The 42906-nt window shown below is 69.0% G+C and carries 34 protein-coding genes (1 of these 34 running past the window's edge); 22 read left to right on the top strand and 12 right to left on the bottom strand.

The genetic code is table 11. The features are described from left to right. Window positions 1-216: 216 nt before the first annotated feature. From QJ043_RS09735 to QJ043_RS09725, 3 genes are all read left to right on the top strand, one after another. Window positions 217-2790 carry a DEAD/DEAH box helicase gene (locus QJ043_RS09735; protein WP_283713408.1) on the top strand — a complete coding sequence of 858 codons (2574 nt, stop codon included), beginning with the start codon at window positions 217-219 and terminating at the stop codon, window positions 2788-2790. Window positions 2791-2794: 4 nt separating this feature from the next. Then, a complete protein-coding gene (locus QJ043_RS09730) occupies window positions 2795-3199 on the top strand; it encodes a hypothetical protein (RefSeq protein ID WP_283722810.1) in 405 nt (134 codons plus the stop codon). Window positions 3200-3382: 183 nt separating this feature from the next. Further along, complete coding sequence (locus QJ043_RS09725) at window positions 3383-3871, top strand: hypothetical protein (RefSeq protein WP_283713410.1); 489 nt, start codon at window positions 3383-3385, stop codon at window positions 3869-3871. Window positions 3872-3955: 84 nt separating this feature from the next. Here QJ043_RS09725 and QJ043_RS09720 read toward each other — a convergent pair whose 3' ends face one another. Continuing rightward, window positions 3956-4471: a flavodoxin gene (locus QJ043_RS09720; protein WP_283713411.1), complete on the bottom strand. Its 516-nt coding sequence runs from the start codon at window positions 4469-4471 to the stop codon at window positions 3956-3958. Between the two features lie 138 nt (window positions 4472-4609). Here QJ043_RS09720 and QJ043_RS09715 point away from each other — a divergent pair, with 138 nt between their 5' ends. The 9 genes from QJ043_RS09715 (at window position 4610) to QJ043_RS09675 (ending at window position 15428) form a co-directional block, all read left to right on the top strand. Next, on the top strand, window positions 4610-5893 hold the full coding sequence (locus QJ043_RS09715) for a 4Fe-4S binding protein (RefSeq protein ID WP_283713412.1): 1284 nt from the start codon (window positions 4610-4612) through the stop codon (window positions 5891-5893). A 176-nt stretch (window positions 5894-6069) separates the two neighbouring features. Then, window positions 6070-7059: a hypothetical protein gene (locus QJ043_RS09710; RefSeq protein ID WP_283713413.1), complete on the top strand. Its 990-nt coding sequence runs from the start codon at window positions 6070-6072 to the stop codon at window positions 7057-7059. A 328-nt stretch (window positions 7060-7387) separates the two neighbouring features. Next, window positions 7388-8452 carry a redox-regulated ATPase YchF gene (gene ychF, locus QJ043_RS09705; protein ID WP_283713414.1) on the top strand — a complete coding sequence of 355 codons (1065 nt, stop codon included), beginning with the start codon at window positions 7388-7390 and terminating at the stop codon, window positions 8450-8452. Between the two features lie 183 nt (window positions 8453-8635). Continuing rightward, entirely contained in the window at window positions 8636-9481 is an 846-nt protein-coding gene (rhaD, locus tag QJ043_RS09700; RefSeq protein WP_283713415.1) for a rhamnulose-1-phosphate aldolase, read from the top strand. A 111-nt stretch (window positions 9482-9592) separates the two neighbouring features. Then, on the top strand, window positions 9593-10687 hold the full coding sequence (locus QJ043_RS09695) for a hypothetical protein (protein ID WP_283713416.1): 1095 nt from the start codon (window positions 9593-9595) through the stop codon (window positions 10685-10687). 51 nt (window positions 10688-10738) lie between these two features. Then, complete coding sequence (nagA, locus tag QJ043_RS09690; protein WP_283713417.1) at window positions 10739-11899, top strand: N-acetylglucosamine-6-phosphate deacetylase; 1161 nt, start codon at window positions 10739-10741, stop codon at window positions 11897-11899. A 112-nt stretch (window positions 11900-12011) separates the two neighbouring features. After that, complete coding sequence (tmk, locus tag QJ043_RS09685; protein ID WP_283713418.1) at window positions 12012-12641, top strand: dTMP kinase; 630 nt, start codon at window positions 12012-12014, stop codon at window positions 12639-12641. Further along, a complete protein-coding gene (locus QJ043_RS09680) occupies window positions 12634-13998 on the top strand; it encodes a DNA polymerase III subunit (RefSeq protein ID WP_283713419.1) in 1365 nt (454 codons plus the stop codon). Before tmk ends, QJ043_RS09680 begins: the two co-directional genes overlap by 8 nt. Continuing rightward, window positions 13977-15428, top strand: coding sequence for a PSP1 domain-containing protein (locus QJ043_RS09675; protein ID WP_283713420.1), 1452 nt, complete (start codon window positions 13977-13979; stop codon window positions 15426-15428). The genes QJ043_RS09680 and QJ043_RS09675 overlap by 22 nt, the downstream gene beginning before the upstream one ends. A 46-nt stretch (window positions 15429-15474) precedes the next feature. Here the strand turns inward: QJ043_RS09675 and dtd are convergent, their stop codons facing one another. From dtd to QJ043_RS09660, 3 genes are all read right to left on the bottom strand, one after another. After that, on the bottom strand, window positions 15475-15951 hold the full coding sequence (dtd, locus tag QJ043_RS09670; protein WP_283713421.1) for a D-aminoacyl-tRNA deacylase: 477 nt from the start codon (window positions 15949-15951) through the stop codon (window positions 15475-15477). Between the two features lie 41 nt (window positions 15952-15992). Further along, complete coding sequence (locus QJ043_RS09665) at window positions 15993-16460, bottom strand: pyridoxamine 5'-phosphate oxidase family protein (RefSeq protein WP_283713422.1); 468 nt, start codon at window positions 16458-16460, stop codon at window positions 15993-15995. A gap of 119 nt (window positions 16461-16579) precedes the next feature. Continuing rightward, window positions 16580-18106, bottom strand: coding sequence for a carboxypeptidase M32 (locus QJ043_RS09660; protein ID WP_283713423.1), 1527 nt, complete (start codon window positions 18104-18106; stop codon window positions 16580-16582). 201 nt (window positions 18107-18307) lie between these two features. On the opposite strand from QJ043_RS09660, the gene QJ043_RS09655 reads away from it, so the two are divergent. The 3 genes from QJ043_RS09655 to QJ043_RS09645 all read left to right on the top strand — a co-directional run bounded on the left by QJ043_RS09655 (window position 18308) and on the right by QJ043_RS09645 (window position 21886). Beyond that, entirely contained in the window at window positions 18308-19600 is a 1293-nt protein-coding gene (locus QJ043_RS09655; protein ID WP_283713424.1) for an aminotransferase-like domain-containing protein, read from the top strand. 2 nt (window positions 19601-19602) lie between these two features. After that, window positions 19603-20595, top strand: a complete 993-nt coding sequence (locus QJ043_RS09650) for a D-alanine--D-alanine ligase family protein (RefSeq protein ID WP_283713425.1) — start codon at window positions 19603-19605, stop codon at window positions 20593-20595. Window positions 20596-20854: 259 nt separating this feature from the next. Further along, window positions 20855-21886, top strand: a complete 1032-nt coding sequence (locus QJ043_RS09645) for an ROK family protein (RefSeq protein WP_283713426.1) — start codon at window positions 20855-20857, stop codon at window positions 21884-21886. An 84-nt stretch (window positions 21887-21970) separates the two neighbouring features. Here QJ043_RS09645 and QJ043_RS09640 read toward each other — a convergent pair whose 3' ends face one another. After that, window positions 21971-23314: a chloride channel protein gene (locus QJ043_RS09640; RefSeq protein ID WP_283713427.1), complete on the bottom strand. Its 1344-nt coding sequence runs from the start codon at window positions 23312-23314 to the stop codon at window positions 21971-21973. 85 nt (window positions 23315-23399) lie between these two features. Between QJ043_RS09640 and crcB the strand changes: the two genes are divergently transcribed. Both crcB and QJ043_RS09630 read left to right on the top strand, forming a co-directional pair. Beyond that, window positions 23400-23777 carry a fluoride efflux transporter CrcB gene (gene crcB, locus QJ043_RS09635; RefSeq protein WP_283713428.1) on the top strand — a complete coding sequence of 126 codons (378 nt, stop codon included), beginning with the start codon at window positions 23400-23402 and terminating at the stop codon, window positions 23775-23777. 352 nt (window positions 23778-24129) lie between these two features. Next, on the top strand, window positions 24130-24813 hold the full coding sequence (locus QJ043_RS09630) for a type 1 glutamine amidotransferase domain-containing protein (protein ID WP_283713429.1): 684 nt from the start codon (window positions 24130-24132) through the stop codon (window positions 24811-24813). An 85-nt stretch (window positions 24814-24898) separates the two neighbouring features. Here the strand turns inward: QJ043_RS09630 and frc are convergent, their stop codons facing one another. Beyond that, window positions 24899-26260, bottom strand: a complete 1362-nt coding sequence (gene frc / locus QJ043_RS09625; RefSeq protein WP_283713430.1) for a formyl-CoA transferase — start codon at window positions 26258-26260, stop codon at window positions 24899-24901. 364 nt (window positions 26261-26624) lie between these two features. On the opposite strand from frc, the gene oxc reads away from it, so the two are divergent. The 4 genes from oxc to QJ043_RS09605 all read left to right on the top strand — a co-directional run bounded on the left by oxc (window position 26625) and on the right by QJ043_RS09605 (window position 35249). After that, window positions 26625-28427: an oxalyl-CoA decarboxylase gene (gene oxc / locus QJ043_RS09620; protein WP_283713431.1), complete on the top strand. Its 1803-nt coding sequence runs from the start codon at window positions 26625-26627 to the stop codon at window positions 28425-28427. A 51-nt stretch (window positions 28428-28478) separates the two neighbouring features. Then, complete coding sequence (locus QJ043_RS09615; RefSeq protein WP_283713432.1) at window positions 28479-29663, top strand: AEC family transporter; 1185 nt, start codon at window positions 28479-28481, stop codon at window positions 29661-29663. Window positions 29664-29897: 234 nt separating this feature from the next. Then, window positions 29898-33464, top strand: coding sequence for a pyruvate:ferredoxin (flavodoxin) oxidoreductase (gene nifJ, locus QJ043_RS09610; RefSeq protein WP_283713433.1), 3567 nt, complete (start codon window positions 29898-29900; stop codon window positions 33462-33464). A gap of 141 nt (window positions 33465-33605) precedes the next feature. After that, window positions 33606-35249, top strand: coding sequence for a DHA2 family efflux MFS transporter permease subunit (locus QJ043_RS09605; protein ID WP_283713434.1), 1644 nt, complete (start codon window positions 33606-33608; stop codon window positions 35247-35249). Between the two features lie 32 nt (window positions 35250-35281). Here QJ043_RS09605 and QJ043_RS09600 read toward each other — a convergent pair whose 3' ends face one another. Next, window positions 35282-36061, bottom strand: a complete 780-nt coding sequence (locus QJ043_RS09600; protein ID WP_283713435.1) for a Cof-type HAD-IIB family hydrolase — start codon at window positions 36059-36061, stop codon at window positions 35282-35284. 103 nt (window positions 36062-36164) lie between these two features. Here QJ043_RS09600 and QJ043_RS09595 point away from each other — a divergent pair, with 103 nt between their 5' ends. Next, a complete protein-coding gene (locus QJ043_RS09595; RefSeq protein WP_347177743.1) occupies window positions 36165-36560 on the top strand; it encodes a VOC family protein in 396 nt (131 codons plus the stop codon). A 79-nt stretch (window positions 36561-36639) separates the two neighbouring features. Here the strand turns inward: QJ043_RS09595 and mscL are convergent, their stop codons facing one another. The 5 genes from mscL to QJ043_RS09570 all read right to left on the bottom strand — a co-directional run. Beyond that, the gene (gene mscL / locus QJ043_RS09590) at window positions 36640-37098 is read right to left on the bottom strand and encodes a large conductance mechanosensitive channel protein MscL (protein WP_283713436.1); all 459 of its coding nucleotides are present in this window, start codon (window positions 37096-37098) and stop codon (window positions 36640-36642) included. Between the two features lie 154 nt (window positions 37099-37252). After that, window positions 37253-39736 carry a tetratricopeptide repeat protein gene (locus QJ043_RS09585; protein ID WP_283713437.1) on the bottom strand — a complete coding sequence of 828 codons (2484 nt, stop codon included), beginning with the start codon at window positions 39734-39736 and terminating at the stop codon, window positions 37253-37255. A 191-nt stretch (window positions 39737-39927) separates the two neighbouring features. Continuing rightward, window positions 39928-41583: a putative manganese-dependent inorganic diphosphatase gene (locus QJ043_RS09580; protein ID WP_283713438.1), complete on the bottom strand. Its 1656-nt coding sequence runs from the start codon at window positions 41581-41583 to the stop codon at window positions 39928-39930. Window positions 41584-41831: 248 nt separating this feature from the next. After that, entirely contained in the window at window positions 41832-42485 is a 654-nt protein-coding gene (locus tag QJ043_RS09575; protein WP_283713439.1) for an RpiB/LacA/LacB family sugar-phosphate isomerase, read from the bottom strand. A gap of 57 nt (window positions 42486-42542) precedes the next feature. Then, window positions 42543-42906, bottom strand: the 3' end of a protein-coding gene (locus tag QJ043_RS09570; RefSeq protein WP_283713440.1) for a gluconate 5-dehydrogenase. The gene runs 467 nt beyond the window's last position; 364 of the gene's 831 nt are visible here — the last part of the coding sequence; its start codon lies beyond the right edge, outside the window; it ends in the stop codon at window positions 42543-42545.

Here is a 42906-nt window from a genome sequence, read left to right as displayed (position 1 = left end):
CCCCCTTCCCGACGTGGGCCGGCCTGTCCGGCCCGTCGCCAAAAGGGTGCCGGGTCCCCGAACCCAGCGCGACGCGTTCCGGTGAGTGTTGGGACCGTTCGGGTAGAGACGCGAATCTAGGCTGGCGACTCCGCCAGTTCGCTTCCAGCGAAGTGCACCGGCGCCCTGCGGCCCCTCCGGGTAGAATCGACCCGCACGCAGAGGAGAGGGGAACCCATGGCCATCGATGAGTCCGCGTCGCCGCTGACCGCCGGTCGGTACGGTGAGCTGGGCCAGCTCGCGCTCGAGCTCAACGTCCGCGACCACCTCACTCGCGAGGAGGCCTTCGACGCCTTCATCGACTGGGCGGGCACGCGTGGCATCGAGCTCTGGGCGCACCAAGAGGAGGCCCTCATGGGCCTCATGATGGGTGACCATGTGATCCTCGGCACCCCGACCGGCACGGGAAAGACGCTGGTGGCCCTTGGCATGCACTTCATGTGCCTCGCGATGGGCGAGACCAGCTATTACACCGCGCCCATCAAGGCGCTGGTCTCGGAGAAGTTCTTCGACCTCGTGGACCTCTTCGGCCGCGACCTCGTGGGGATGCTCACCGGCGACGTTCAGATCAACCCGGACGCGCCCATCATCTGTTGCACCGCCGAGATCCTCGCGAACCGCTCGCTCACCGAGGGCGCGGGCGCGGACATCTCCGCCGTCGCCGCCGACGAGTTTCACTTCTTCAGCGACCCGGATCGCGGCTGGGCCTGGCAGGTGCCGCTCATCGTGCTGCGCAACGCGCAGTTCCTGCTGATGAGCGCCACCTTGGGGGACGTCTCCAACATCGCAGGGCTCTTGGAGCGCCAGACGGACCGCCCCGTGGACAAGGTCCTCGATGCGGAGCGCCCGGTGCCGCTGTCGTTCGAGTACGTGATGACGCCGCTGGAGGCGACGGTCGAGCTGGCGCTGCGCAACGACGAGGGGCCGCTCTACATCGTGCACTTCTCCCAGGACGCGGCGCTCGCCTCCGCGCAGAACCTCGCCAGCTACGGTGTCGCCACAAAAGAGCAGCGCAAGGCCATCACAGAGGCGCTCAAGGGAACGCGGTTCTCGACGGCGTTCGGTAAAACGTTGAAGCGCCTGCTGACGGCCGGCGTGGGTGTCCACCATGCGGGCATGCTGCCGCGGTACCGGCTCGCGGTCGAGAAGCTCGCGCAACAGGGGCTGCTCCCCGTGATCTGCGGCACGGACACGCTGGGCGTGGGCATCAACGTGCCGATCCACACCGTGGTGCTGACGCAGCTCACCAAGTTCGACGGCCACCGGGTCCGTCGGCTGCGCAGCCGCGAGTTCCATCAGATCGCGGGCCGTGCCGGGCGCGCGGGCTTCGACACGGAGGGGCTCGTGCTCGCGGAGGCGCCGGAGCACGACATCGAGAACTTCAAGGCGATGGCCAAGGCCGGCGACGACCCCAAGAAGCAGCGCAAGGTCAAGAAGAAGCGACCCCCCGAGGGGTTCGTGGCCTGGAACAAGAGCACCTTCGAGCAGCTCGTGGCGTCGGTGCCCGAGCAGCTCGTGCCACGCATGCGGGTGAGCCACTCCATGGTGCTCTCGGTGACCGAGCAGGGCGGCGACGCGCGGTCGAAGGTGCGGGCAATCGTCGACCAGTCGCTCCAGAAGCCAGAGGACAAAGAGGCGCTGCACCTGCGCGCGGCGGAGGTGTTCGCGACCCTGATCGACGCCGGCGTGATCGAGGAGACCGTCGCCGAGGACGGCACCGTGACCGACGCGCTGACCATGGACCTGCCCGAGGACTTCGCGCTCGACCAGCCGCTGTCGCCCTTCCTGTTGGCGGCGCTCGAGCTGCTCGACCCGGAGAGCCCGGACTACGAGCTGGACGTCGTCTCGATGTGCGAGGCGACGCTCGAGGACCCGCGCCAGATCCTGCGCGCGCAGGAGCGGCAGGCGCGCCAAAAGGCGATGCAGGAGCTGAAGTTCGCCGGCGTGGAGTACGAGGACCGCGTGGAGCAGGTGCAGGACGTCACCTACGAGAAGCCGCTCGAGGACCTGCTGGAGGCCGCGTACGGCGAGTACTGCGAGCAGGTGCCCTGGGCGCGCGACTACTCCGTGCGGCCGAAGAGCATCCTGCGCGACATGCTCGAGAGCGCGAGCGATTTCAAGAGCTATATCCAAAAGCTCGGAATCGCGCGGTTCGAGGGCATCCTGCTCCGCTACCTCTCCGACGCGTACCGCGTGCTCGACCGCACGGTGCCCGAGGACAAGCGCACCGAGCGGCTGCGGGACATCGTCGCGTGGCTGGGGCTCATCGTGCGGTCGGTGGACTCGAGCCTCGTGGACGAGTGGGCGAGCGCCGGCGCGGACCTGGACGCGGCGCCCCCCGAGGAGGAGGGCGACGTCGTGGTGCGCGACCGGCGCGGCCTCACGCTGCTGGTGCGCAACGCGCTCTTCCGGCGCGTGTCGCTTGCCGCCCGACGTGACGCGGAGGCGCTCGGGGCACTCGACGCGGACTGGGGCTACAACGCGCGCGTGTGGACGCAGAAGCTGGACGGGCTGTTCGCCGAGCACGAGGAGATCCTGCTCGACGGCGACGCGCGGAGCTCGCGCTTCCTGGAGATCGACGAGGCCCCCGAGCACAGCGACCACCTGTGGCACGTGACGCAGATCCTCCACGACGCGGACGGGGACGACGACTTCCGCATCACGGCGGACGTGGACTTGGACGCGACACAGGAGTCGGACGGCGTGGTGTTCCAGAACTACCGCGTGGGCTTCTTCGAGGACTTGGCGTGAGCGCATGAGCGTGTGGGACGACCGCCTGCGCGGTCGCGCGGACGTGGGGGAGGTGCTCGGCGAGGGAGGCTTCGACCGCCCCACGCTCGCGGAATGGACGCGAGAGCGCCTCGCGTGGACCGAGGAGACCCGGGCCGACGTGATCCGCCGCTCGAGCATGAGCCCGGCGCACGCCTACCAGATCATGCAGGGCACGCGCGTCGGCAGCCGTGACAAGCTCGTGCGCCTGGCGTTCGGATGGCAGTTGGGGTCGGACGAGGCGTCGCGCATGATCGAGATCGGCGGCGCGAACGCGCTCGACCCCACGTCGCGCCGCGACACGATCGTCGCGTGGTGCCTGGCGCACGGCCTCGACGTGCACCAGGCCAACGACCTTTTGTGGCGCAACGGCGAGCGCCCGCTCGAGTAGCTGCGGGAGCCGCGCTCGGGCGCCTTCAGTCGCCGTCCGCTTTGTGACGATTTGACGAGACGCCCCGGGCGGGCCGCTAGTATTGACTCTCGCTTGTCACACAGCCCCGCGCGTATAACGGTTCAGCGCAGGTCGGATCTTCCGGCCTGCGCTTTTTTGCGCGGGCGGAGAGAAGGAGTGCCTGTGCGTTTCTACATGCGCCTGCCCCGCAACAACCGGGAGTTCGTCGTCTTTCTGCTCGTGGTGTCGCTGATCTCGGTGAACATCATCGCGCCGCTCCTCACCTGCATGGAGATCGGCTTCTCGACCCAGAGCTGGCTCGGCACGTACTCCGTGATCGGTCTGGCGTGGCTGCTCGTGGTGGCGTGCGTGCTCGCCACCAAGCGGCCGGCCGAGTGGCTCACGCACAAGCTGGCCGACAAGGACGACTCCTATAACATGCAGCTCCTCGCCAACATTCTGGCGAGCGTGCTTTTGCTCTCCGTGGCGCTCACGCTGCTGGCCCCGATGGTTGCGACCGGCGAGACGCTCGGCCACTCGCTCTCGCAGTTCATCCTGCGCTGGCCCCGCAACTTTGGCGTGGCCCTGTTCGTCGAGGCGCTCATCGCCCAGCCCATCGCGCGTCGCGTGATGAACGCGATGCACCTGCGCCTGGACGCGAAGGCGGCGTAAGCGCCCGCGACATGGTCGCCAAAAGGAATGGGCCAGGACCCGCCGGGTCCTGGCCCATTCCCCACGTTCGATGCGATGGCGATGCTACCGCTCGAGCACCCGGTGCGCCCAGTGGTCGATCTTCTCGCCGCTCGTGGCCACGTCGTTGCCGGCCACGGCCAGCCCGCGGCACACCACCGAGTCCGGGCACAGCGCCTTGAGGTCCGCCTCGGCGCGGCCGATCTCGGACCCCTCGTTGGTGCAGAACGGCGCCACCTTCTTGCCCGCCAGGTCCTCGCCGTCCAGGAACGAGAACACCGGGGTCGGCATCGTGCCGAACCAGATCGGGAACCCGATGAAGACGGTGTCGTAGTCCTCAAGGTCCGGCAGCGCGACGATGGCGGGCCTCACGCCGTCGTCCAGCTCCTGGCGCGCCTCGGCCATGACCTGCTCGAAGTCCAGGGAATAGGGGTTCTGGCGCTCGATCTGGAGGATCGGCCCTCCCACGGCCTTCTGAATCTGCTCGGCCAGGGCCTTGGTGCTGCTGCCGGAGCGGTCGGAGCTGTCGCCGCTCCAGTTGTTCTCGCCCTCATAGGCGAAGTACACGATGACGTTGCTCATCTCGAAGCCTCCTTGCCTCGTTTCGACCAGAGATGCCGAGGTTGTACCCACCCGGGCGTCCCAGGCTCCATCGCCTACAATCGACCCATCTGTGCGACCTCCGCTGGCGTTGCCCGGCGTGTTTTCTGAGGAGCCCCCATGGCCGAGAAGCGCGACCTGCTCGACGACATCATCGACATCCAGCAAGACCTCAAGGCTGTCGGCAACCCGCTCGGCCAGATCGCGAACACGCTAGCCATGCAGCCGGACGAGGTGCCCGTCTGGAACCCTGCGGATTTCAAGGAGCGCCCGCGCGCGGCCACCGTGTACTGCACCAGCTGCAAGTCCAATGACCCCACCACGTGCGACCGCTGCGTCCGCGTGTGCCCCAAGGGCGCCATCACTGTGGACGACAAGGCCATCGAGATCGACGACACCTGCATCAAGTGCGGCCTGTGCGTCTCCGCGTGCCCGAGCGAGTGCTTCCACACGAAGGAGCTCGGCGCGCGCCGCCTGTACGATCGCATCGCCGGCGCCGCCGCCAGCCACGAGACCGCCTACGTCACTTGCACGCGCGCCCTCGGTCGCCTGCCCGAGGAGAACGAGGTGGTGCTGCCCTGTGTGGGCGTTGTGCCGAGCGAGGTCTGGTTCTCGGTCATGGCCAAGTTCGACAACGTGAGCGTCTTCCTGCCCCTGGGCATCTGCGACCGGTGCCGCACGACCACCGGCGAGGAGGCCTACTGCGACCTCATCGCCCGCGCGGAGACGTGGGCGGGCTACGGCCTCGACCTCGTGGTGGACGAGAGCGACCTCGCCCATGAGATGCGCCGCTCCTGGCAGCGCAAGGAGTTCGTGGACTCCATCATGAAGAGCGGCGAGGCCCTGATCAGCCGTACGAACCCCGTGCTCACGGCCGCGCGCCGCGTTAACAACATGCTCAAGGCGCACAAGAAGCAGATCGACGCGCTCCAGGGCCAGATGGACAAGGCCCTTGGCACCACGAACACGCACCGCAAGCGGCGCTTGCTCACCGACCGCCGCAAGCTCGTGATGGGCGCGTTGCAGAAGCAGCCGCAGCTGGCCGAGAACATCGACCTCTACGCGCCGATGTGCGACCCCGCGCTCTGCACCCTCTGCGGCGCGTGCGAGCAGGTGTGCCCCACGCACACGATCGACATCACGGAGGACGGCAAGTGGACTTGCGCGCCCGAGTACTGCATCCAGTGCGGCGCGTGCGAGCACGTGTGCCCCACGGGCGCGATCGAGTACGAGTTCGCCGACGCCGAGGACCTCGTGCTCCCGGACGTCCAGGAGAAGGACCGCAAGGAGAAGGAAGCCGAGCAAAAGGCCGAGCTGGAGAGGCTCAAGGAGGAGGGCAAACAGGGTCTCTCGAAGGGCCTCGACCTGCTCGAGAACCTGGGCAACGCCCTCTCTGAAGAGTAAATGTGGGGACTTTGCGGTGCCGCGTGGTCGACGCTTGGGCTCCTGGGGGCGCAATAGCTGTCCGACCTGCGATCCGTCGTGCTTGTTGAAAACCCTGGTCAGAAACTGAGGACAAACGGGCCAGAGGCCCTTGGTACCGTGCGCGCATGTTGATTGCGACAGGCGTGACTCGGCACATGATTCTGGCGGGCGACCCGGACCTGGAAGAGGTCGGGAAGGCCGACCGCTGCCGCTCGGTGCTGCGGAACGCGGGCACGCCGGTGGCCGAAGTGACGGCGCTCGCGCGCCTGTGTCCGGAGCCGGATGGCAGAAAGCACGTGTCCCTGCTGGTGGGGGACAAGCGCCAGCGCCATGGCACGAGGGCGCAGGCCCAAGAGGTCACCAAAAGTGCCCTTGTGTGGAGGTATGCCGTGCCGGGCGGAGCGTTCTGGCGTGTAAACACGCCAGACGATTTCCCGATCAATGAGCTCTATGTGACGTCACCCCCGTTCGAGTGCGCCCTCCGAGCCCGCGACCTGAGCGTGCCCGAACTCGCTCTCTTGATGACTGTGCAGTGCGGGACCTTCCGGTGCAGCGCTGCGGACGAAGACGCAAGAGACGGCATGCTCTACGGCACGGGGGCTTGGACGACCATCAAAGAATTGAATGACTTTCTTGAGCTTGCAAAGGGTCGGTGGCACGGGTGTCGACGGTACGCTCGGGCCTTGGACTATGCGCTCGAAGGCTGTGCGTCCATTCCGGAGGCAAAGACCGCAATCATGCTGAGCGTCCCGCGCCGTCTGGGAGGAATGGGTCTCGGGACACCAAGGGTCAATGAGGACGTGGCGATTCCCGGGGACATCCTTCCGCTGATGGAAGTGCGAAAGAGCTTTCGCTACGACGGGGAGTGGGGCGTCAACGTGGACGTGGAGTACAACGGATGGCCCCACAATGACCCGGATGCCATGCTGGACGACATGGAGAAGATCCTCGCTTCCGTTGGCATGGGGCGAATCGTCCTGCCGGTGACCAGGCGTACGTGGGAGAGCTTCGAGCGTTTCGAGGTCTTCGCGAATATCTTGGCGGCACAGTCCCGCGAACGGCCGCTACCTGAGCCCACAAGCGAAATGAGAGCGGCGCAGAGGGCTCTTTTCGAGGCTTTTCGCGACTGGGATCCGCTCTGTTAGCGGGAGTGCACCGCTGTTCCGTGCGAACTTGCAAGCTTGTGTTCGTTCGGTCGCAATGGCGGCGCACGGGTCACGCCACGCGCCGCCATTGCGCTTGAACCAACGATTTGGCTTATGACTTCTTGGTGGTTCGGCCGCAAGGGCGGTGCGTGCCGAGAGGGGTGCACCGCCCTTGCGGCCGAATCTGCGGATCTATGAAGGCCCGGCCGGATGCGCGGCGCGCTCCGAGGTAGCTTCAGCCTCCGTAACCGCCATGCGTCCCCGCCACGCTCGCAAACCCGGCGTAAAGTGGGACGTTGCAAACAGGCAACCAGAAAGCGAGCGCTCCATGGCACTCTCCATCGGCATCGTCGGCCTTCCCAACGTCGGCAAGTCCACCCTCTTCACGGCCCTCACCAAGCGCGGCGGCCTCGCGGCCAACTACCCGTTCGCCACCATCGAGCCCAACGTGGGCATCGTCGATGTGCCCGACGCGCGGCTCGGCGCCCTCGCGAAGATCGTCAACCCGGGGCGCATCGTGCCCGCCACGGTTGAGTTCGTGGACATCGCCGGCCTCGTCAAGGGCGCCAACGCCGGGGAGGGCCTCGGCAACCAGTTCCTCGCGAACATTCGCGAGACCGACGCCATCTGCGAGGTGGTCCGCTACTTCAGCGACCCGGACGTCGTGCACGTGGACGGCCGCGTGGACCCCGCCGCCGACGTGGACACCATCCAGACCGAGCTCATCCTCGCGGACCTCGCCTCCCTCGAGAAGCAGATCCCGCGCCTAGAGAAGGACGCCCGGCGCGACAAAGAGCTGCAGCCCAAGCTCGCCGTGGCGCAGCGCCTGACGGAGTGGCTCGACGAGGGCAACCGCGCCGCCACGATGCCCATGACCCCCGAGGAGCGCGACGCCGCGCGCGACCTCTTCCTGCTGACCATGAAGCCCATCATCTACGTGGCCAACGTCGACGAGGACCAGGTCACCGAGACGCCGGCGCCCATCAACGGCGAGCAGCCCATCCCCGTGTGCGCCGAGGTGGAGGCGGAGCTCGCGGAGCTGGACGAGGCCGAGGCCCAGGACTTCCTCGAGTCCCTGGGCCTTGAGCGCAGCGGCCTCGAGGCCCTCGCGCAGCGCGCCTATCAGGTGCTCGGCCTGCAGAGCTACTTCACCGCAGGCCCGATGGAGGTCAAGGCGTGGACCATCCCGGTGGGGGCGAAGGCCCCGCAGGCCGCCGGCGTCATTCACAGCGACTTCGAGCGCGGGTTCATCAAGGCCGAGGTGGCCAGCTACGACGACTACATCGAGAACGGCGGGGAGGCCGGCTGCCGCGCCCAGGGCAAGCTTCGCATGGAGGGCAAGGACTACGTCGTGCAGGACGGCGACATCATGCACTTCCGCTTCAACGTGTGAGGCGGCCGCCTGTAGCGACATTGGCCGATAAAAGAGCGAGGGCGCCCGACGGACGTCCTCGCTCTTTGTGCGCGGGCCGTGCGGCCAGGGGTGCTGGCGCCCCTGGGCTGCGCAGGAGCGAAGCGTCGAGGACAGTTAAGATTGACGGTGGGTGCGACCTGCAGGTTTGGCGAGAGGACTGACATGGACTGGCGTGATCTGGACGTGGTGCGCGAGGCGGCAGAGATGTGCCGGACGATGTGGGAGCTGGGTTGGGACGAGGCCAACGGCGGCAATCTGAGTGTGCTGCTCACCGAGGACGAGCGACGGACCCTCGGCTGGTGCGCCGAGGGCGTGGGGGAGGCCGGGCTCATCCCGGACGACGGCCTGCGCACGCTGACGGTGCCGGACGTGCCGGACGTGCTGCGCGGGCGCCTGATCCTCGTGACGGCGAGCGGTTCGCACTTCCGGGAGATGACCGAGCGGACCGACGAGCTGCTCGGGATTCTGGCACTGCCGGTGGTGGGCAATGAGGCCGCCGTCGTCGCTGGGTTGCGGGGGAGCGTGCCAAGCTCCGAGCTGGCCGCCCACCTGGCCACGCACGCGGCGCGGCTCGAGACCGACCCGGCGCAACGGGTGGTCCTGCACAGCCATCCCACGAACGTCCTCGCGTTCACGCATGCAGGCCCCGACACGCCGCGCGAGGTGACGCTGGCGCTGTGGCGGATCATCACCGAGGGCGTGATGCTGTTCCCGGACGGCGTGGGTTTCGTGCCGTGGTGCGTGTGCGGCACGCAACGGATCGCCGACGCGACGAACGAGCAGATGCGCACGAGGCGCATCGTGATTTGGCAGTACCACGGCGTGCTCGCCTGTGGGGACTCGCTGCGCGGGGCGCTCGGGCTGCTCGAGTGCGTGGACAAGTGCTGCCATGTGTGGCTGGCGGCCCGTGCCGCGGGAACGCCGCGTCCGGGGATCAGCGACGAGGGCCTCATCGCGGTGTGTGAGCGCTTCGGGCTGACGCCGCGCGAGGGCTATCTCTCAGTGTGAGGGGGCCGGGCGCCGTCTCGTGGATCGGTTTTTGGTGCGCGGCAAAACGTGCCCGACCCCCTTTGTCATCTCGGGTACCTCCCTTGGGAGACCGTGAATTGAGGAGGACCTATGCTCGAGCAGGACATCGAGGCCTTGAACGGCGAGAAACCCGAGGACAACGGTGAGGCGCGACGCGAGCCGCAGGTGTGGGGCGACGTGGCGAGGCTCGTCGCCGAGGCGCGCGAGGACATCGACGCGCTCGTGGCGCGGGCCAAGGATGCCGCGGCGCGGGACAACTTGACCGTGGTGCTCACGGGCGACGGCGCGGCACTCAATGCGGCGATCGGGTCGTGCGGCCAGCTGGCGACCGGTGAGGCCGAGGGCATGGCCTTCGCCGCCGTGGACGCCGAGCGGCTCGCCGACGCGCCGCTCACGTACGTGCCGCAGGCGGGCGCGGCGCTGCTCGTGGCTCTCTCGGCCGTGCCGAGCGACCGTCTCGTGAAGGCCGTGAACGCTGTGAAGGCCGAGGCCGGGCGCTTCTTCTGTCTCGCGCTCGCGTGCACCCCCGACGACCCGCTGGCGGAGGCCCTCACCGATGACGACGACGCGTTCATGTTGACGCTGCCCGTGGAGGGCGACGCCGCGGACCGGAAGGACGCCGCCCGGAGCGCGGACCTCGACGGTTTCGGCGCGCTGCAGCTGGCCACGCTGCTCGCGCTCGATGCCGCCACCGAGAGGCAGCGCGAGTCCCGCGTGAGCGACGTCCGCGAGCTGGGCGAGCAGGTCACGCAACGCGGCGCTGCCGTGGGCGATCTTGAGGACCTGGCCTTCGAGCGCGTGGTGTTCCTCGCGGACGGCCTCGCCGGCGGGGGCGCGGCTCGCGAGGCGGCGCGGCAGGCGAAGGCGCGGGGCGTGGACGCGGCGTTCGGCGACCTCAAGGGCGCGGCGCTCGATCCGAGCCGGACGCATGACGCGCTCGCGCTCGTGTTCGTGCCGAGCGAGCCCACCGACGACCGCGAAGAGGCGCTCGCGGACCTCGCGCGCCTCTCGGAGAACGCCGCCGAGAACGGCTGCACGCCCGTCGCCGTCCAGCAGGACGAGGCGCCGCGGTGGGAGGGCCCGGCGTTCACCTTTGACGGGTGTGCATGTCTACCCGCCGGCTACCTGGCGCTTCCGTACCTTATGGTGGCCCAGCAGGTGGGGGTCCTCGCCGCCGGGAAGTAACGTAGGGACAAAGGTGTCAGGCACGCGCGTCCCGCTATGTGAGGAGAGAGCATGTCAAAGTTCGCTATCCACGCCGATGGTTTCTTCCTGCCGGGAGGGGCCACCGGCCCCGGCTACCTGACCATCGAGGACGGCGTTTTCGGGCGCTTCTCGGCGGAGTTCCCCGAGGGCGTCGAGCGTGTCGACGAGCGCGGCGGCCAGTGGGTCGGCCCCGGCCTCGTCGACACGCACATCCACGGCTACGCCGGCCATGACGTGATGGACCTCTCCGCCGACGGCCTCGACGCGATGTGCGCCCGCCTTCCCGAGAACGGCTGCACGAGCTGGCTGCCCACCACCCTCACCGCGCCTACCGAGCAGCTCACGATGGCCTGCCGCGTCATCGGCAATCACGTGAACAAGCCCAAGTGCTCGCGCGTGCGGGGCGTGTTCCTCGAGGGCCCGTGGTTCTCGGAGAAGTACAAGGGCGCGCAGAACCCCGCGTACATGGGCGACCCGGACATCGACATCCTCGAGACCTGGATGGACGCCGTGCAGGGCAGGGCGCTCAAGATCGCCATCGCCGCCGAGCGCGCGGGCGCCGTGGAGTTCACGGCCAAGGCGACCGAGATGGGGGCGACGGTGGCGCTCGGCCACTCGAACGCCACCTACGAGGAGGCCCGTGCCTGCGTGGACGCCGGCGCGCAGGTCTTCGTGCACACCTACAACGCGATGAGCCCGCTCCACCACCGCGAGCCGGGCATGGTGGGCGCGGCGCTCACCTGCGACGGCGTGTACGACGAGGTCATCTGCGACGGCCACCATGTGAACCCGGTGTCGGTGGACGTGATCCTGCGCTCCCGCGGCAAGGACGAGACGATCCTGGTCACCGACTGCCTCTCCTGCGGCGGCCTGCCCGACGGCGACTACCTCATCGGCGAGCTGCCCATCTGCATGGTGGACGGTGTGGCACGCCTGCGCGAGGGAGGCAACCTGGCCGGCTCGACCGTGGGCCTCAAGGACGCCGTCCGGAACGTCGTGAGCTGGGGCCTCGCGACGCCCGCCGAGGCCGTGCGCATGGCGACGCAGGTGCCGGCCGAGTCCGTGGGCATCGACGACGTGTGCGGCTCCATCCGTCCCGGCCGCGACGCCGACCTCGCCTGCTGGGACGCGGACATGAACCTGACCGCCACTTACATCGGCGGAGACGTGGCCTGGGAAGCCGGGAACTGAGCCACCGCCTGTCGGGTTTTGACTTGTAGATGGCGCCCGATGAGTCGTCACCCGAGCGTGGTGACTCATCGAGCGCTGCTACAGTGGAGGCTCACTGCAACGGGGAGGCTCCATGGCGCGAGGTCGCTTCATAACCCTTGAAGGCACGGACGGCGTGGGCAAGTCCACCCAGGCGGCGTTGCTCGCCGACGCGCTCGAGGCGCGCGGCCTCGAGGTGGTGCGCTTGCGCGAGCCCGGCGGCACCGCGCTCGGCGAGCGGGTCCGCGCGCTGTTGCTCGAGCCCACCGAGGAACCCGTGAGCCCGATCGCCGAGCTGCTGCTCTTCGAGGCGAGCCGCGCCCAGCTCGTGGCGCGCGTGATCGAGCCGGCGCTCGCCTGCGGCGCGTGGGTGGTGTGCGACCGGTTCTACGACTCCACGACGGCCTATCAGCAGGGCGGCCGTGGGCTCGACGCCGCGCTTGTCGTTCGCGCCAACGCGCTCGGGTCCTGCGGGCTCGCGCCGGATCTCACCCTCGTGCTCGACATGGACCCGGCCCTCGCGTTCGCCCGCGGCGTGGCCGGCGCGGAGCCGGACCGCATGGAGGCGGAGGGCCTCGCGTTCGAGAGGGCCGTGGCCGACGCATATCGCGCGCTCGCGGTCGCAGAACCGGCACGTGTGGCGCTCGTCAACGCCGCCGGCACGCCCGAGCAGGTCCACGAACGCGTGGCAGCAGTACTGAGGGAGCGGGGCCTCGATGAGTGAGCCGGCCGTCCTCGATGCGGTCGCTGGGCAGCCGCGCGTGCGCGACTTCTTCTCGCGGGCGCTCCAAGCCGGGCGTCTCGGCCAGGCGTACCTGCTGGTGGGGCCAGCGGGCGCCGGCCAGGAGGAGGCCGCGCGCGCTGTCGCTCAAGCGGTGGTGTGCCGCCACGGCGGGTGCGGTGCCTGCGACGACTGCCGTCGCGCCGCCGACGGGTCGCATCCGGACGTTCGCTGGGACCGTCCCGGTTCCCCAGCGGGCTATCTGGTGGATCAGGTGCGCGACGTGATCGCGGAGGCGCCGCTCGCGCCCGTCGGCGGCCGGGGCAAGGCCTTCGTGCTGGAGCGGGCCGACCGTCTCGGGCCCTCGGCCGCGAACGCGCTGCTCAAGACGCTCGAGGAGCCTCCCAGCCACGTGACGTTCCTGCTCACGGCGCCGTCGGTGGACGCCGTGCTGCCCACCATCGCGAGCCGCTGCCAGGTGGTGCCGTTCGCGCCGCCCGACCGAGCGCGCGTGCTCCAGGCCCTCATGGCCGAGACCGGCGCGACGAAAGGCCAAGCGGCCTGGGCGCTCGCCGTGACCGAGGACGCCGCGAGCGCGCGCTCGTTCCTCTCGGAGGAGGGCGCCGCGCGCCGGGCTGCCTGCGACGCCATGGCGGACGCGCTGCTCTCGCTGGGCCGTGCGAGCAGCTGGGAGGCGGTGCAGTCGGCGCAGGGCGTCGCGTCGCTGCTCGCCGCGAAGGAGACCTCTTCGCGACCGTTGCCCGACGTGGGCGCCCTCGTGGACGACGCGCGCGTGGCCAAGAAGGTCAAGCCCGGCCGTGCCAGCGCCCTTAAGCGCGTCTGGGCCAACGTCGTCGAAGGGGAGCCTGCGGACCCGGCCTCCTGCGACGAGCTTGCCCAGATGGTTCGCGAGGCGCGAGAGGCCGGGCGCTTCTCGGAGGAGGACGCGGACAGCGCCCTTGAGGCGCTCGCGAGCTCGTCTCGGGCCGGCGCGGAGGCGGACTACCTGTCGGCCGGCGCCGCGAAGGAGCGCGAGAAGGCGGCGACGCGGCAGCAAAAGGCCCAAGAGCGGTCGAGTATCATGGAGGCCGTCGCTTGCGCAGAGGCGTTGCTCCGCGACCTGCTGGCCCTGGCCGCAGGTTCGCCGGGGCCGCTTGTGTCGGGCGACCGTGCGGATGCCCTGCGTCCGGTTGCGGCGCAGCTCGCCCGCAGCGGGGACGCTCCCGGCGCGCTGCTCGAGGCGCTCGACGTCTGCGCCCGGGCCCGCGCCCAGATCCGCTCCAACGTGACCCCTCGCGTGGCCCTCGAGGCCCTGCTGCTCTCTGTCAAGGAGGCCCTATGGCGCTCATCGTCCCGGTGAAGTTCACCTTCACGCCCGGCGAGCTGTGGTTCGACCCGGACGGCTGCGACGTGCGGCCCGGCGACCGCGTGGTGTGCGCCACCGAGCGCGGCACCGAGGTCGGCCTCGCCACCGCCGCGCCGCGCGAGGTCACGGAGGAGGAGCTGAGCGAGACCATCGGCGACGCGACGCTCAAGCCCATCGAGCGCGTGGCGACCGAGGAGGACCTCGACCGCTGCGAGGAGCTCGCCGAGAGGGGCGACGAGGCGCTGCCCGTGTTCCGTCGGCTCGTGAAGGAGCAGGAGCTGCCGATCAAGCCGGTGGGCGTCGAGTACCTGTTCGGCGGCGAGCGCGTGGTGTGCTACTTCGCGGCCGAGGAGCGCGTGGACTTCCGCCAGCTCGTGCGCGACCTGTCGCGCGAGCTGCACGAGCGCATCGACATGCGGCAGATCGGCGTGCGCGAGGAGGCCGCGCTGATGGGCGGCTACGCGCACTGCGGCCAGGAGCTGTGCTGCACGCGCTGGGAGCAGCGGTTCGACCCGGTGTCGATTCGCATGGCCAAGGAGCAGGACCTGCCGCTCAACAGCCCAAAGATCAGCGGCGTGTGCGGCCGCCTCATGTGCTGCCTCCGGTACGAGTTCGAGGCCTATCGCGACTTCAAGGGCCGCGCGCCCAAGAAGAACGCGAAGATCAAGACGCCGCTGGGCGACGCGAAGATCACCGGCTACAACACGCCGCGTGAGATGCTCGACCTGCGGCTGCAGGACGGCAAGCGGCTCCGCGTGCCGCTCGAGGGCATGGAGTGCTCGCCGGAGGCCTGCAAGAAGGCCGAGGACAACCACTGCCCCTGCCGGCCGGACACCGTGACGCGCTCGATGCTCGAGGCCCTCGAGTCGCCGGACGTGCAGATGGCGCTTGCCGAGCTGGACCGCGAGAACGGCATCGTGCCGGAGCCGGACGAGAGCGACCTGGTCTTTGTGAGCGAGGGGCGCCGGAAGCGCCGCCGCAAGCAGGTGGAGGAGCAGAAGGAGGAGGCCGCCGAGCGCGAGGCCCAGCGTCGCCGGGCCGAGGAGCGCCGGGCCGCTCGGGAGGCGGCGGGCAAGCCCAACGAGCCGGCGCGGCGCAAGCGCCGGCACCACGCTGCCGACGAGGGCGAGGGCGCGCCGGCGCAGGGCACGCAGCCGGCCAAGCGCAAGCGCACGCACCAGGCCGCCGACGGCGACGCGCAGCCCAAGCAGGGGGCGCAGAGGCAGCAGGCCAAGCGCAAGCCCGGCGACAAGGGCGGGGCGCCTCAAAAGCAGAAGCCCGCGCCCAAGCACGCGGCGCCCGCGCCGAAGGACGGCGAGACCGGCGCGGCCGAGGGCGCGAAGCCCAAACGCCGCCGGCGGCGGGGCGGTCGCGGCCGTGGCAAGGGCTCGGGGGGCAACGGCGCCCCGGCTTCCAACGAATAGGCGGTTGGGAAGGGCCGCCCCGGGCGCGTGGCGCTGAGGGGCGGCCCTATTGCTTCGAGCGGGTGAGCTCGTCGGTGTCGAGCCAGATGGTGACAGGGCCGTCGTTGGTGAGGCTCACGCGCATCTCGGCACCGAAGATGCCGGTGCCCACGGGCACGTCCTGGCGGGCGAGCGCGCAGAACCGCTCGTAGAGCGGGATTGCCACATCGGGCTTGGCCGCGCCCGTGAAGCTGGGGCGGTTGCCCTTCCGGGCGTCGGCGTAGAGCGTGAACTGGCTCACGACAAGGGCAGCGCCGCCCACGTCGATGAGCGAACGGTTCATGTGGCCCTCGTCGTCATCGAAGACGCGCAGGTTGCGGACCTTGCGCCAGAGCCTCTCGGCCGTCTCGGGGGTGTCTTCTGGGCCCACGCCCAGAAGGATGCAAAAGCCGGGCCCGATGGCGCCGGTCTCGCGCCAGTCGTCGGTCTCGTCGTCGCGGCAGGTCACGGAGGCGCGGGTCACGCGCTGGAGCAGGGCTCGCATAGAACTCCTTCGATGAGTTGAACTCGACGGGCGGCGACTCGTCAATCGTTGTGGTTGCGCTTGGCCGAGACGCGCTCCGGCACGATGCGCATGATGGCGACGGCCGGCAGGTACCGCTCGATGACGTCGTCCTCGCGGCGCTCGAGCTGGCCTGGCGCGAGGCGGTCGCAGATGAGGCGCAGCCGGTCGCGGACGAGATCATCGTCGGCGACGCGCTCGGCCACGCCCTCGACCATCGCGCACTCGTACCAGGTGATGAAGCGCATCTCCGGCAGCGACACGTCCACCGGCGCCACGTAGCACACGCGCGGGTTCGCGGTGAGGGCCCGCATGCGGCGCCCGATGCGCCGGCAGTGGAAGTAGAGGCACCGGTCCTGGGGGTCCAGCACCGCGTTGACCGGTGTGGCGTAGGGGAGGCCGTCCTCGTCGATGCACGAGAGCACGCCCCACTGGCTGGCGGCGAGGATGCGCCAGGCGTCGTCGTCGGGCAGGCGGCGATTGGGAGCCATCACATCTCCTCTGTCTCTGGGTCACACCCTGACGGGTGGACGCTTCGGTCAAAGCCTATTGTCCACGCTCCAGCCCGCGACAGCGTGGACAAACGGCTCTCTCCGAAGCGTCCGGCGGGTCAGCCCAGGTGGTAGAGGGCCGAGAACTTGTCGGTCAGGTAGCGCGTGTAGTGGCCCGGGTCGAAGGGCTCGCCGCAGGCGTCGGCCACGATCTGCGCCGGCTCCTTCGCGCGGCCCCACTGCCACACGTTCCTCTCGAGCCACGCGCGCACGGGCGCCAGGTCGCCGCTCGCGAGCACGTCGTGGAAGGGCGTCCCCGCCGCCGCCAGGTCCTGCGCCATCGCGTGCGCAAACTGTGCCGCGTAGGCGGACCCCAGCGCGTAGGTGGGGAAGTAGCCGAACATGCCCTGCGACCAGTGCACGTCCTGCAGGGCGCCGCGCCGGTCGTCGGGCACCTCGATCCCAAGGTACTGGCGGTACTTCTCGGCCCAGAGGGCGGGGACGCCCGCAGCGGTGACCTCGCCCGCGAACAGCGCCTGCTCCACCTCGTAGCGCACCATGATGTGGAGCGGGTACGTGAGCTCGTCGGCCTCGGTGCGCACGAGGCTCGGCTGCGAGCGGTTGCAGGCCTTGTAGAGCTCGTGCGCCGTCACGTCCCGCATCTGATCGGGGAAGTGCGTCGCCATCGCGGCCAAGAGGCGCGGCGCGTAGGCGCGGCTGCGCCCCACCATGTTCTCGAAGAAGCGGCTCTGGCTCTCGTGGACGCCCATCGACGTGCCGCCGCGGAGGCACGTGTAGTTGAAGGCCGGGTCCACCCCCGCCTCGTACATCGCGTGGCCGCCCTCGTGCAGCACGCTGAACACGCCGGAGAGCACGTCGTCGGGGTAGATGTGCGTGGCGATGAACACGTGGTCGCTGTCGATGCCCTCCGAGAAGGGGTGCTCGGTCTCCGCGAGCACGAGCTTCTCGGGGTCGACGCCCTCCGAGAAGGCCAGGTCCCGCGTCAGCTCCCACTGGCCGGCGCGGTCGAACGTCCCGCGCACGCAATCGGCCGAGATCTGCGGCGCCCGCTCCACCGCGTGCACGAGCGGCACGACCGTCTCGCGCAGCTCTGCGAAGAACGCGTCGTAGAACGCGCGGTCCGTGCCGTGCTCGTTCTGGTCGAGCGCGACGTCGTACGGGTCTCGGCCTGGGTCGATGCGCTCGCAGCGCTCCTTGGCCAGCGCGACGAGTCGGTCCAGGTACGGTTCGAAGGCCTCCCACCGGTTGTTGGCCTTGGCCTCGAGCCAGGCCGCAGTGGCCTCGTTCGTGAGCTTGCACCACCGGGCGGCGAGCTCGGGCGGGATCGCGCTCTGCTCGGCGCGGTCGCGAGAGGCCACGCGCACCTGGGCCCGTTGCTGCCAGGTGAGGCCGTCGGCGTCGCGCAGCACGTCGAGCGCCGCGCCCAGCTCGGGGCCCGTGAGCAGCTCGTTGTAACGGGCGTCCAGCTCGGCCAGCGCCTCGCCGCGGCCCGGTGTGGCCTTGGGCGGGTCGGCCGTCTCGGCGAGCCACCCGATCGACGCGAGCGCGTAGTACAGCGCATAGCGGCGCTTCTCGATGTCGTTCAGCGCGTCCAACGCGGACGCCACCTGCAGGTCTGTGCTCATGGGCCCTCCGTCAAGTCTCGAGAGCCACGCGGGCGCGCGACCCTTGCGGGCGCGACCGCCGTGGCCACCAGAATCGAATCGTTCCCGCCCATTGTGTGTCATCGGGGGTTCAGCTCGCCCCAAGGATCGGTGGCGGCGCGCGCCCGACCGCTGGCCGGTGATACTCTGAAACCCGCCAGCCAAGCATCCGAGAGGAGCCCCATGGCCAGTCCGCACCTTGTCTTCGACGAATGGGAGGACGAGTACGCCGAGCGCAACGAGCACCTGCGCCGGAGCGCCGTCCGCGACCTGTTCGCCGCCGTCTCCCGTCCCAATGTGATCGGCCTCTCCGGCGGCAGCCCCGACATCTCGTCGCTGCCGCTCGACCAAGTGGCCGACTGTGCCAAGAACGTCGTCGACGAGTTCGGCCTCAAGGCGCTGCAGTACGGCAGCTCCGAGGGGCGTCCCGAGATGCGCCGCGTTGTCGCGGACATGCTCGCCGAGGACGGCATCGACGTCGACATCGACCAGATCATCATCACCAACGGCTCGCAGCAGGCCCTCGACTTCATGGGCCGCGTGTTCATCGACCCCGGCGACACGATCATCGTCGAGGGCCCGAGCTACCTGGGCGCGCTCCAGGCCTTCTCGGCCTACATGCCCGACGTGCGCGTGGTCCCGATGGACGACGACGGCATGCGCACGGACAAGCTCGAGGAGCTGCTCGAAGAGCTGGGCCCCGGCGGCGCGAAGTTCATCTACACGATCCCGAACTTCCAAAACCCGGCCGGCGTCACGATGACGCTCGAGCGCCGCAAGCGCCTCCTGGAGCTCGCCCACGAGTACCAGATCACCGTGATCGAGGACGACCCCTACGGCAAGCTGCGCTTCGAGGGCGAGCACGTGCCGCCGCTCAAGTCCATGGACCCCAACGTGATTTACCTGGGCACGACGTCCAAGATCTTCGCGCCGGGGCTCCGCCTCGCCTGGTGCGTGGCGCCCAAGCCCATCATCGAGAAGATCAACCTGTCCGAGCAGGGCGCGGGCCTCTGCGTGAGCGCCTTCACGCAGTGCCTGTGCGAGCAGTACTTCACCAAGACGGACTGGAAGGGCACCCTCAAGAAGTCCCAGGCCATCTATCGCAGCCGGCGCGACGCGCTGATCGGCGCGCTCGAGGAGTACTTCCCGGAGGAGGCCACCTGGACGCACCCGGAGGGCGGCCTCTTCGTGTGGGTGACGCTGCCGCCGTACTTCGACACGATGCAGATGATGAGCGCGGCGCTCGAGCGTGGCGTGGCCTACGTGCCGGGCAGCAACTGCTACCCGGACGGCCAGGGCAAGAGCTCGATGCGCCTTGCCTTCTCCTACGAGCCCGAGGAGAACCTGCGCGAGGGCGTGCGCCGTCTTGCCGACACGATCAACGACCGCCTCGAGCTGTACCGCGCGTTCATGAAGGCCGGTGCGCTGCCGAAGGCGGCCGGCACCGCTGAAGCATCCGATCCGGAAGGGAACTAACCATGGCCAAGCCCTCCGTCGCCGTCATTATGGGCGGCTCCTCCTTTGAGCGCGCGTTCTCGCTGAAGAGCGGCCGCAACGTGGTGGACGCGCTCCGTGCCGCCGGTCACGACGTGATCCCGCTCGACGCGGACGAGAACCTCGTCAACACCCTGCGCGACGAGCGGCCCGACGTGGCCTTTGTCGCCCTCCATGGCGCGGGCGGCGAGGACGGCGCGGTGCCGTCGCTGCTCGAGTTCCTGCACATTCCGTACGTGGGCTCCGAGCCGCCGGTGTGCCGCACCACCTGGTCCAAGCCCGAGCTGCCGTTCGTGCTGCGCCGCGCGTTCAGGCCGGAGGACTCCGTGGTGCGCTGGCCGGCCCAGTTCGCGCTGCCGGCGGGCGCGTTCCGCAACTTGGGCGCCGCACAGGCGCTCGATTTGATGCCCGAGGAGGTGGGCGGGTTCCCGCTGGCCGTGAAGCCGGCGTGCGGGGGCTCGGCCATGGGCCTCTCCAAAGTGGAGGGGCCGGACCAGCTGGGCGAGGCGCTGATGGCGGCGCTCGCCTTCGATGACACCGCGCTCGTGCAAGAGTGGGTGCCGGGCGTCGAGCTGTCCGTGACCGTGATCGGGGAGCCCGGCGACGAGGACGTGCTTCCGCCGGTGGAGATCGCGGCCAAGGGGCTGTTCGACACCGACGCGCGCATGACCCCCGACGCCGTGGACTACTACTGCCCGGTGCGCCCGGAGTCGCTGTCGAGCGACCCGTCCGAGGCGGCCGCGATCCGCAGCCAGTGCGAGCGGGCGGCCATCGAGGTCTTCCGTGCGTTCGGGTGCCGCGACATGGCCCGCGTCGACATGGTGTGGGACGGCGCCGAGGTCAAGGTGCTCGACCTCAAGGTGTTCCCGGGCCTGACCGACACCTCGCTCGTGCCGATGGCCATCGAGGCCGCGGGCCTCACGATGGAAGAGGTGTTGGAGCGCCTCGTGGCCACCGCTCATGAGCGGGGGATGTAGGGCCTGAGGGCCTTGGCGGGCTGCGTTTTTGATTCGATGGCGGGACAGACGTGCCGGACGCGTTTGTCCCGCCTTTGGTGTTGAGGCTGGGGCAGGTGGGACGCACGTGCCGGACATGTGCGTCCCACCCCCATCTTTGCGCTTTGTGCGACGGCGGTTCTGCCGTGCTCGTGGGCCGCTGCGCTATGGGATAGTGACGAAGCTTCAGCTTTTACTAAGAAGAAATAAAGGGAGAAATCTCCGGGAAGGGACGGTCTCTATGGCAGACACGCTGGCGGACGCGATGCGCGCGACGAGGGCCGAGGTCATGGGCGAGGCGCCCGCTGGGCAGCGCGACCTGCTCGTGGGCATCGATGTGGGCGGCACGACGGTCAAAGTGGCGCTCGTGTCCCAGGAGGGCGAGGTCATCGCCAACGACGCCGTGCGCACCGAGTCCATGAAGACCCCCGAGGAGGTGGCCGCTGCCGCGCAGGCGATCAAGGCCATCGCGGACGCCGCCAAGGCGGAGGGCGACCGGGTCGCGGCCGTGGGCCTTGCGGTGCCGGGCGTCGTGTCGCCGGACGACGAGCTGCTCCTCTCGCCCAACATCACCCTCGACCTCGGGGCGCTGGTGGAGAAGCTCAAGGACGTCTTCGGCGTGGGCGTGTACCCGGTGAACGACGCGAACGCGGCGGCGCTCGGCGAGCTGTGGCAGGGCGCGGGCAGCGGCGACTCGCTCGTGTTCGTGACGCTCGGCACCGGCGTGGGCGGCGGCGTGGTCGTGGGCGGCAAGGTCATCGTCGGCGGCAAGGGCAGCGCCGGCGAGATCGGCCACCTGACCATCGAGCCGGACGGGCGCCTGTGCGGCTGCGGGCGCGGGGGCTGCCTCGAGATGTACGCGAGCTCGCGCGGCGTGGTGCTCAACTACCGCGACGAGTGCGAGAAGTCCGGCGCCGAGCCGGTGGAGCTGGAGCACGACGCCCACGCCCTGCCGATTTTCGACGCCGCCCGCAACGGGAGCCCCGAGGCCGTGGCCGCCGTGGACCGTATGGGCCGCGCGCTGGGGCAGGCCATGGCGACCATCGCGTGCGTCGTGGACCCGGCGGCGTTCGTGATCGGCGGCGGCATGAGCCCGGCGTTCGACCTGTTCGGCCCCGCGCTCATGGACGAGTACCGGAAGGACGTGATCTCCGCCTGCGCCGACACGCCGATTGTGGTGGCCGAGCTGGGCAACCTCGCCGGCATGCTCGGAAGCGCGTACCACGCGGCCAATCGCGCCGGTCTCGCGGTGAAGGTGTGGCAGAAGAGCTAGGCGCTCGCAACGCGGTGAGACACTTTAGAGAGACGAGATCGTCCCATCCTGCCGGGTGGGACGATCTCGTCTCTTTGCTTTGCCTCACTTCTTCGCGATGCGGGCGAGCAGGGCGTCCACGCCCCGGTGCAGCGGCCGGGACGCGAACCAGGCGACGGCCATGGCCCCTGCGAGCGCGAGGGCGGCCGCCGCGCCTGCGTCCATCGCGAAGAAGCCCATGCCCATCAGCACGGCCGCGACCGGGCTCTCCGAGCACACGCCAAACATCGCGATGAGGCCCACGGCGCAGCTTGGCCCCGTGGGCAGTCCCAGCAGGCGGCTCACCGAGCATCCGAGCAGCGCCCCCATCACAAACAGCGGCGTCACTTCTCCGCCGCGGAGGCCGAAACCGAGGGCGAGCGCCGTGAGGCAGATCTTGCCGAGAAAGTCCAGGCTCTGCGCCGTGCCTCCAAACGCTCCGGGCAGGAGCCGGGTGCCCACGCCGGTGAGGTCGGCGGCGCCTGGGACGAACAGGTTCACGCCTGCGACGGCGACACAGCCGACGAGGATGGAGAGCCACGGGCGCCCGATGCGCCGGCGCACGCCCTGCTTGAGGCCTTTGACCAGCAGCCGGTAGAAGGTACCGGCCACTGCGCAGGCCACGCCGACCACCATGACCATCACGAGCGCGCGCATGTCGGTCGGGAACGCGCCAGGGCTTGGCACCGACAGCCCGCAACCGAACGGCTCGGCCACGGCGGCCGCCACGCAGCACGCGACCAGCAACGTGGGCCAGCGCCCGATACGGGCGTCGTGGTAGCGGGCCATCTCGACGGTGTAGGCGAAAACGCCCAGCGGCGACACCAGCAGCGCGGAGAAGCACGCGCCGAGGCCGGCCGCAGTGGCGAAGCGCATGGCGCCCTTCGGGCGGTGCCGCTCGTCGTGCCAAAAGACGCGGCCGACGATTCCGCCCAGCGCCGCGCCGAACTGCTTCACGGCGGCGTCGGGCCCCACGGATGCGCCTCCCATGAGCGAGAGGCACGTGCCGCCCACCATGCCGAGCCCGGTCGCGGCCTTGACGGGCGTGTCGGCCCTCATGTGCGCCACGAGGTGGTCGTCGCCGGGGGAGGGCGGCAGGTACGCCTTGAGGCCGAGGGCGCGGTAGAGCGCGACGGACGCCATTCCCAGGGTCGGGAGCAGCCAGAACATCCCGGGCACGTGCTGCCAGAGCTCGTTGGAGCCTCGGACACAGACGCAGATGCCCACGCATGCGAGCCCCGCCAACGCGCCGACGACCACAGCAAAGAGCAGGCGCACGAGACCCTGGTGCCAGTCGTAGGCAACGAGGCGTTGGCGGGCGTTGCCAATGGCGTCGCGCAGACCGTGGGCGCGGAGCGCGCGCCAAAAGCGACGGGGGAGGCCGGCGAGCGGGTCACGCTGTTGTGCCATGCTCCTCCTCTGGTCGCGTCGTCCGTGCCACGGGACTGTACCCGCGCTGGTCGGTACCATGGGGCCGGAACGAGAGGAGCAAAAGATGCCTGCCCTAGCGATGAACACGCTGTTCGTGGGACTTGGAGGCGCCCTGGGCGCAGTGGCGCGGTCGCTCTGCTACCTGGTGCCCGTGCCCGAAGGGTTCCCATGGGTGACGTTCGCTGTGAACCTGATCGGGTCTGTGCTGATCGGGTTCATCGTGGGCGTGGCGGAGACGAACGGGCTCAGCGATCGGGCGCTCGCGTTCCTCAAGACCGGCGTGTGCGGCGGGTTCACGACGTTCTCTACCTTCTCGCTGGAGGCAGCGGATCTGCTGGGCGCGGGGCGCTGGGCGGTCGCGGGGGTCTACGCGGCGCTGAGCGTGTGCCTGTGCGTCGCGGGCGTGTTCTGCGGCCGCGCGCTGGCACGGGCGGTTCTGTAGCGGTTTAGGGCTCGCAACTGGGTGGTTTGCAACCCCCAACCCTGTTCTGTGCGCCCGAAGAACGGCGATCGGGCCGAGGGTTGGGGGTTAGGTCGTCTCGACCCCTACCCCCAACCCTCGTCTGATCCCTCTTATCTCAGGTGTTTTGATGGGCTTGGGGGATGGTGGCCGGTGCGGTCAACCCCCAACCTTCCGTTCGCGGCTCTTTCTCGGCGGGTCCAAACTCGGGTTGGGGGTTGTGCGGCGCCTCCGTGTGGCGCTCCCGGGACGATTGGCTCCGGCACGTATGTCCCGGAGGCCGCAACGGGGACATACGTGCCTGACACCAGTGTCCCAACCCGAGGAGCCAGCCATGAAAAAGGTGCTCGTGGCCGTCACCAATCACGACCACTTCGACAAGATCCAGCGCGCGACCGGCCTCTGGCTCAGCGAGGCCGTCGATTTCCAGGCCGTGATGGAGCGCAACGGCGTGCACGTGGACTACGTGAGCCCCGACGGCGGCTGGGTGCCCATCGACGCGGCCAGCCTCGCGCCCGACTCCATGAACGAGGCCTGCTGGCGCTATTACGGCGACCCGGCCTACTGCCATCACTACCTGCGGGACTCCCTCGCGGCCGACGATGTTGACCCGTCACAGTACGAGGCCATCTACTTCGCTGGCGGCCACGGCGTGCTCTGGGACTTCCCGACGAGCACCGCGCTCGCGTCCATCGCCGAGGCCATTTGGGCGGCCGGCGGCGTGGTGTCGTCCACGTGCCACGGCTGTGCGGGGCTGCTCGGCATGCGGGCATCCGATGGCGCGCCGTTCGTGGCCGGCAAGCACCTGACGGGCTTCTCGAACGAGGAAGAGCAGGCCTGCGGCCTCGCCGACGCGGTGCCCTTCTCCACGCAGGACGCGCTACAAGAGCAGGGCGCCGGCTACCAGGCGGCCAAGCCGTTCTCCGTGCACGTGATCCGCGACGGCAACCTTGTGACCGGCCAGAACCCGCAGTCTGCGGCCACGGTGGCCAAGAAGGTGCTGAACCTCATCAAATAAAAGAGGGGCGGGGCCGTTGGGCGTCGTCCCTTCGGCAGGAGCGGGGCGCTGGCGCCTGTGCCAGCGCCCCGCTCTTTTCTGCCAGCTACTTCGTCGCGTCGCTCTTCTTGAGGTCGCTCGGCAGGAGCACCTGCGTGCGCGGGTTGCTCGGGGTCTTGACCGGGCTGATCACGTTGTCGGCCAGGAGCTGCTCGATCTGCTCCTCGCTGTAGCCGAGGCCCGTCAGGATCTCCTTGTTGTTCTCGCCGAGGTCTGGCGCGCGCTTATAGGTGGGGGTGAAGTTGGAGAGCGAGAACGGCAGGCCGATGGTCTTGAAGTCGCCGCGGGCGCCGCCCTGGTCGATGACCGGCATCGTGCCCTCCTGCTCCAGCTGCTCGTCGTGCTCCAGCTCGTACCAGTCCAGCACGGGGCCCACCGGCACGCCGGCCTTGCCCAGCTCCTCGGTCAGCGTGTACTTGTCGTACTGCTTGGTGTAGGCCTCGATGTAGGGGTAGAGCTCCTTCTTGTGCAGCTGGCGGTGCTGCCAGCAGTCGAAGCGCGGGTCGTTGGCCAGGTCCGGGTTGCCGATGGCCTCGCACAGCTTGACGAAGTCCTTCTGCGGGTTCTGGGCCACGATGTACACGTAGGCGTTGGGGTCGGTCTCCCAGCCCTTGGCCTTGTAGCACCAGCCGATGACCTGGCCGCCCTCGGTGTTCTCGGCGCGCGGGATCGCCTTGCCCCAGTTGAAGTCCGGGTACACCTCGTAGTGCGGGAGCGCGCCGAGGTTGTCGAGCATGATCTGGTCGCGCAGCTTGATGCGGCAGAGGTTGAGCACGGCGCTCTGCATGGACTGGTACACGTAGCAGCCTTCGCCGGTGTGCTCGCGCTGCACCAACGCGGCCAAGATGCCGATGGCCAGGTGCATGCCGGTGTTGGAGTCGCCGAGCGCGGCGGCCGACTGCGTCGGCACGTTGAACTCGCCCTCGTTCCAGCCAGTGGTGGACGCGGCGCCGCCCGCGGACTGCGCGACGGGCTCGAACGCCTTCACGTGGGCGAAACGCGAACCCTGGTTGAAGCCCTTGAGGGACGCCATGATGCAGCGCGGGTTGATCTTGTGCACCACGTCCCAGCCAAAGCCGAGCTTCTCCACGTCGCCCGGGCCGATGTTCTCGACAAAGACGTCGGCGTCCTTGAGCAGGTCGGTGAGGATCTGCTTGCCCTGCTCGGTCTTCATGTTGAGCGTCAGCGACTTCTTGTTGGCGTTGAGCTGCAGGAAATAGAGGCTCCAGGAGTCCGCGATGTCGAGCAGCTCGTTGCGGGTCGGGTCGCCGTAGTCGATCTTTTCTATCTTGATGACCTCGGCGCCCAGCCAGGCCAGCAGCTGCGTGCAGGAGGGCCCGGACTGCACCTGGGTCCAGTCGATGACCTTGATGCCCGCCAGGGGCGCCGTGTTGGTTTGCTCTGCCATGAGACGACCTCTTTCTGTCCGCGTCTGTGACGACTCGAGAGACGCTGGCTGAAAGGGTCTTAAGAAGAGCCCCAGCCAGGTTTGATTGGCTATGCCCACCCCGAAGGGAGCCTGTCCCGTCGCGCGCCAATCAACATAAACCCCCATTTCAAAAAGGAGGGACTTGCCGGGTCTGGCCGCATCACCATGAGCGACCCGTTGCCTTGGGTGCGCTTGTTTTGTGTGGTCGGAGACGGCTCGCGCCACAGGCCGTGAAACCGGGAGATTCACACCAGAACAGCGAGTCCCGATGGCCGCTCCGCACGGTTCCCGTGCCGGAGCCCCGGCGCCCGCGCTCTCGTGAAACCCCGATGGAGGAGGTCCCATGGACGCAACCACCCCCGCACCGCAAACGGCAGCCGAGCCCGAGCAGCTCACGGACGGCATGCACTACTTGGCCGAGGCGCTGCTCGCCAACGGCGTCAAGCACATGTACGGGGTCGTGGGCATCCCGGTCACCGACTTCGCGCGCATCGCGCAGGCCCGGGGCATCCGGTTCGTCGGCATGCGCCACGAGGCCGACGCCGGCAACGCGGCCGCGGCCGAAGGCTTCCTGACGCAGTTCCCCGGCTTCTACCTCACGGTGAGCGCGCCGGGCTTCTTGAACGGCCTCGCGTCCCTCAAGGAGGCCACCGAGAACGGCTGGCCCTGCGTCATGCTCGCCGGCTCTTCGGTGCGCCACACGGTGGACCTGCAGGAGGGCGAGTACGAGGGCCTGGACCAGCGCGCCTATGCAGTGCCGTTTGCCAAGGACGCGTTCCGTATCGACAAGATCGAGGACATCCCGTTGGGCGTCGAGCGGGCCATCCGCATCGCGTTGGCCGGCCGTCCCGGCGGCGTGTACGTGGACCTGCCCGACGACCTGATGGGCCAGACGCTTCCCATCGGCCAGGCCAAGGCGCTGCTCGTGCCCGCGACGCACCTGGCGCCCGCGATGCCGGCGGCCCAGGCCTCCATTGACGAGGCCCTGGAGCTCTTGGCCTCGGCCAAGAACCCCTGGGTGCTGATCGGCAAGGGCGCCGCCTATGCCCAGGCGGAGGACGAGGTCCGCGCCTTCATCGACGCCACCGGCCTGCCCTACCAGCCGATGTCGATGGCCAAGGGCCTCATCCCGGACGACGACCCCCACTGCACGGCCAGCTGCCGCGGGCTCGCGATGCGCACGGCCGACGTGGTGCTCGTGATCGGCGCGCGCCTCAACTGGATGCTCAACTACGGCAAGGGCAAGCACTGGAACCCCGACGTCAAGTTCATCCAGATCGACATCGACGAGGAGGAGATCGGCAGCGCGCGGCCAATCGCCTGCCCGGTGATCGGCGACATCAAGACCGTGATGGCGCAGATGAACGCCGGCCTCGCCAAGCACCCGGTTCACGCCAGCCAGGCGTGGCTCGACCAGCTGGCCGCCGACACCGCGAAGAACAACGCGCGTTTCGCTGGCAAGGAGACCGCGGACACCGTGCCGATGGACCACTTCAACGCCCTGGGGGCCGTGAACCGGGTCCTGGCCAAGAACCCTGACGTGTACCTGACCAACGACGGCGCCAACACGCTGGACGACTGCCGCGACATCGTGCAGATGAAGCTGCCGCGCCACCGTCTTGACTGCGGCACCTGGGGCGTCATGGGCGTGGCGACGCCCTACGCGATCGGTGCGGCCGTGGCCACCGGCAAGCACGTGCTGTCCATCTCCGGCGACTCGGCCTACGGCTTCGCCGGCATGGAGGTCGAGACCGCCTGCCGCTTCCATCTGCCGATCACCTTCATGGTCCTCAACAACGGCGGCATCTACCGCGGCGACTTCGAGGACCTCGGCACCTCCGGCGACCCGTCGCCGCTCACGCTGGACGCCACCGCGCATTACGAGAAGCTCGGCGAGGCCTTCGGCGCCAAGGGCTACTACGCCACGACGCCCGCCGACGTGGAGTCCATGCTCACCGAGGCCCTCGCGTTGGACGGCCCGAGCTTCATCCACGTGCAGCTGTCCATCCATTCCGGCAAGGAGAGCGGCCATATCGGCGACCTCAACCCCAAGCCGCTCTTCGGGCCGCTCGCTGCGGGCGAGTGCGTGGACCTGAACGAGAAGGTCGTGGACGGCAAGCTCGTGCAGGGGCCCGCCCAGTCGTAGAAGGGCCGTGGGCACTGCGGCGCCCACGGCCCCAGGAAAGGAGGCTTCGAAGTGTCATCGGACTCTATGGTCCAGATCATCGTGGAGGACATCGTCCCGATCCTCGTGATCATGGCCCTCGGCTACGTCCTCGGCAAGCGTGGCTATTTCGACAGCGACCAGCGCCAAGGCCTCAACAAGGTGGTGCTCGACATCGCGCTGCCGGCGGCCCTGTTCGTGTCCATCGTCAAGGCCACGCGCGCGGACCTGTTCAGCGACGTCACGCTGACCCTCGTGTCGCTCGTCGGCATCGTCGGCATGTTCCTGCTGAGCTTCTGGCTCTGCAAGAAGCTCTTTCACCACAACACCCAGGAGGCCGGTGTCTGCGCGCTGATCGCCGGCTCGCCGACCATCGGCTTTCTCGGTTTCGCCGTGCTGGACCCCATTTACGGCGACACGGTGACCACGAACCTCGTGATCGCCATCGTGGCCATCATCGTGAACGCCATCACGATCCCCATTGGCTTCTACCTGATCAACATCGGCCAGGACAAGGCCAAGAAGCTGGCCAGCGAGGCCGCCAAGAAAACCGTCGCAGCGCAGGCCTCGGGGAGCGCCGGTGCGATGGCCGCTGCCACGCCGGCCGTCGCGACCGACCCCGACGCCGGCAAGAAGGTCGAGGCCCCGATCGACGACAAGGAGGCCAAGGGCGAGAAGGCGGGCAAGGAGATCGCCGTCTCGAGCGTCCACGGCAAGAGGCACCATGACAAGATCAAGAACCCCAACCTGGCGGCTGTGGTGAACGCGCTCGAGCAGCCGGTGTGCTGGGCCCCGATCCTGGCCGTGGTCTTCGTGCTCATCGGTATCAGGGTTCCCGAGCAGCTGGACCCGACGTTCGAGCTCATCGCCAAGGCCAACTCGGGTGTCGCCGTTCTGGCCGCCGGCCTGGCCCTTTCCACCGTGAAGTTCTCGCTGGGCAAGGAGACGCTTTGGAACACGTTCTTCCGTCTGGTGCTGACGCCGGCGGTGATCGTGGCCCTGGCGATCCTGTGCGGCATGGGGCACGACGCGAGCAAGCTCGCCATGCTCTGCATGGCCGTGGCCCTGCCGCCGGCGTTCTCGGGCATCATCATCTCGAGCCGCTACAACATCTACGTGCGCGAGGGCGCGTCCAGCGTCGCCGTGTCGACGGTGGGCTTCGCGGCCACCTGCATCCTGTGGGTCTGGCTGATGCCGATCATCACGAGCGCCTTCTAGCGCAGGGACGCTGGTGCCGGAGCTGTCTGTCCCATCCGGGGCGCCTCGGGCTGTGGCCTGGGGCGCCCCTTTTGCGCCGGGACGGGGGTGCCGGAGCCGAGCGTCCCGGCGGGGTCAGCGCTGGCGGCGAACAGGTTCGGCCCCTTCGCGCGGCTCCCGGGCACGACCCCTTTGGCGCGGGGCGCGCAGGGTAGAAAGGACCCATCCAAGACAACGCGGACGAGAGGGCGCACCATGACCAGGCGTGTGGCGATGGACGGCATGACGGCGGCGGCCCAGGCGGCCTATGCGCTGAGCGAGGCCGCGCTGATCTTCCCGATCACGCCGGCCTCCCACATGGCCGAGACCCTCGAGCGCTGGAGCTGCGAGGGCCGCCTCAACGCCTTCGGGCAGCCCCTGGTGGTCAAGGAGATGCAGTCCGAGAAGGGCGTGGCCGGCGCGCTGCACGGCGCATTGGCGGGCGGCGCCCTCGGCGTGACCGTGACCGACAGCCAGGGGCTGCTGCTGATGATCCCCAACCTCTACAAGCTCTCCGGCGAGCTGCTGCCCGGCGTGCTCCACATCACGTGCCGGTCGCTGTCCGCCCACGCCCTCTCGATCTTTGGCGACCACCAGGACCTCATGGCCATCCGTCCCACCGGCGTGTGCCTGCTCGGCAGCGCCTCGGTGCAGGAGTGCATGGACCTCTCGCTCGTCGCGCATCTCTCGGCGGTCAAGGGCTCGCTGCCGGTGGCCCACTTCATGGACGGCTTCCGCACGAGCGACCAAGTGGAGACCATCGAGACCATCGACCCGGCCGCCATGGCCAAGCTCCTCGACCGCGGCGCCGTGGCGGTGTTTCGCGCCCGGTGCCTGGAGCCGGAGCGCCCCCAGGCCCGCGGCACCGCGCAGAACCCCGACATCTACTTCCAGAACCGCGAGGCAGCCAACGCGCGCTACGACGCGTTCCCGGCGGTCGTGCAGGGTCAGATGGACGCCGTTGCCGCGCTGACGGGCCGTTCCTATCACCTGTTCGACTACGTGGGCGCCCCGGACGCCGAGTTCGTGATCGCGACGATGGGCTCCTCGTGCGAGGTGGTCGAGGCGACGGTGCGGCACCTGACGGCCCAAGGCCGGAAGGTCGGCCTCATCAAAGTGCGCCTCTACAGGCCCTGGGACCGCGCCGCGTTCCTCGCGGCCGTGCCCGCCAGCTGCCGGCGGCTCTGCGCCCTCGACCGCACCAAGGAGCCGGGCAGCCAGGGCGAGCCCCTGTACCAGGACGTGGCGCTCTCGGTGCTCCAGAGTGGTCGCGCGATACAGGTGAGCGGGGGCCGTTACGGGCTCTCGTCCAAGGATTTCACGCCCGCGCAGGTCAAGGCCGTGTTCGACGACCTTGCGGCCCCGCAGCCGCGCGAGCGGTTCACCGTGGGCATCGACGACGACGTGACGCACCTGTCGCTTTCGGTGGGGGAGCCGCTCGACGTGTTGCCCGACAACCTCACCCAGGCCGTGTTCTATGGGTTCGGCAGCGACGGGACCGTCTCGGCCAGCAAGTCGGTGGGGCGCATCCTTGGCAACACGCTGCAGGGCAGCGCGCAGGAGTACAGCTGGTACGACTCCAAGAAGTCCGGCGGCCTCACGATCAGCTACCTGCGCCTCTCTCCCGACGCCGCCCCGATCCAAGCCCCCTGGCTCATCGAGGGGGCGGACTACGTGGCCTGCAACAAGGCCATCTACGTGCGGCGCGGGTACGACCTGCTCGGCCGGCTGCGCCACGGGGGCACCTTCGTGCTCAACTGCCCCTGGCAGACCCTCGAGGAGCTGGACCGGCACCTGCCGGCCTCGCTCAAGCGGGACATCGCAGCCAAAGAAGCCAAGCTGTGGACCGTCGACGCGTCGGCGCTGGCCGAGAAGCTCGGGCTCGGGGCTCGGGTGAACCTGATCATGGAGACGGTCTTCTTCAAGCTCGCCGGCCTGTTGCCCTTCGACCAGGCGGTGGCCGCGCTCAAGCAGGACGCCCAGCAGCTGTACGGCGCCAAGGGGAGCGAGGTGGTGTCGGCGGACCTCGCCGCCATCGACCAGGCGCTCGGCACGCTCACGTCCATCGCCGTGCCGGCCGCGTGGGCCGGCGCCACCGAAGGGCCGCTCACGGTGCGCCAGCAGCAGGAGGAGGGCGCCAGCGCCGGTCGCAGCGAGACCGCCTACGAGCGGGACGTCTTCTGGCCCATGGAGGAGCTGAAGGGCAATGACCTGCCGGTGAGCGCATTGGCGCCGGACGGCATCGTGCCCACGGGGACCACCGCCCTCGAGAAGCGCACCGTGGCCTTTTCCATCCCCCGCTGGGACGTCGACACGTGCGTGGAGTGCTGCGAGTGCTCCTTCGTGTGCCCCCACGCGGCCATCCGGCCAGTGCTTGCGGAACCGGAGGAGCTGCGAGGGGCACCGGCGGCCTTCTCCACCAAACCGGCGACCCATCAGGGGCTCAACGGCTTGGAGTTCCGCATCCAAGTGTGGCCGGAGGACTGCGTGGGCTGCGGCTCCTGTGCCTACAACTGTCCTGCACCAGGCAAGGCGCTCGTGATGGAGCCGCTCGAGACCCAGCTGGACACGCAAAAGGAGTGTTTGGACTTCGCGTTGGCCAACGTGTCCGACAAGCCCGACCGCCTGCCGCCCGTCGACGTCCCGGGCACGCAGCTGCGCCGGCCGCTCTTTGAGTTCTCCAGTTGCTGCGGCGGCTGTGGCGAGGCCCCTTATCTCAAGCTGCTCACGCAGCTCTTTGGCGAGCGCCTGATCGTCGCCAACGCCACGGGCTGCAGCTCCATCTACGGCGCCTACATGCCGGCGGTGCCCTATTGCGCCGGCGCCGACGGCCGAGGGCCGGCCTGGGGCAACTCGCTGTTCGAGGACAACGGCGAGTACGGTTACGGGATCATGAAGGGCGTGCGCGTGCGCCGCTCGCTGCTCGAGGCGGCGGTGGCACAGGCCGTCGTCTGCGCCGAGCTGCCGAAGGCGGCACGGGCGCTGCTCACCGCCTGGCAGGCGGGAAAGGACGACGCCGACGCCTCCTATGAGCTGGGGCAGGCAGTGCGTCAGGGACTCGCGGGACTGGACCGATCCGGCCTCTCGGCCGAGGCGCAGACCCTGGTGGAGCGGATCCTCGGACTGGGCGAGTCCTTTGGCAAGAAGTCCGTATGGTGCGTGGGCGGCGACGGCTGGGCCTACGACATCGGCTATGGCGGGCTGGACGAGGTGGTGGCGTCGGGCGAGGACTTCAACGTGCTCGTGCTCGACACCGAGGGCTATTCCAACACCGGGGGCGAGATGTCCAAGGCCACCCAGCTCGGCGCGGTGACGGGCTTCACCTACGACGGCAAGTCCGAGCCCAAGAAGAACCTGGGGCTCATGCTCACGCAGTACGGCTACGTGTACGTGGCCCACATCGACCTCCGGGGCGACATGCAACAGGCCATCGACGCGCTGCGCGAGGCCGATGCCTACGACGGCCCGAGCGTTGTGATCTGCTTCTGCCCCTGCATCACCTGGGACCTCACCGCTGGCATGGGAACGGTGACCGGCATCATGAAGGAGGCCGTCGAGACGGGCTACTGGCCGCTCTGGCGCTTCGACCCCCGGCGGGCGGACGCGGGCGAGGACCCGTTCCGTCTGGACTCCCCACAGCCCACCAAGCCGCTTGCGCCGTTCCTGGCCAAGATGGCCCGGTACGCGTCGCTCGGGACGCGTGACCCCTGGCGCTCGCAGATGCTGCAGGACGAGCTGGCCAAGGACTCGGAGACGCTGTACCGGCGGTTGGCGAAACAGTAGGCGCCAGCACCCCTGACACGGTCGGGGTCGGGCCCCGTCTCCCTGTGGGCTTCGGGAAGTTCGCCGAGCGCCTCGTGGCACGGGATTACTGGGGACAACCGAGGGACATACCACCTTCAATCCATATTTGTGGAGGTGGGTATGTCCCTCTTTCATCGCACCGAGAAGGCCGCGGCGCCGACAACCGCGGCCGAGCCCGACACCGGCCTCCACGGCAAGCGGCTGGCGCTCGTCTTCATCGGGCTCGCCATTGGCATGTTCGTGAGCTCGCTGTCCGAGACCATCGCGTCCACCGCGCTCCCCACCATCGTCGGCGACCTGCACGGCGTGCAGATCATGCAGTGGGTGGAGACCACCTACATCCTGACCAGCACCATCACGATGCCCATATACGGCCGGCTCGGCGACACGTTCGGGCGCAAGCGGCTCTTGGTGTTGAGCCTCGGCCTGTACGCGGCCGGGAAGGGCGTGTGCGGCATGGCGCCGTCTATGGCGGTCCTCATCACCGGCCGCGCCATCTCCGGCCTCGGTGGCGGGGGCCTCATCATCCTCTCCCAGGCCATCCTGGCCGACGTCGTCTCCGCCCGTCAGCGTGGCAAGTACATGGGCGCGATCGGCGCCGTGTTCGCCGTGTCCAACGTGCTCGGGCCCATTCTGGGCGGCTGGTTCGTGGACGTCACGGGCTGGCGCATGATCTTCTGGTTCACGATCCCCTTGGCGGTCGTCGCGATGGTCATGACGGCGCGGTTCCTGCCCAACGATTGGAGGCGCCCGACCAGCATGGGCGTGGACGGTCTCGGCATGGCGCTCATGGCGGTGGCCGTGGTCACGCTGATCCTTGCGAGCGCATGGGGTGGCTCGACGTTCGCGTGGAACAGTTGGGAGATGATCGTCCTCATCGTGGCCTGCGTGGCCGCATGGGTCGGGTTCGTCGTGCACGAGAACCGCGCGAAGCGGCCCATCGTCCCGTTCGGTCTCTTCCGTGACCGCAACTTCACCCTGGTCACCGTGTGCGGCATGCTCGTCTTCATCGGATTCGACGGCACGCTCAACTACATGCCGACGTACCTGCAGCTGGTGAACGATCTGAACCCGATGAACGCAGGTTTGATGATGGTGCCCATCTGCGTCGGGTCGCTCGTCACGAGCACCGCCACCGGCTTCATCGCGTCCAAGACCGGCCGCTACAAATGGATGCCCATCGCGATGTGCGCGGTCATGGGCCTCGGTTTCTTCCTGATGAGCACCGTGACGCCCGAGACGAGCCTCTGGCTGCTCGGGACCTACTTCTTCATCTGGGGCTTCGGCGTGGGCCTGGGCTCGCAGATCCTCGTGCTGATCGTGCAGAACGAGTTCCCGCACGCGATCGTGGGCACCGCCACGGCGGCCAACAACTTCTTCCGGCAGATCGCGTCGACGCTCGGCACTGCCGTGGTGGGCAGCCTGTTCACCACGCGCCTCACCGAGTACGTGCTGCCTCATCTGCCCAAGGGCTCCGGCCTGACGCTCGCGACGCTGACGCCGACCGAGGTGGGGAGGCTGCCGCGCGCGTTGCAGACGGTGATCGGCCGCGGGTACTGGGAGAGCCTCATCCCACTGATGCTGTGGTTCGTGCCGCTCTTGGCGGTGGGCCTCGTGATGATGTGCTTCATCAAGCGGCACCGTCTCGCGACCACGATCAGCGGTTCCGGCAACCACGTGCTGATGGATCAGACCACCAGCGTGGGCGATGGCAAGCGCACGGCGGGGACAAAAGGCAGCGGCACCAGTGTCCCGCCCAAGTGAGACAGTTCAAAGAGACGAAAGTGTCTCATTGCTCACGTGATGAGTCCCAGCGCGCGCAGGCCGTTCGCGATGCCGTCGGCGTCGATGTCGCTCGTTACGAGGTCCGCCACGGCCTTCACGTCCGGCTCGGCGTTGCCCATGGCGACGCCGGTGCCCACCATGCGGAGCATCTCGATGTCGTTCTCGGCGTCGCCAAACGCCACGCACTCGTCGGCCGCGATGCCGGTTCGCTCGAGGAACGCCTCGACGCCCTGCACCTTGCCCGCTCCGGCGCAGACGATGTCGATGCCGTTCTTGTGCCAGCGGGTGATGGTGACGTCGCGCAGCCGATCGCGGAGGGCGGGCTCGTCGGCCACGTGCGCATAGGCGCCGGCCATGTAGATAGGCTCGCCGGCGTAGCCGCGCACCGGCGGGATGTCGCTCGAAATGGCAGCCTGGGCGGAGCGCACGCGGTCGTCGACGAAGTTGAGGAAGAGGCCGTCGGCGCCGATCAGGTAGATGGGCACCTCGCGCTCGTTGAACAACGCGAGCACCCCGGCCAACGCGTCGCCCTCGAGCGGGCGGTCGTAGAACACGTGGCGCCCGTGGTCGAGGCACTGTTGGCCGTTGAGCAGCAGGTACGCGTGGAAGGGGAAGTCGACGCCCAGCGCGTCCAGCTCGGAGAGGGCGCGCCCGGTCGAGACGACCACCGCGATGCCCTGGTCCCGCAACTGACGGAGCGCCGCGGTCGCGCTGGCCGGAACGCCGCCGGTCTCGTGGGAGAGCAGCGTTCCGTCGACGTCGAAGAAGACGGCGCGGACGGGCTTGGTCATCAGGGCTCCTCTCGGGTCGCGTGGGACACACGCGTCCGGCACCAGTGTCCCACCAGGACAGGGTACACACACAGCGGCACAGACCCCCGAGAGAGGAACCGCGATGGCCATCGACGCCCGTTTCCTGCACCGTTGCACACATGTCCTCGACAAGCACAGGACCATCGACTTCTACGAGAAGGCCCTCGGCTTCCACGTGGTCCGCGAGTCCTCCGCGCCCGACGGCTCTTGGACCAACACCTACCTGGCCACCGACGCCTGCCCGTTCCAGATCGAGCTCACCTGGAACCGCGGCCGGACCGAGCCCTACGACAACGGTGGCCAGGGCGAGCACATCGCGTTCTCGGTGGACGACTTCGAGGCCGCGCACAAACTGCACCAGGAGATGGGCGTCATCGAGTACGAGAACCCCACGATGGGCCTCTATTTCATCACGGACCCCGAGGGCTGCCGCATCGAGATCCTCCCGGCCCACCGCGGCGAGGACGAGCGGCGCTGACGCATATAAGAAAGCAGTGGGTCACCACCCGACGGGGCGGTGACTCACTGCGGCGGTGATCGGGTTCTATGATGCGGCGCTACTTCTCGTCCTTGTTCACGAGCGCGTCGCGAATCTCGGTGAGGAGCTTGACCTCGTCGCTGACCTCCTCGACCTCTTGTGCCTCCTCCTCGTCGCCCTTCTTGGCGATCTTGTCGTGGGCGGTGTTGACGGCCTTGACCATCAGGAAGATCACAAGGGCGATGAGCAGGAAGTTGATGACCGCCGTGATGAAGCTGCCCCACATGATGTTGACGGTCTGACCGGTGGTCGGGCTCACGAACGACGTCTTGATGTCCGCGAAGTCGAGGCCGCCGATGATGACGCCCACGACCGGCATCACGATGTCGTTGACGAGCGAGCTCACGATGGCGGTGAACGCCGCGCCGATGATCATGCCGACGGCCAGGTCCATCACGCTGCCCTGCGAGATGAACTCCTTGAACTCGGCCCAGAGGCCCTTGCCCTTTTCCTTGGCCTGTTCCTTGTCAATGGTCATGGTCTCGCTCCCTTGTATTGACGGCTGACTCTCCACTGGGGATAGCATTCCCCTCTGTGCGGGTGGGGATTCTCTCGGGCGGCCTTCTCGCGGATGCGCGCTGGACCGGGAGCCGTCGAAGGACGTGGAACGTGACGGGCGCGGGTCCCGGCGGCTACACGTAGGCGCTCGGCGTGCCGTCGCGCAGGCTCGCGCTCACGTTGTTCAGGTCGTCCGAATGGGTCTGGTCCGCCAGGTAGCCCACGGCCTGCCACGCCGCCATCGGGAAGTCGCCGTCCACGAGCCCCACCGCCGACGCCGCGAGCGACTGCAGCAGCTCGTCCCGCTGGGGGATGCAGATGTGGGCGCGGCGCAGCAGCTCCTCGGCCTCTTCCCGGCTCGGCGTCTTCATGCGGTTCTCGGCGAGCAGCTCGGCCAGCTCCGCGCGCGACTGCTCCGCGAAGCGCGGCGCCGCCAAGGCGAGCACGTAGCACGCGGCCCCGACCTCCGGGTGCCCCGACTGCCACAGCGCGAACGCGAGCCGGTAGTACACGAACCCGGTGTCCTCACGGTCGATGAGCATCGTGAGGAGCGTCTTGAGCTCCTCGGCGGCCTCGTCGAAGCGCTCCAGGTCGCCGAGCATCACGGCCTTGGCCACGCGCGGCTGCGTGCTCGACGGTGCGAGCGCGATGCACTGCTCCACCGTGGCGAGCGCGCGCGCCGGGTCCTCGAGGTCCAGGTAGCGACGGGCGAGGCCGAGCCGCGCCTCGAAGAAGCCGTCCGGTAGGTTGTAGTAACGGGGCGTCGACCCTTCCGCGACGGTCGTTCTGCTCGTCACCTGCGTGGGGTCCTCGGCGGCGGCAACGCCGCAGGCCTTGGTTCCGCCGGCGGGCGCCTCGGCCACGAGCAGCCGGGTGAGCCCGCTGCTGCAATAGAGGGGCCGTTTGTCCTCGAGCTCCTCGGCGCGCTCCCCGAGGAGCTTGAGCCCGCGGTCGCAGACCTCTTCGAGACGCATCACGGCGACGACGGGGGAGTCGGCCTCCTCCGCGTCCACCGAGCGCACCTCCTCGAGCAGCTCTGGCATCGGGTCGTGGTAGACGTCCAGCTCGCAGGCCTGCGTGGCCCGGAGGCTCTGGGCCAGGTCCTCGGGCAGCGGGCGCAGGTCCTGCCAGAGCTCCGTCCGGTGGGGCAGGAGCTCGGGCGCCCGGAAGGGCTCGATGGGCCGGAGCCCCGCGTCCGAACCGCCCCCCGGCACGTAGAACAGGCGGGCGTCCTGGCCGAGCAGGGCGACGAGCGCCTCGGGCTCGTACTCCTGCGCGAGCGAGCCGGACCTGAGCGCCGGCAGCGTGACGCGGTTGAAGGGCAGCCGCCGGAAGTCCACCGAGAGCACGGGGAGGCCGCCGAGCCCCTCCGAGAAGACCGTGACCACGACGTTCGTCAGCATCACCGAGGAGCCGAACGCCGCGGCCGCCATGGTCGTCGCGAGGCGGACGGCGTAGGTGGCCGCGAGGGCGGGAGCGTCGCCGGGGCCTCCGGGGAAGGCCGAGAGGGGAGGCGTCGCGCACTCGACGGCCGCCACGCCGCTCGGGAGGTCGCAGTCGAAGCGCTGCTCTAGACGGAAGGGCAGCCGCAGGCGCTCGCAGGCCCGCGCGAACCGAGTGCGCACGTCCCACTGGCCGCCGCGCTTGCCCTGGGCGCCACGGTAGCTGATGAGCGGGTTGGGCTTGTCGAAGTCGTCAAGGAGGGTCGGCGCGTCCGCGACGAAGCGCGTGAGGACCTCGCGGCCGAGCTGGTCGAGCGACGGCGGGATCGCGCCCGTAGAGAGCTGCTCGGTCATGAGGGTCACGCGGTTGAGCACCGCCTCGACGGAAAGGAGGCGCGCGCGGTCCTCCGGCGACAGCAGCGGGGTCGGGAAGCGGGCCCACCAGAGGCCCGTGGTGCTGAGCCGCACGACGTCCGCGCCGGCCTCGGCCACGATGCGGCGCACCTCAGGGGCGCCGACCTCGAGGAGGGAGCGCGCGGCATAGCGCTGGAGCGGCGTGGCCTCGGGGTTGTCCGGCCGGCCGTCCTCGATGATCTGGTCGAGGGCGTCCGGCAGCGGCTCCTCCAGGAGCGGCGCGAGCACGTCCGGGGACTCTTCCGGCCCGTCCGGGATGACCTTGCGGCGGGTGAGCTCAAGGAACACGAGGTAGCTCGCGGCAGTGAGGGTGCGGAGGTCGAGGGCCGCGTCCGTGTTGCCGTAGGAGCCGACGCCCCCGGGCAAAAGGCTCGCCGAGATGAAGCGCCCGTCGCCGTGGGGGCAGTCCTCCCAGCTGGCGATGGCCACCGGGCCGTGCGTCCGGGAGAGCTCGACGACGCCCTCACTTGTGGAGCCGATCCCGTTGCACACGCGGAGCAGCGGCTGCCCCGTGGGCACCGACGTCAACGGTTGGGAGCACGGCCACACGGAGGAGCCGCCCTCGATCCAGGCGAGGACGCGCACGTTGCGGCCGCCGAGCTGCTCGACGATGTAGCCGAGCCCGTGCCCCTCGGGGGCCCAAGCGGGGATGTCGACCACGGCGTACGAGGGAGTGGGTTCCTGCCCGGGCAGCGGCCGGAGCGGATGGACCCGGTTGGCCGAGAACAGCGGCAGCTTGAGTGTCGGCGCGGCGTCGGCCACGGTGCCCCCTTTGTCGATGTCGAGCGCTCACAGGGCACCAGCGTACTGCAAGGCCCTCGGGGAAGTGCCCCGTCACAGCAACGCGGCGGGGCGCGGTGGCCCCGCCGCCGAGACGATCTCGGGTGAGACGATCTCGTCTCTTTGTTCTGTCTCACTTTCTGGGTGGGACGATCTCGTCTCTTTGGTTTGTCTCACTCCTCGGAGAGCTTCTCGAAGGCTGCCATCAGGGGAGGGATCATCTGCTTCTTGCGGCTCACGACGCCGGGGAGCACCGCCATGCCGTCTGTGGGCTCCACGCCGAAGGCCGCCCTCACGACGCTCTCCGCGCCCTCGCCGTAGAACAGGAGGTCCGTGGTCTGCGTCTTCACGTCGGTGAACATGTACATGACGACGGGCAGGTCCTCGTTCCGTGCGGCATCGGCCAGGTACGGCCCCACGAGCGCCTCGGCGGCCTTGCGGCTCGACTCCGTCATGTAGGAGCCCTGGCCCACGCCGAAACGCGCGCTGCCCCGGGAGAAGATCTTGAAGTCGCTGTTGAAGACGTCCTCGGCGGTGCGCCCGGTGAGGTCCGCGCCGGCCTCGAACATCTCGTCCGCGTAGGTGTCGATGTCGACGCCGCAGATGCCCGCAAGCTCCTGGGCGGCGAGCTTGTCCTGCTCGGTGCAGGTGGGGGAGCGGAACGTCAGGGTGTCCGAGAGGATCGCCGAGAGCATGAGGCCCGCGATGTGCGGCGGCGGCGTGATGCCGTTCTCGTCGTACATCTGCTTGACGATGGTGCAGGTGCAGCCCACCGGCTGGGCGCGGTAGAGCGCCGGCGAGGTGGTCTCGATGGTGCCGATGCGGTGGTGGTCGATGATCTCGAGGATGATGGCGTGGGACAGGCCGTCCACCGCCTGGGACACCTCGCTATGGTCCATGAGGATCACGTGCTTGCGCTTGATGTCGAACATGTTGGCGCCGGAGATCACGCCCGCGAACCGGCCGTCCTCGTCGAGGATCGGGAAGTAGCGGTGGCGGGTCGCGCTCATCGTCTTGCGGACGTCCTCGATGGTGGTGTTGACCGAGAAGGTCACGAGCCCCTGGCTCAGCATCACCGAGCGCACGGGCACGGACATGCAGATGAGGCGCGTGGCGGCGTACGTGTCGAGCGGCGTCGTGATGATGCGGCACCCGTGGTGCTCGGCGGCGCTGATGATGCCGCGGGTGGGCTTGGCGTCGCAGCAGATCACGAGGCAGCTGGCGCCGGAGTCGATGGCGTAGCGCTGCACCTCGTAGCGGTTGGTGACGAGCACCATGTCGCCCTCTTCGATGGAGTCCTCCATCATCTCCGGGCTCGTGCCGACCACCACCTTGCCGCCGGCGATCTGCTCGGACGGGTCGCCGAGCACCATCTCGCCGTTCAAGGTCTCGATCACGTTGGCGTAGCTGGTGCGGGACGTGGAGAGCACGTCGTTGGCGAAGACGTCCATGTTGGCGTTCGCGACGTCCTTCACGGTGACGAGACCGAGAAGCTCCTGGTCGTCCGTCGTGACGCAGAGGGTGTCCTGACGGTCGTCGCGCATCTTGTTCCAGGCCGCGTAGAGGCTGGTCTCCGCGTCGATGCCCCGCTCCCTTTGATAGGCGAGGTCCTTCACCTGCGGGCGGACGGAGGTGATGAGGTCCGGCTCGTCGACGCCCCAGCGCTTGAGCACGAAGGCCGTCTCGCGGTTGATGGAGCCGGCGCGCCGGGGCTCGTGGATCTTCGGGCCGATCGCGTTCTTGAGCCAGGCGTAGCTCACGGCCGAGCAGATGCTGTCCGTGTCCGGGTGCAGGTGCCCGATCACGTTGACCTTGCGCAGGGTTTCCATGGTCGCTCCTCTGAAGTCGCTGTCAACAACTCATTGAAGCAGCCCAGACCTGCGGTTTTTCAGGCGAAGGCGAGAGTCCTTGAAATATCGACGCTTCGCGCCCGTGAGCGGTCGCACGCGGCGGCGAGCGGCGGGACACCGGTGCCGGACACGTGCGTCCCACGGTGCGGACGGCGGGACACAGGTGTCCAGCACCTCTGTCCCGCCCAGTTGCAAACGATCGTTTGGAACCTGTCGAAAACTCGTTTCTACTCCGCCGCCGGGCTCGTCAGCAGTCCGCGCACGCAGGCGACGACCTCGGGATCGGTCGCGTTCGCGAAGAACAGCTCCGAGAAGCGCTCGCCGGCCACGGCGCCGGCCACAAGCTCCGGGTCGAGGCCGTTGAGGAGCGCCGGGAAGGGCTTGAAGTTGTTCGCCCGCACGGCGTCAAGGATGCGCTTGTTGCGCTGCTCGGGCACGGCGCGCTCGCGCGGGTAGCCCTGGCCGGACTCCTCGGAGAAGAGCTTCTCGAAGATGTAGCGGAGCTGCAGCTCCGAGCCCCAGCCCTGGCCCTTGGCGAAGGGAACCGCCACCGCGTTGCCGTCGTTGATCTGGGCGAAGGTGTAGGCGTCGAGCGGGTCCTCCACGTGGCCGCAGATCACGCCGGGGAAGCTGTTGAGCGCGAGCATGGCGCCCTCGCCGGTGCCGCAGCCGGTGACCACGTAGTCGGCCGCGCCGCCGTTCAGGACGATGGCCGCGAGGATGCCCTCCTGCACGTAGGTGAGCTGGGCCGCGTCGTCCGCCGTGTACATGCCATAGTTGAGAACCGTATGGCCGAGCGGCTCCACGGCGGCACGCAGGGCCGCCTCCACCTGGGCGTTCTTGCTGGCCTGGCTGTTTTCCATAATCAGTGCGATGCGCATGGAGATTTCCTTTCGGATGTGAAAAAAGGGACTGTCCCGTTTTGCACGCGGAGTCGTTTACTGGGGCTGCTTGCCGAGGTACGCGGTGATGCCGCCGTCCACGTAGAGCACCTGGCCGTTCACGAAGTCGGACGCCGGGCTCGCCAGGAACACCATCGCCCCCATGAGGTCGACCGGCGTGCCCCAGCGCCCGGCCGGGGTCTTGGCGCGGATGAAGCTGTCGAAGGGGTGCATCGAGCCGTCGGCCTGCGGCTCGCGCAGGGGCGCCGTTTGCGGCGTGGCGATGTAGCCCGGGCCGATGCCGTTGCACTGGACGTTGGCCTCGCCGAACTCGCTCGCGATGTTGCGCGTCAACATCTTGAGACCGCCCTTCGCCGCCGCGTAGGCCGCGACCGTCTCGCGTCCCAGCTCGCTCATCAGC

Origin of the sequence: Kribbibacterium absianum (assembly GCF_030067705.1) — a bacterium.
GTDB lineage: Bacteria > Actinomycetota > Coriobacteriia > Coriobacteriales > Atopobiaceae > Kribbibacterium > Kribbibacterium absianum.
The sequence above is the reverse complement of the archived record's forward strand: the minus strand, read 5'-3'. Positions and strand labels throughout refer to the sequence as shown.

Excerpts from the sequence above, each read along its gene's own strand:
- QJ043_RS09735 (WP_283713408.1), top strand. The coding sequence starts at position 217 with ATGGCCATCGATGAGTCCGCGTCGCCGCTGACCGCCGGTCGGTACGGT.
- QJ043_RS09730 (WP_283722810.1), top strand. The coding sequence starts at position 2,795 with ATGAGCGTGTGGGACGACCGCCTGCGCGGTCGCGCGGACGTGGGGGAG.
- QJ043_RS09720 (WP_283713411.1), bottom strand. The coding sequence starts at position 4,471 with ATGAGCAACGTCATCGTGTACTTCGCCTATGAGGGCGAGAACAACTGG.
- QJ043_RS09715 (WP_283713412.1), top strand. The coding sequence starts at position 4,610 with ATGGCCGAGAAGCGCGACCTGCTCGACGACATCATCGACATCCAGCAA.
- QJ043_RS09710 (WP_283713413.1), top strand. The coding sequence starts at position 6,070 with ATGATTCTGGCGGGCGACCCGGACCTGGAAGAGGTCGGGAAGGCCGAC.
- ychF (WP_283713414.1), top strand. The coding sequence starts at position 7,388 with ATGGCACTCTCCATCGGCATCGTCGGCCTTCCCAACGTCGGCAAGTCC.
- rhaD (WP_283713415.1), top strand. The coding sequence starts at position 8,636 with ATGGACTGGCGTGATCTGGACGTGGTGCGCGAGGCGGCAGAGATGTGC.
- QJ043_RS09695 (WP_283713416.1), top strand. The coding sequence starts at position 9,593 with ATGCTCGAGCAGGACATCGAGGCCTTGAACGGCGAGAAACCCGAGGAC.
- nagA (WP_283713417.1), top strand. The coding sequence starts at position 10,739 with ATGTCAAAGTTCGCTATCCACGCCGATGGTTTCTTCCTGCCGGGAGGG.
- tmk (WP_283713418.1), top strand. The coding sequence starts at position 12,012 with ATGGCGCGAGGTCGCTTCATAACCCTTGAAGGCACGGACGGCGTGGGC.
- QJ043_RS09680 (WP_283713419.1), top strand. The coding sequence starts at position 12,634 with ATGAGTGAGCCGGCCGTCCTCGATGCGGTCGCTGGGCAGCCGCGCGTG.
- QJ043_RS09675 (WP_283713420.1), top strand. The coding sequence starts at position 13,977 with ATGGCGCTCATCGTCCCGGTGAAGTTCACCTTCACGCCCGGCGAGCTG.
- dtd (WP_283713421.1), bottom strand. The coding sequence starts at position 15,951 with ATGCGAGCCCTGCTCCAGCGCGTGACCCGCGCCTCCGTGACCTGCCGC.
- QJ043_RS09665 (WP_283713422.1), bottom strand. The coding sequence starts at position 16,460 with ATGGCTCCCAATCGCCGCCTGCCCGACGACGACGCCTGGCGCATCCTC.
- QJ043_RS09660 (WP_283713423.1), bottom strand. The coding sequence starts at position 18,106 with ATGAGCACAGACCTGCAGGTGGCGTCCGCGTTGGACGCGCTGAACGAC.
- QJ043_RS09655 (WP_283713424.1), top strand. The coding sequence starts at position 18,308 with ATGGCCAGTCCGCACCTTGTCTTCGACGAATGGGAGGACGAGTACGCC.
- QJ043_RS09650 (WP_283713425.1), top strand. The coding sequence starts at position 19,603 with ATGGCCAAGCCCTCCGTCGCCGTCATTATGGGCGGCTCCTCCTTTGAG.
- QJ043_RS09645 (WP_283713426.1), top strand. The coding sequence starts at position 20,855 with ATGGCAGACACGCTGGCGGACGCGATGCGCGCGACGAGGGCCGAGGTC.
- QJ043_RS09640 (WP_283713427.1), bottom strand. The coding sequence starts at position 23,314 with ATGGCACAACAGCGTGACCCGCTCGCCGGCCTCCCCCGTCGCTTTTGG.
- crcB (WP_283713428.1), top strand. The coding sequence starts at position 23,400 with ATGCCTGCCCTAGCGATGAACACGCTGTTCGTGGGACTTGGAGGCGCC.
- QJ043_RS09630 (WP_283713429.1), top strand. The coding sequence starts at position 24,130 with ATGAAAAAGGTGCTCGTGGCCGTCACCAATCACGACCACTTCGACAAG.
- frc (WP_283713430.1), bottom strand. The coding sequence starts at position 26,260 with ATGGCAGAGCAAACCAACACGGCGCCCCTGGCGGGCATCAAGGTCATC.
- oxc (WP_283713431.1), top strand. The coding sequence starts at position 26,625 with ATGGACGCAACCACCCCCGCACCGCAAACGGCAGCCGAGCCCGAGCAG.
- nifJ (WP_283713433.1), top strand. The coding sequence starts at position 29,898 with ATGACCAGGCGTGTGGCGATGGACGGCATGACGGCGGCGGCCCAGGCG.
- QJ043_RS09605 (WP_283713434.1), top strand. The coding sequence starts at position 33,606 with ATGTCCCTCTTTCATCGCACCGAGAAGGCCGCGGCGCCGACAACCGCG.
- QJ043_RS09600 (WP_283713435.1), bottom strand. The coding sequence starts at position 36,061 with ATGACCAAGCCCGTCCGCGCCGTCTTCTTCGACGTCGACGGAACGCTG.
- QJ043_RS09595 (WP_347177743.1), top strand. The coding sequence starts at position 36,165 with ATGGCCATCGACGCCCGTTTCCTGCACCGTTGCACACATGTCCTCGAC.
- mscL (WP_283713436.1), bottom strand. The coding sequence starts at position 37,098 with ATGACCATTGACAAGGAACAGGCCAAGGAAAAGGGCAAGGGCCTCTGG.
- QJ043_RS09580 (WP_283713438.1), bottom strand. The coding sequence starts at position 41,583 with ATGGAAACCCTGCGCAAGGTCAACGTGATCGGGCACCTGCACCCGGAC.
- QJ043_RS09575 (WP_283713439.1), bottom strand. The coding sequence starts at position 42,485 with ATGCGCATCGCACTGATTATGGAAAACAGCCAGGCCAGCAAGAACGCC.